The 57,671-nt window shown below is 65.2% G+C and carries 37 protein-coding genes and 1 riboswitch (1 of these 38 cut by a window edge); of the genes, 20 read left to right on the forward strand and 17 right to left on the reverse strand.

Features of this window, described 5'->3' with window-relative positions:
• The first annotated feature begins 44 nt into the window (after positions 1 to 44).
• Positions 45 to 287, forward strand: coding sequence for a DUF2530 domain-containing protein (locus tag AC56PL_RS24105; protein WP_497155386.1), 243 nt, complete (start codon positions 45 to 47; stop codon positions 285 to 287).
• Here AC56PL_RS24105 and AC56PL_RS24110 read toward each other — a convergent pair.
• Genes AC56PL_RS24110 through AC56PL_RS24120 form a run of 3 tightly spaced genes read right to left on the reverse strand, consistent with a single transcriptional unit; the run spans position 175 to position 4,396 of the window.
• Complete coding sequence (locus AC56PL_RS24110; protein ID WP_495517561.1) at positions 175 to 882, reverse strand: phosphatase PAP2 family protein; 708 nt, start codon at positions 880 to 882, stop codon at positions 175 to 177. The two genes, AC56PL_RS24105 and AC56PL_RS24110, sit on opposite strands and share 113 nt — an antisense overlap.
• Positions 848 to 3,568, reverse strand: coding sequence for a sacsin N-terminal ATP-binding-like domain-containing protein (locus tag AC56PL_RS24115; RefSeq protein ID WP_497155387.1), 2,721 nt, complete (start codon positions 3,566 to 3,568; stop codon positions 848 to 850). The genes AC56PL_RS24110 and AC56PL_RS24115 overlap by 35 nt, the downstream gene beginning before the upstream one ends.
• Positions 3,569 to 3,604: 36 nt before the next feature.
• A complete protein-coding gene (locus AC56PL_RS24120; RefSeq protein WP_495517559.1) occupies positions 3,605 to 4,396 on the reverse strand; it encodes a DUF3027 domain-containing protein in 792 nt (263 codons plus the stop codon).
• 288 nt (positions 4,397 to 4,684) lie between these two features.
• Between AC56PL_RS24120 and AC56PL_RS24125 the strand changes: the two genes are divergently transcribed.
• Both AC56PL_RS24125 and AC56PL_RS24130 read left to right on the forward strand, forming a co-directional pair.
• Entirely contained in the window at positions 4,685 to 6,397 is a 1,713-nt protein-coding gene (locus AC56PL_RS24125; protein WP_497155388.1) for an MFS transporter, read from the forward strand.
• Positions 6,394 to 6,927 carry a DUF2771 family protein gene (locus AC56PL_RS24130; protein WP_495517557.1) on the forward strand — a complete coding sequence of 178 codons (534 nt, stop codon included), beginning with the start codon at positions 6,394 to 6,396 and terminating at the stop codon, positions 6,925 to 6,927. Before AC56PL_RS24125 ends, AC56PL_RS24130 begins: the two co-directional genes overlap by 4 nt.
• 22 nt (positions 6,928 to 6,949) lie before the next feature.
• Here the strand turns inward: AC56PL_RS24130 and AC56PL_RS24135 are convergent, their stop codons facing one another.
• On the reverse strand, positions 6,950 to 7,363 hold the full coding sequence (locus AC56PL_RS24135; protein ID WP_495517556.1) for a cold shock domain-containing protein: 414 nt from the start codon (positions 7,361 to 7,363) through the stop codon (positions 6,950 to 6,952).
• 227 nt (positions 7,364 to 7,590) lie between these two features.
• Between AC56PL_RS24135 and AC56PL_RS24140 the strand changes: the two genes are divergently transcribed.
• The 8 genes from AC56PL_RS24140 to AC56PL_RS24175 all read left to right on the forward strand — a co-directional run bounded on the left by AC56PL_RS24140 (position 7,591) and on the right by AC56PL_RS24175 (position 15,117).
• On the forward strand, positions 7,591 to 7,842 hold the full coding sequence (locus tag AC56PL_RS24140) for a hypothetical protein (protein ID WP_497155389.1): 252 nt from the start codon (positions 7,591 to 7,593) through the stop codon (positions 7,840 to 7,842).
• 8 nt (positions 7,843 to 7,850) lie between these two features.
• The gene (locus tag AC56PL_RS24145) at positions 7,851 to 8,363 is read left to right on the forward strand and encodes a flavin reductase (RefSeq protein ID WP_495517554.1); all 513 of its coding nucleotides are present in this window, start codon (positions 7,851 to 7,853) and stop codon (positions 8,361 to 8,363) included.
• Positions 8,364 to 8,459: 96 nt separating this feature from the next.
• Positions 8,460 to 9,524, forward strand: coding sequence for a GTP 3',8-cyclase MoaA (gene moaA, locus AC56PL_RS24150; RefSeq protein WP_495517687.1), 1,065 nt, complete (start codon positions 8,460 to 8,462; stop codon positions 9,522 to 9,524).
• A 1-nt stretch (position 9,525) separates the two neighbouring features.
• Positions 9,526 to 9,774: a MoaD/ThiS family protein gene (locus tag AC56PL_RS24155; protein WP_495517553.1), complete on the forward strand. Its 249-nt coding sequence runs from the start codon at positions 9,526 to 9,528 to the stop codon at positions 9,772 to 9,774.
• 305 nt (positions 9,775 to 10,079) lie between these two features.
• Positions 10,080 to 10,278, forward strand: a riboswitch (cyclic di-AMP (ydaO/yuaA leader).
• A gap of 7 nt (positions 10,279 to 10,285) precedes the next feature.
• A complete protein-coding gene (locus AC56PL_RS24160; protein WP_495517552.1) occupies positions 10,286 to 10,882 on the forward strand; it encodes a transglycosylase family protein in 597 nt (198 codons plus the stop codon).
• A 274-nt stretch (positions 10,883 to 11,156) separates the two neighbouring features.
• Positions 11,157 to 12,743 carry a hypothetical protein gene (locus tag AC56PL_RS24165; RefSeq protein ID WP_495517551.1) on the forward strand — a complete coding sequence of 529 codons (1,587 nt, stop codon included), beginning with the start codon at positions 11,157 to 11,159 and terminating at the stop codon, positions 12,741 to 12,743.
• 104 nt (positions 12,744 to 12,847) lie between these two features.
• Positions 12,848 to 13,555 carry a YoaK family protein gene (locus AC56PL_RS24170; protein WP_497155390.1) on the forward strand — a complete coding sequence of 236 codons (708 nt, stop codon included), beginning with the start codon at positions 12,848 to 12,850 and terminating at the stop codon, positions 13,553 to 13,555.
• 164 nt (positions 13,556 to 13,719) lie between these two features.
• Entirely contained in the window at positions 13,720 to 15,117 is a 1,398-nt protein-coding gene (locus AC56PL_RS24175) for an MFS transporter (protein ID WP_495517549.1), read from the forward strand.
• On the opposite strand, the gene AC56PL_RS24180 is transcribed toward AC56PL_RS24175, so the two are convergent.
• Positions 15,108 to 16,781 carry a helix-turn-helix domain-containing protein gene (locus tag AC56PL_RS24180; protein WP_495517548.1) on the reverse strand — a complete coding sequence of 558 codons (1,674 nt, stop codon included), beginning with the start codon at positions 16,779 to 16,781 and terminating at the stop codon, positions 15,108 to 15,110. The two genes, AC56PL_RS24175 and AC56PL_RS24180, sit on opposite strands and share 10 nt — an antisense overlap.
• A gap of 256 nt (positions 16,782 to 17,037) precedes the next feature.
• On the opposite strand from AC56PL_RS24180, the gene AC56PL_RS24185 reads away from it, so the two are divergent.
• The 8 genes from AC56PL_RS24185 (at position 17,038) to AC56PL_RS24220 (ending at position 23,947) form a co-directional block, all read left to right on the forward strand.
• Positions 17,038 to 17,487, forward strand: coding sequence for a heme-binding protein (locus tag AC56PL_RS24185; protein WP_495517547.1), 450 nt, complete (start codon positions 17,038 to 17,040; stop codon positions 17,485 to 17,487).
• Between the two features lie 190 nt (positions 17,488 to 17,677).
• Positions 17,678 to 18,397, forward strand: a complete 720-nt coding sequence (locus AC56PL_RS24190; protein WP_495517546.1) for an iron-containing redox enzyme family protein — start codon at positions 17,678 to 17,680, stop codon at positions 18,395 to 18,397.
• Positions 18,398 to 18,491: 94 nt separating this feature from the next.
• Positions 18,492 to 18,878 carry a Rieske (2Fe-2S) protein gene (locus AC56PL_RS24195; RefSeq protein ID WP_497155391.1) on the forward strand — a complete coding sequence of 129 codons (387 nt, stop codon included), beginning with the start codon at positions 18,492 to 18,494 and terminating at the stop codon, positions 18,876 to 18,878.
• Positions 18,872 to 20,092: an NAD(P)/FAD-dependent oxidoreductase gene (locus AC56PL_RS24200; RefSeq protein ID WP_497155639.1), complete on the forward strand. Its 1,221-nt coding sequence runs from the start codon at positions 18,872 to 18,874 to the stop codon at positions 20,090 to 20,092. Before AC56PL_RS24195 ends, AC56PL_RS24200 begins: the two co-directional genes overlap by 7 nt.
• Before the next feature lies 1 nt (position 20,093).
• A complete protein-coding gene (locus AC56PL_RS24205) occupies positions 20,094 to 21,548 on the forward strand; it encodes an aldehyde dehydrogenase family protein (protein WP_497155392.1) in 1,455 nt (484 codons plus the stop codon).
• A gap of 32 nt (positions 21,549 to 21,580) precedes the next feature.
• Complete coding sequence (locus AC56PL_RS24210; protein WP_495517543.1) at positions 21,581 to 21,937, forward strand: Rieske 2Fe-2S domain-containing protein; 357 nt, start codon at positions 21,581 to 21,583, stop codon at positions 21,935 to 21,937.
• Positions 21,934 to 23,526 carry a gamma-glutamyltransferase family protein gene (locus AC56PL_RS24215; protein WP_497155393.1) on the forward strand — a complete coding sequence of 531 codons (1,593 nt, stop codon included), beginning with the start codon at positions 21,934 to 21,936 and terminating at the stop codon, positions 23,524 to 23,526. The genes AC56PL_RS24210 and AC56PL_RS24215 overlap by 4 nt, the downstream gene beginning before the upstream one ends.
• Complete coding sequence (locus tag AC56PL_RS24220; RefSeq protein ID WP_497155394.1) at positions 23,516 to 23,947, forward strand: RidA family protein; 432 nt, start codon at positions 23,516 to 23,518, stop codon at positions 23,945 to 23,947. The genes AC56PL_RS24215 and AC56PL_RS24220 overlap by 11 nt, the downstream gene beginning before the upstream one ends.
• A gap of 34 nt (positions 23,948 to 23,981) precedes the next feature.
• Here the strand turns inward: AC56PL_RS24220 and AC56PL_RS24225 are convergent, their stop codons facing one another.
• The 12 genes from AC56PL_RS24225 to AC56PL_RS24280 all read right to left on the reverse strand — a co-directional run bounded on the left by AC56PL_RS24225 (position 23,982) and on the right by AC56PL_RS24280 (position 57,139).
• The gene (locus tag AC56PL_RS24225) at positions 23,982 to 24,815 is read right to left on the reverse strand and encodes an ATP-binding cassette domain-containing protein (protein WP_495517540.1); all 834 of its coding nucleotides are present in this window, start codon (positions 24,813 to 24,815) and stop codon (positions 23,982 to 23,984) included.
• 20 nt (positions 24,816 to 24,835) lie between these two features.
• Positions 24,836 to 25,933: a FecCD family ABC transporter permease gene (locus AC56PL_RS24230; protein WP_497155395.1), complete on the reverse strand. Its 1,098-nt coding sequence runs from the start codon at positions 25,931 to 25,933 to the stop codon at positions 24,836 to 24,838.
• Positions 25,930 to 26,910 carry a FecCD family ABC transporter permease gene (locus AC56PL_RS24235; RefSeq protein ID WP_497155640.1) on the reverse strand — a complete coding sequence of 327 codons (981 nt, stop codon included), beginning with the start codon at positions 26,908 to 26,910 and terminating at the stop codon, positions 25,930 to 25,932. The genes AC56PL_RS24230 and AC56PL_RS24235 overlap by 4 nt, the downstream gene beginning before the upstream one ends.
• 279 nt (positions 26,911 to 27,189) lie before the next feature.
• On the reverse strand, positions 27,190 to 28,464 hold the full coding sequence (locus AC56PL_RS24240; RefSeq protein ID WP_497155396.1) for a lysine N(6)-hydroxylase/L-ornithine N(5)-oxygenase family protein: 1,275 nt from the start codon (positions 28,462 to 28,464) through the stop codon (positions 27,190 to 27,192).
• An 85-nt stretch (positions 28,465 to 28,549) separates the two neighbouring features.
• Positions 28,550 to 28,816 (reverse strand): phosphopantetheine-binding protein, encoded by a 267-nt coding sequence (locus AC56PL_RS24245; RefSeq protein WP_495517537.1) that lies wholly within the window; start codon positions 28,814 to 28,816, stop codon positions 28,550 to 28,552.
• Positions 28,817 to 28,867: 51 nt separating this feature from the next.
• Positions 28,868 to 30,517, reverse strand: a complete 1,650-nt coding sequence (locus AC56PL_RS24250; RefSeq protein ID WP_497155397.1) for a (2,3-dihydroxybenzoyl)adenylate synthase — start codon at positions 30,515 to 30,517, stop codon at positions 28,868 to 28,870.
• Positions 30,501 to 31,148, reverse strand: a complete 648-nt coding sequence (locus AC56PL_RS24255) for an isochorismatase family protein (RefSeq protein ID WP_497155398.1) — start codon at positions 31,146 to 31,148, stop codon at positions 30,501 to 30,503. Before AC56PL_RS24255 ends, AC56PL_RS24250 begins: the two co-directional genes overlap by 17 nt.
• A 97-nt stretch (positions 31,149 to 31,245) precedes the next feature.
• Complete coding sequence (locus AC56PL_RS24260; protein ID WP_497155399.1) at positions 31,246 to 32,007, reverse strand: SDR family oxidoreductase; 762 nt, start codon at positions 32,005 to 32,007, stop codon at positions 31,246 to 31,248.
• Positions 32,008 to 32,175: 168 nt separating this feature from the next.
• Positions 32,176 to 45,282 carry an amino acid adenylation domain-containing protein gene (locus tag AC56PL_RS24265; protein ID WP_497155400.1) on the reverse strand — a complete coding sequence of 4,369 codons (13,107 nt, stop codon included), beginning with the start codon at positions 45,280 to 45,282 and terminating at the stop codon, positions 32,176 to 32,178.
• Positions 45,279 to 52,922, reverse strand: coding sequence for an amino acid adenylation domain-containing protein (locus AC56PL_RS24270; RefSeq protein ID WP_497155401.1), 7,644 nt, complete (start codon positions 52,920 to 52,922; stop codon positions 45,279 to 45,281). Before AC56PL_RS24270 ends, AC56PL_RS24265 begins: the two co-directional genes overlap by 4 nt.
• A gap of 41 nt (positions 52,923 to 52,963) precedes the next feature.
• Positions 52,964 to 56,179, reverse strand: a complete 3,216-nt coding sequence (locus AC56PL_RS24275) for an amino acid adenylation domain-containing protein (RefSeq protein WP_497155402.1) — start codon at positions 56,177 to 56,179, stop codon at positions 52,964 to 52,966.
• 90 nt (positions 56,180 to 56,269) lie between these two features.
• Positions 56,270 to 57,139: a siderophore-interacting protein gene (locus AC56PL_RS24280; protein ID WP_497155403.1), complete on the reverse strand. Its 870-nt coding sequence runs from the start codon at positions 57,137 to 57,139 to the stop codon at positions 56,270 to 56,272.
• Between the two features lie 146 nt (positions 57,140 to 57,285).
• Between AC56PL_RS24280 and entS the strand changes: the two genes are divergently transcribed.
• On the forward strand, positions 57,286 to 57,671 hold the start of the coding sequence (gene entS, locus AC56PL_RS24285; protein WP_497155404.1) for an enterobactin transporter EntS. 892 nt of this gene lie beyond the right edge of the window; the window shows 386 of its 1,278 coding nt (coding positions 1-386); it begins with the start codon at positions 57,286 to 57,288; the stop codon falls past the right edge of the window.

The following is a 57,671-nucleotide window of genomic DNA, read 5'->3' on the forward strand; positions in this document are numbered from 1 at the left end:
CACCGCGAATTCATGCGCGGGCGAAATCGGATTAACCTGACCCCATGCACGCAGAGATTCCCCAACTGCCCTCCCGATGGACCGCCCCCGGGCCGGTGATCGCCGTGGGAATGGCCGCGTGGCTGATCGCCACCCTCGTGGTGGCGATCTGGGACCTCGGCACCGACACCACACTCACGATCTGTCTGGTGGGCCTTGGGGTGGGTCTGTTCGGCTGCTTTGTGGTGTATCTGCAGAAGCTGGCGGTGCGCCGAGGGAGCCCGGCGGCTCAGCAGGGCCTGTCCTGAAGGTCATCCATGTCGCAGCTGCGACAAAGAGCGCCCCCAGTATCCATCCTGCGACGACATCGGTCATCCAGTGCGCTCCCAGGTACACACGGGTGACGCCGATGCTCAGCGCCAGCAACGGCGCGAACAACAGGACCCACAGGTGCGCCCGAACCCAGGGGCTGAACCGATAGATGGCAACCGCAGTCAATCCGTAGACCACGGTCGAGCTCATCGCATGACCTGACGGGAACGAATGGGTCGACAGCTCCACCAGCCGTTCGGGCATCGGGGGCCGATCACGGGAGAACAGTTCCTTCAGGGCGACCATCATCAGTGAACCCACGGCCGAGCCGAGGCCGACGAAGAGTGCGAGTCGCCACTGGCTGCGGAGAGCGAAAAAAGCGGTGACAGCGATCGCGACCAGAAACAGCGTCAGGGTGTTGCCCAACGTGGTGATCGCCTTCATCACCGTGGTCCAGGTATCTGTGCGGTGATCGACCATCCAGTCGAGGACGTACTGATCCGGACCGAACGACGTCGCCCCGTCGGTCCCGGCCACGAGGCTGCTGCTGGGCAGGTCAGCCGGGTACGACGCGGGACTTTGTATCAACATGGATCAGTCCATCCTCGTCACGCCACCACGGCACCCGGTACTCGGCACTGCTGCCCCCTCGACGCAACACGACGGTCAGGTCCGAGTGCACCCGGATGGGGCCCACCGGCAACTCACGGTTTTGCGACAGGGCCGTCTGCAAGGCCCAGGGCTGCGCATCCCAGGTCGACTCCAGCCCCGCCTCGGCAGGCCCTCCGACGAACTCCTCGGTTGCGGTCGGTATATCAAGCAGATCAGCGAGATTGGCGGCCAGGGCGTATTCGCCAGGCATCACCGATACGGTCGTGGCCGGGTCCAGCGCGGCGACCATCCACGGCGCGTCGAGTACGACCGCCTCCGGAGTCACCGAACCGGCCAGGGTGCGATATCCCGCCGGTGGTTCGAGGTCGTCGAGACGGATACGACCATCGCGCAGTGCACGCGCCAATTCGGTGTGCACCGCTGCTGCCACCGATGGCGTGATGCTCCGATCCGGATCGGACAAGTGCCACAACATCATCCGCGCCTGCTCGGTGTCCTCTACGTCGACGCTGCCGAGCGCGCCGGCCAGACCATCGGCCTGTGGGTGCTCCAGCGGATCGAGCAGACCCCGGGCGGCCTGGTCGCTCGGCGCCCGCCAACCGCCCAAGCGATTCCCGTCGATCACGGCGAAATGTCGTAGCCACCAGGCCGTATAACCGCGGCGGTCGGCGAGTAACGGGGCGACATCCGGCGATTCGGCCAGCAGCGTGAGCGCCTCCGACCACTTGTCGGGGTCGACCAGGTCGAGATCACGGACCGCGATCAATGTTTGAGGTGCGTCGGTCAGGGTGTCCCACCACTGCGATTCGTCGGGCAGATCGTGGTCCGGGCCGGTCGGATATTCCTCCCGCGCCAAGGTGAAGTCCCAACCGACCCCGAGCGCCCGCAGCGCCGCTGCCCCGTACTCCTGCACCCATTCGGGACTGACCACGCCGAACGGTGAATCATCAACCAGCACAGCGGCCAACGGACTGTCCGGCAGCAGGAGTTCGTCCGCCGGACGGGGTTCGTCGTCGATGGTCGGCAGCTCCAGCGATCCCAGCCATCCCGGAACCGCCGAATCCGGGGCACTGCGAAGAAGACCCAGCACACTACGGACGAGCTGTTCACTGCCCGAGTCGGATTCGATCTCGGCCTGCAGCGCCGGGTCTGCGAGCATCTCCCCCACCGAGATCCGCCGGGCTCCGAGACGTTCGAGCAGGTCGTGGACCGCATCGGGATGAATGGTCGGCAGCCACGACGGGGCTGCGGTCTGCGTGTCGTCGGCGTCGGCGGATGCGTGTGGCGGCAATACCGTGCCGCGAGCACCCGGCATCGTCCGGCCATCGACCAATGGCACCGGCAGCGCACCGAGTTCGTCCACCTGCCCCTGCGCGAGCACCGACAACTCGGCGTAAAGCTCTCCCCACCACCGTGGTTCGCGCTGAACACCGGTCAGCCGAGCCGCGACCTCGGCCAGTCCGATCTCGGTGACCCCCACCGAACGCAACCGACTCAGCGCAGATCGTTCGGACAGATCCGGATGCACCAACGTGGCCACGATCTCCCCGATCAGCGCCGCGAGACCCGGGGTCAGATCGACCAACACCTCGGAGCGAGAGGGAATCAGGTCGTTCCCGTCGGCGCCAGGCAACCACCGATGCTCGCGCAGGTCGTTGATCAGCGCGGTCCGCAACCGCTCGTCCTCGTGACCGGCGGCAAAAACCGGCGGAGGAACCAACACCAGCCGATCCACCGCCGGTAGCGCAACAGCGAAGTCGGTGTAACCCACTGCGAGCGTGGAGATATCGGCATCCGGATGTAATCCGCGACGATCAGCCGTCAGACGGACATCGCCGACACAGATCGCCGGTACCGTGAGTTCGACATCGGTCCGGGTCGGCGCGCGGAGCACTCCGGACGTCACCTGAACAACGTGGCCGCCTCGCAACGGGAGCAGCCATCGGGCATGTGGCGCCACGTATTCGCGCCATCGCTCGGCTCCGATGGTGACAACATCACCGTCGCGGGTCCGCGTGAAGTTCTTGTCGCCAACCGAAATCGTTTCGACGGCAGGCAGTTCCAGTAACAGTTCCACACTCTCGGCACGAAAATCGGCGAGCATGGCCACCGCGTCGACCGCGCCATCGAGTTCGAGCACCACCTCGGTATCGAAGCCGGCAGCAGGTAGTGCGTCGATCGGCCACGCCAGCCGCAGAGTTGGCACCGGATGCCCGGCCAGGTCGGTTCCGGTCAGTTGCGCCCTGGTGCGCGTCGCCGAGAACTCGATGGATCCGGTGCGAGAACGGATCTGGACGTGGTCGGTGACGGCGGCCACCGCACTGAATCCGACCCCGAAACGCCCGACCAGACCGTCACCGGTCTTGCTCGAGGACCGCAACGCGGTCAGAGCCTGCACGCCCGACCGATCGAGTGGGGCCCCGGTGTTCGCGACGTGAAGGTCTCCACCGTCGATCCACACCGCCACCCGGCCTGCGACACCGGCTTCGGTGGCAGCATCGGCGGCGTTGGCAACGAGCTCGGTCAGCAGGCGATCGCGGTACCCGACCCCGACCAGATCGGATTCGGCGGCGGTGTCCTCACGCAGACGAGTGGGCGACGCCAACCAGGACTGCAGGATCGAATCCCGCAACCGATCAACACCAAACGGATCCGGCCCGGCCATCACCGGTACCCGCCGGCGTGCGCCATCACGCGCAGCTCAGGAATTCGCGTGGATCTCGACCGCGCCATCGTCATACGCGTCGTAAGCCGGACTGCCTGCACCCTCGGGTGCCTTCACATCCGAGTGCGCCCCACAGCCGTAGTCGGCGTGGACCACATGCCCGTCGGCAGAGTACTCATTGGCGCAGACGCCGAACGCCGCGCGCAAGGAACCCACCACGGGAAGATAGAACGCGCACGAGACGCAATTGTGCTTCGCGCTGCGGGCCATCTCGGCGGCCGGACCGTGGTCGCCGTCGACCCAACGCTGCGCGGCCTCGATACGGCCCTCGTAGCTCAACAAGCGCTTGCGGCCGAGCCCGATCGCCTCGCCTACCGCCGCTTCTTCGTCGACGAGATCAAAATCACCGTTGTCGACGTAGCCGGGCACGAGCCGCGGATCATCGGCGGGCGTGGCGAGCAGATCACCTGGATGCAGATCGCCGGGCCGGAGCCGCTGATCCCACGGCACCCAGACCGGTGCGGTCAGTGCCGAAGACCCGGGCAGCAAAGCCACCTCGTTGATGGTGACGTCGTCACTATCGGGGCAACCGGCCAACACCACACACCACTGCCACCCGCGATACCCGGGCACGTTGGCCGCGAAGTAGTGGGTCGCCGTGTAGTCGGCCTCGATCACCGCGTCGAGGTGATCCCCGATTTCCCGTTCGTCGGCGTCGATGGCGGCCCGCGCCTGATCGACGGCCGAGGTCAGGAGCGAGGCAACCCGCTGTTTGTCGGGCTGCGCACCATCGGTCGCTGTTTCTGGCTGTTCAGTAACCGCGTTCACCCCTCTAGTGTGCCGTATCGCAACCCGCCCGGAGTGCACGAGGGTTGGTCGGCGGTCACGGGATAGGGAAGAATCAGGAAAGTGAACCGAGGAAATCCACCACCTGATCCTCGTGCGACCCCCTCGGACCGGGGCGGAGACGCGCGGGGCCATGCTGGTGCATCCGGTCACGGCCCCCGGGAGCGTCCACGCCAACAACCCACTGCACATCCGGGTTCGGCCAATTACCCGGCGGACGGCGGATCCCCGCGCGCACCGCAGGCGGGTCCCCCACCACCGGGCCCCGGCATGCGGAACCAGCCACCCCGGAACCAGCCGCCGCGGAACAACCCCCCACGACAAGATCCGTCCGGGGCATACCCGCCGCCCGGTGCACCCGGTCGCCACGACACCCGGCCGCAGACGTCGCAGAACCGGCACCTGCCCCCGCTCGACGAGACCGATTACCACAGCGACGACAACGCCCGTGCCATGCCGCGCAAACTCACCGTCACCCGGGTGGCGGCCATGCGCGGTCGCGAACTGACGTCCAAGGGCCTCGGGAAAATCCATCAGGCCGCCACGGCGGACGGTGCCGATCGATCCGGTCTGACCGCGCTCACGTACCCGACGGTCGTCAACTTCGCCGTCGATGCCGCGATGACGATCGCGCTCGCCAACACCCTGTTCTTCGCCGCGGCCAGTGCCGAATCCAAGGGCAAGGTCGGGCTCTATCTCGCGCTGACCATCGCCCCGTTCGCCATCATCGCGCCACTGATCGGACCACTGCTCGACAAACTGCAGCGCGGTCGCCGGATCGCCATGGCGGGAACATTTCTCGGCCGGACCATCCTGGCGCTGCTCGTGATGGCCAACTCCGGATGGGATGCGGCCTCGAGCCAACTCACATACGACCCGTGGGTGCTCTACCCCTGTGCCCTGGGAATGTTGGTGTTGTCCAAATCCTTTGGCGTTCTCAAATCTGCGGTGACGCCACGTGTCCTCCCACCGACCATCGACCTGCCAAGGGTGAATTCACGGTTGACCACCTTCGGCCTGGTCGGTGGCACAATCGTCGGCGGCGGTGTGGCCGCCTTCTTCGAGATGGCGCTCGGCAAGGTTCTGCCGCTGCACATTCCGGGCGCGATGGTGTGGCTGGCGATCATCACCGTCGTCGGCGCGGTTCTGTGTATGCGAATCCCGTCGTGGGTCGAGGTCACCGAGGGTGAGGTGCCGACGACGCTGACGTACCACGGTGAGCCGGCCCGAACCCAGATGCCATCACCCGACGAAACCAAGAAGTCGACTGTCAAGGCGCTCACGGCAACGATCCGACAACCATTGGGCCGCAATGTTCTGGTGGGACTGTGGGGCAACGGGACCATTCGCATCCTCACCGGTTTCCTGACGCTGTTCATCGCCTTCTACGCAAAGTCTCAGCAGGGTGGCGGCAGCGGCTGGGCGCAGGTCGCGATGCTCGGCGCGGTGGGTGCGGCAGCCGGTATCGGCAACTTCATCGGCAATGCCACCGGAACCCGGCTCGAGCTCCCGAATCCTCAGCGCATCGTTGTGATCGTCACCGGTTCGTGTGCCCTCGTCGCGCTGCTCGCCGCGGTCTTCGGCAACCTCATCTTTGTCATCATCGCCGCATTGGTCGCATCCGGAACCAGCGCGATCGGCAAGGTCTGCCTCGACTCGTCCATTCAGGACGATCTGCCAGACGCGTCCAGAGCATCGGCGTTCGGCCGCTCCGAGACCGTGCTGCAGATGGGCTGGGTGTTCGGGGCCTCCCTCGGCGTGTTGCTGCCGACGAATCTGTCCATCGGATTCGGTGTGGTCACCGTGCTGCTGGCCTTGGGCTTCGCCCAGACCTTTGTCACCAACCGGGGATCGACCCTGGTACCCGGTTTCGGCGGCAAGCGACCTGACATGACAATGCCGACCGGCGCAATCCACGTCGATCCCTCCGTGCGGGAGTCGTGGAACAAGAACACACGGAAAAAGGGTGCTCGCGAAGAATGAGTTTGACCGCAGGCGAAAAGAAGTTCGCCATCATCGCGGCGATTGTTGCCGTCCTGTTCGTGGCCATCGTCGGCGGCTCTGTTGCCGCTCTGACCGCAGGCCACAAGAGCGACGACGTCCCGTACGTCCAGGTTGCCTCCGGCACCGAATTGGTCCGCGTCGAACCGCTGGCGTACTGCACCATCGACCTGTCCAAATGTGAGGGCTCGGCGACGAATCCGCCAACGCGGGTTCCCGTTGCCGTCGGGGACACGCTCATGGTGTCGCTCTCCCATGAACTGGCTGTCGGACCGTGGATCCTGGTGGTGCAGTACCTGACTGCCGAAGGTTTCGACAACGGAACCGAGACCATCTACCTCAGCGATTCCAAACGCACCATCACGTTGCCCTCGACCGAGGACAAGATTCTGGCCGTCGTCCAGATCACCCAGCCGTCGCAGATCGAGACCGAACCGGGAGTCTTCATCCAACGAGGTATCTGGGGAATCGACACACTCCCCGACGGCGTCGACGTGCCCGCTTCCGGGTAGGTCGGCCCCGCCGGGGGCGGAATCAGGATTCGAGTTCGCGGGCCACGGCCCGGACAACCTCTGAAATACGTTGTGAAGTCTTGCGATCGGGATAACGACCCTTGCGCAGATCGGGCTGCACCTTGCCTTCGAGCAAGGTGATCAGATCGGCGACCATGCCGTGTAGCTCGTCGGTGGTATGCCGCTTGGGCTGATCCTTGCGGGCTTCCCTGGTGTTCTTGGCGACGCTCGGCGCGGGGTCGAGAATCTTGACCGTGAGGGCCTGCGGACCGCGACGACCCGCAGCCATGCCGAACTCGACCTTCTGGCCGGGCTTGAGCGCCTCGGTTCCAGCGGGGAGCGCTGACGAACGTACATAGACGTCTTCGCCATCATCTTGCGAGAGAAAGCCGAAGCCCTTCTCCGCGTCGTACCATTTCACCTTGCCGGTAGGCACTGTGCACACCCTCATCTGTTCGCGTGACCCAAAACGAAAGCGCCCGCTGTGACAAGTGCGGTCCAGCCAGACGCGTTTGATCAGTCTAGCCCCTCGACCATGCTCCCAACACCATGGTTTTCTCCCATCGGGCAGCCGTGACAGCGAGCTCGGCCTCCGGCTTCGTCTGGCCGGTGAGCGACCTCCGCCTTCGTCTGCACATGCGGCACTGCACTACCGTTGACCACATGCGCAAAGCCGAAGGCGCCGGACTGCTACGGGTTGCGGTGGGGTTGTTCGCGATCGGGCTCATAGCCCTCATCGCGCTGTTTCTCGCCGAGCCGATCACCGGAGAAACCGCTCCCCTGTTCGTCTACCTGCTCATCATGTGCGCTCCCCTGGGATTTTTGTTCGGGCTGATTTTTGCCCTCCGATCAGGGCGCCGGGCAAAGCAGCAGTCCGACCAATCCGGCGACGACAACAGCGCCCCATTAGAGTGACGTTCGAGATGAGCCTTCACATTGACGGAGCCCTGACGCCCACCAGCGATGGTTCGGCCCTGCGGCGTGCCTACAGTTGTTTTCCGACCGGTGTGGTCGCCGTATGCCATCAGGGCGACGGTGATCCGATCGGTATCGCGGCGAGTTCCTTCGCCACGGTGTCCCTCGATCCGCCACTGGTATCGCTGTGTGTGCAGAACGAGTCGACGACGTGGCCGAAGCTGCACTCCGCGGCCGTCCTCGGCGTGTCGGTGTTCGCGCACGACCAGGACGCCGAGTGCAAGCAGTTGGCGGGCCCGGCGGCAAAGAGGTTCGACGGACTCGACCTCGAAACAACTGCCGACGGGGCGCTGTTCATCGGCGGCGCGGTCGCGCAACTCGCCTGCGAGATCTACAACGAGATCCCGGCAGGCGATCACAGCCTCGTCCTCCTCAAGGTGCTGGCATTGCGCGCCGACACCGATCACGAGCCGCTGGTCTTCCACGCCAGTACCTTCCGCGCATTGCAGGCACGTCCCTGACGGTTCACGGTCCGACTTTGCGTGGTGAACGTCTGCGTTCACCACGCAGGAGCAGCAAACCGTAGGCTGGACACTGTGACAGTCACCGCACTCGGTATGCCGACCGGTCCCAACGCCAGACCGGTGACCGACACCGTCATGCCCACTTCCGGACCGATGATCGACACCTTCGGGCGGGCAGTGCGCGACCTGCGGGTGTCGGTGACCGACCGCTGCAACCTCCGGTGCACGTACTGCATGCCGGCCGAGGGCCTCGATTGGCTCGACAGAGCCGACGTCCTGACCGCCGACGAGATCATCCGGCTCGTCGGTGTCGCAGTCCGCGACCTGGGCATCCGCGCGGTTCGATTCACCGGTGGTGAACCGTTGCTACGCAAGGATCTGACCGAGATCATCAGCGCGGTAGCAGCTCTCGATCCACGCCCCGAGATCGCACTGACCACCAACGGCCTGAGTCTGGCCCGCAGCGCGGAAACCCTCGCCGCGGCCGGACTCGATCGGGTCAACGTCTCCCTCGACACCGTCGACGCGGCACGTTTCGCCTCGATCACCCGCCGAGACCGCCTTCCCGACGTCCTCGCGGGCCTGGCCGCAGCGGGCGCTGCCGGTCTACGGCCGGTCAAGGTGAACGCCGTCCTCGATCCCGACACCGGCCTCGCCGATGCCGCCGACCTCCTGCGGTTCTGCCTGGCCGAGGGATACGAGTTGCGCATCATCGAGCAGATGCCGCTGGACGCCGAGCATCACTGGTCGCGCACAAAGATGGTCACCGCCGATCAGATACTCGACACCTTGCAGGCCGAGTTCGATCTGCAGCCGGACACCGCCCCCAGAGGGGCCGCACCGGCGCAGCGGTGGCTTGTCGGAGGCCACCACACCCCGGACGGCAAACCGGCCCGGGTCGGCATCATCGCCTCGGTGACACGTCCGTTCTGCGGTGACTGCGACCGGACTCGCCTGACCGCCGACGGACAGCTCCGCAACTGTCTGTTCGCCACTTCGGAGACCGACATCCGAGGTTTACTGAGATCAACTGAGAATTCAGATCAGGACATTGCCTTGCGGTGGCGAGAAGCCACCTGGGGCAAGTTGCCAGGCCACGGAGTCAACGACCCGGGCTTCCTGCAGCCCTCTCGACCCATGTCGGCGATCGGTGGCTGACATGGAGATCTGCGTCAGGTTTTTCGCAGCCGCACAGGCCGCCGCCGGCGTCGAGCAGCTCGTGATACATCTCACTGACAAAGCGACACTTGCCGATCTGGAAAACGAATTGGGCCAATCGAATCCGCAATTGGCCGAAGTGTTGCAACGATGCTCATATCTGCATGAGTCGATAGCGGTCCGCGACCGTTCGCGCACCCTCTCCGGAGGCGACACAGTTGACGTTCTCCCGCCGTTCGCGGGCGGTTGAGCAACCGGACACCCGCTCATCGATCGGGTCATTTGACCCACTTGAGTGCTTCCTCCCCTTGAATGATGCTGTGACGTTACTCACATAACGGTTCGATCACGGATCGGACACGGGACGACACTCATAGCGGTGAGCAGCAAATATGCCAAATCGGGACCAAAAGTCCCCTCGGGACGCATCGCCCAGGCGCCTCAGATAGGCGTGTGCAAGCGCGAATTAACACGTAGCGTCTCACTCGGTCGAACTGATCGGCCAAACAATGCAACTGAATATTCTCGGATCGCCGCGCCCAACCTCGTCCCGCGTTCCGAGAAACTCCAAACGTAATTCAGGGACGAGGGCGGGGGACCCAACCATCTCCTGGAGATCACCGGATTCCGACGGCCGACGGCAGCAACGCCCGACACCGACGAAATCCTTGGGGTGCAGTTCCGCATAGCGGAACCGAGCAACCTCTCGCTCGAACCCGACAGCTGACTTCGTAGGCGCGTGGAGAGAGGAAGTAAACCTTATGTCCGGACGTCATCGTCAGCCGACCAACACCGGTCGCACCGTTGCCAAGATCGCCCTCACCTCTGCCGTCATCGGCGGCGGCGCCAGCCTCGCCTTCGCAGGCGGCGGCAACGCCGGAGCGGCCACCGACTCAGAGTGGGACCGCGTCGCACAGTGTGAGTCAGGCGGCAACTGGGCCATCAACACCGGAAACGGTTACCAGGGCGGCCTGCAGTTCTCCCCGAGTACCTGGACCGGCCACGGCGGCGGCGAGTTCGCCCCGTCCGCAGACCAGGCCACCAAGGAGCAGCAGATCGCTGTCGCCGAGCGTGTCCTCGCTTCGCAGGGCAAGGGCGCATGGCCCACCTGCGGCACCGGCCTGAGCGGCGCCACCGAGCGCGAAGCTCCCACCGCAGCCCCGAGCCTGGAGATCCCGGCCGTGCCCGAGCTCCCGAACCTGTCGCAGGCAACTGACGACATCGTCGCGCAGCTCAAGGCCACGATCGATGACCCCGCGCTGCACGACCTGCTCGATCAGGCCAACGCCCAGGGCGACCTCACCCCTGATCAGGTCGCACTGTTCAACGAGTACAAGGGTTACCTCCCCGCTTCCTGATCCACCTTCAGGAAGCCCCCAGACGAAGGACCCCACACGCGACGCAACGTCCGTGTGGGGTCCTTTTCCAAATTCAGGAGCAGGCCGGGGAGATGACCCGGCGTTACCCGGCAGACATGGAAGTAACACGCCCGTAACAATGCGTGAAGATTGCACATCTATGACGTGAACCACTGTGCAACGTTCGCGTTGCCGGGCACCGGTGCAAGCGGAAAACTCAAGTCGCACAGCCCCGCACCATATCGGCCCGGGTGCGTTTTCCGGAGGAGCCACATTGAACGCTCATCTCACTGCCGCCCACTGGGTGTATCTCGTCGGGATCATCGTCATCCTCGTCACGATGGCAATGCGCAAGAACATCGTCGTACCTGCTGTAATCGCCACATTCCTGACCGCATTCGTCTTCTCCGGCAGCATCATCACCGGTCTGGCGTCGATCTTCAATGCCAGTCTTGTTGCCGCCAAAGAGCTTTTCAACATCTTCCTCATCATCGCCATGGTCACGGCAATGTTGGGCGCACTTCGTCACATGGGAGCCGACCGCCTGATGGTCGCTCCATTCAGGCGCGTGATGCGTACCGGCACAAGCAGTTTCATCGTTCTGGCGGTCGTCACCTACGTGATCTCGCTGTTCTTCTGGCCGACGCCTGCGGTTCCACTTGTGGGCGCAGTGCTCATCCCGGTGGCCATCCGCGCGGGTCTGTCGCCTCTGTCGGTGGGTATGGTGATCGCCATCTGCGGTCAGGGTATGGCGCTGTCGTCGGACTACATCATCAAAGTCGCGCCCGGAATCTCCGCAACAAGCGCGGGTGTGGACGCCGACTCGGTCGCCGACAAGGCGATGATCCTCTCGCTCATCGTCGGCCTGACCGCCCTCATCATCACGTTCGTCATGCAGCGTAAACACTGGCGCTCCCCGTCACCGGACCTGCTCGTCGAATGGGAGGCCGAGGCGGACCGTGGTGCCGACGAACTTCGTGATGAGCTGGGCGAGGACGGTGGTGTCGGCGGAGCGGCCTCCGAGCCCGCAGGCGGACCCGCTGGACCACGGCCGGACGGCGCAGAACCGGTGGCGACCGCGGCCATCGCCACACCCTCCACGGCGACGGCCGTCATCGAGCGCAAAACAGTCGTTGACGACCAACCGCCGGCGAAGTCCGCGATGGCTCGCACCTTCGCGATGCTGGTACCACTGGTATATCTGGCCCTCGTGATCTACCTCATCTTGGGGAAGGTGGGTGTCGTCCCGGCCCTGAAGGGCGGCGATGCAGCCGCCATCGTCGGAGGTATTGCCACACTCGTGCTCTTCGCGGCCGCCGCGGTCTCCGACAAGGGCAACTTTCTCGAGACCACGTCCGAGCACCTCATCGACGGCCTGGTCTTCGCCTTCAAGGCGATGGGCATCGTGCTCCCCATCGCCGGCTTCTTCTTCATCGGAAACGCCGACTTCTCCGGCGCGATTCTCGGCTACTCCGACGACCAGGCAGGTCCGGCAATCCTGTTCGATCTGGTGAACTCCGCCCAGTCGCACCTCCCCCAGAACTCGTTCGTCACGGCGTTCGGCATCCTGTTCATCGGCATGGTCGCGGGTCTCGAGGGCTCCGGTTTCAGTGGCCTGCCACTGACCGGTTCGCTCGCCGGGGCTCTGGGTCCAGCCGTCGACATGGATCCATCGACGCTCGCGGCGATCGGTCAGATGGGCAACATCTGGTCGGGCGGTGGCACGCTCGTTGCCTGGTCGTCGCTCGTCGCCGTAGCCGGATTCGCCCGCGTTCCGGTGCTCGACCTGGCCCGCAAGTGCTTCCTGCCCGTCGTCAGCGGCCTGGTCCTCTGCACACTGTTTGCCATCTTGTTCCTCTGACATCGATCCGTCTCGAGTGCCCGCCGCGGAGTATCCGCGGCGGGCATTCGGTGTCGACCGGTCCGCTCGTCCCCCATCCACGCTCACCGAGGAGCCCACACACCATGCCGCCGCGCTTCCGTCTCGAACCAGCCTTCATACCCGTCATCGTCCTGACATTCGTCACCGGAATCGTCGACGCGGTCGGCTACCTCGCCCTGGATCGGGTGTTCACCGGCAACATGACCGGCAACATCGTCATCCTCGGTATGGGGTTGGCCGGAGCCGACGGACTACCGATTCTCGGCCCCTTGCTCGCGGTGTTGGCGTTCATGGCGGGTGCGTATGTGGCAGGCCGGTTGCTGCACGGTCACGAGAAGACCTGGCACCTCCGTCGCACCACCGGCCTGCTGCTCGCGGGCAGTGGCGCACTCGCCGGCTGTGCCCTGGCCCTGGTCCTTGCCGACTCGCACGCCGAACCAGTCCAGATCGCGGTCGCCGCAACCACAGCTGCGGTGATGGGCACCCAGGCGGCCGTCGCCCGGAAACTGGCAGTGACCGACATGACGACGGTGGTCGTCACCTCCACCCTCACCCAGCTCGCCGGTGAGTCGTTCGTGCTCGGCAGCAGGCACAGCCTTGCGAACCGACGGCTCGCCGCCATTCTCACGATCTTCCTCGGCGCCGTGGTCGGGGCACTGCTGCTGCGCGTGCACGTGGCGGTCCCGATGGCACTGGCCGCCGTCCTGATGATCACCGCCGCGATCATCGGTCATCTCGCGGTACGGGAACAGCGTCGCGAAGCAGCGGTTCCCAGCGTCTCCGCGGCCTGAATCCGACACGTGGCATCACACGAACCGGTCGGTGCAGTATGCACAGGAATGTACGAAAATGATGTGCACGATGCAGTATTCGCGGTAGTGCTCACCACCCCCCGCGGTGAGAAGGTAGGGTGCGGCGCCGGCCACCCGGCCCGGGAGACGGGGACGAGGAACCGATGACCACCACTGCCGACCCGGCCGAGACGGCAAACGCAGACGACGCCGGTACCCCGTTGGCCCTCTCGGCACTGCTTGCCGGGACGCTGGTCGGTACGGTCAGCAACAACATCGTCAATGTTCCACTCGCCGAGATACTTTCCGACTTCAACGCCCCTCTCGAAGACGGGGTCCTCGTCGCCGTCGGCTTCTTGCTCACCTTTGCCGCGACCATGCCGCTCGCCGGGTATGTCGGGGACCGTTTCGGCAGGCGCCGTGTGTACTGCGGTGCACTGCTGGCCACTGCCGTCTGTTCCGCCGGTGCTGCCACCGCGCCGAGCCTGGCCGCTCTGATCGCGTGGCGGTCACTCGGTGGTGTCGCAGCCGCCGCGTTCGCGCCCGCCGTGATGGGCTTGATCGCCTGGTTGTTCGGCCCACAGCGCCGGGCCAGGGCAGTCGGCGCCTGGGCGAGCGTGAACGGCATCGGGCAGGCCGTCGGCCCGTCGATGGGCGGACTGATCGCCGGGACATGGGGCTGGCGTTGGGTTTTCGTCCCGCTGATCCCGGTGGCGCTCATCGGGTTTGCCGGCACGATGCGTTGGATACCCGCCTATCCGGGACGTGTCATGCGCCTGGATGTGACCGGTGCCATCGCGTTGACGCTGGGGGCCGGAGTCCTGGTTCTGGGTCTGACCCTGGTGCCCCAGCCACGTGTACACGTGGCCGTCGTACTCGGCTTGATCGGTGTGGCGGGTGCCCTTCTCGGTTGGTTCATCTGGCACGCGCGCCGGGCCGCGGCGCCCTTCGTCGATGTCCGGTTGGCCGCCGAATCCCGCTTCGTCCGTAGCGCCGTCGCAGCGTGCGCCCAAATGTTCTGTCTGGGTTCAGCTCTGCTGGCCGTGCCGCTGTATCTCAACGAACACGGTGAGTCCACGGCCACCGCAGGCCTGATCCTGTTCGCCCTGCCGACGGCGATGGCCCTGCTCGGACCAGTGGTCGGGCGCACGTCTGACGCACTCGGCGCCCGACCGATGATGAGGGCCGGATTGTGCGTGTTGATTCTCGCCCAGATCGCGATGGTGTTGGTGGTCTGGGGATCTGACGGTAACCGCTGGACCATGGTCGGGGCGCTGATCACCACCGGTATCGGGATCGCGATGGTCCAGACGCCTGCGGCCGCCGGCTCCACGCGATCCCCCGCAGGCGCGCAGGGCACCGGACTGGGCCTGTTCAACCTCATCCGGTTCGGCGGATCGGCACTCGGCGCCGCGTGGGTCGCCATCGCGATCGACAGCTGGTCGTATCCGGCACTGTTCGGGGTGTGTGCGATCGTGGCAGCGATCGGTCTCGGCGCCACCTTCCTCGGGCGCGACCCGGAAGACGTCGGAGTCGAGCCGTCGAAAGAAGCTCAGCGGTAATTGATCTCGCCGTCGACCGCATGGTGGATTTGTTCGAGCAACTCCAGCCGGATGGCCAGCCAGACCGTGAACTGGTTCTCCGGCACCCGGACATCGATACGCAGGGCCCGGGTGATCCTGTCCAGTTTGGACAGCATCGTGTTCCGGTGGACATTGAGGTCACGCGCGGCAGCGTTCACGTTGCCGCCGACGCGGAGATAAGCGACCAGGGTGTCGTAGAGGTCCGAGCCCGGGCGCAACGGCCCCAACACATCTCGGACGAGTTGTCGGCCACGATCGGTGCCGGAGACGAGTTCGAGGGCCCCGAAGCCACGCAGGTCGCGATACGCGATCGACCCGGTCATCTGCAATCGCTGACCGATACCCAGCGCGACCCGTGCCTGCCGATAGCTCTCCCGGATCTGATCGACACCCAGAGCCGAAGCGCCGTGTGCCACCCGGGTGGTGCGTCCGCCGCGACGTTGGGCATCGAAAGCCATCGCTTCCGCGTATTCGGCCATCTCGACTTCGATCTCCCGGTCGTCGCGGGACTTCAGTGTCCGAACCACCACCAGCACATCGCCGATCACCGTGACGTACGAGCGGACTGCCGGATCCGGGAGCACTCCCGCGACGTGACGCGCGATCTTCACCAGACTCCCACTCCGGTCTGAATCGGACGAGTTCACCTTGGGCGCGGGCACCGGCACCACGAAGACACCGAATGTCGATGTGAGGTCGACGTCGTGGTAGTCCGCACGTGTCTGTAGGTCGTGTTCGCTCGTGAAACTGCCGTGTACAAGCGCCTGTACGAAGTCTCCCCGTGCACGTTCCTCGGCTTCGTCGACGCTGCGTTGTCGCAACATCTCTGATCCGACGATCGCTGTCGCCTGTTCTGTGACCACCGCATGCTGAGCGAGATCGTGCAGGCCAGGAGACGACGGTCCACCGGCCAGTACGACAACCCAGCCCTCGAACCATTTGCCGAGCATGATGGAGCTCGCGGTACAGGTATATCGGGGCTCCTCATCGTCGAGTTCGACCACGCAAGTGGTGGTGCCGTGTGTGGAACGGCCAGAAGTACGACTCTGCCTGTCCACCAGATTGTTTCGCAGTCGTTCGTACACTGACGCGGTTTCTTCCCCGACCATGCCGTGTTGGGCGACGACGGTGCCGCGAGCATCGAGCGCGAGCGCCGGACACTGGGCGAGCGTCGAGACCTCTCGGATCAGGATCGCCATCCCGGCACCTCGATGCAGTAGCCCGGCGAGCGTGTTGTGCACGTGCGACGAGTACCGCATGACATGCACTTCTTGATTCAGTGACCGTTCTGCCAGAAGACGATTCAGATCGGCGAAGCCGATCGGGAAGGACAGTTCGACCACAGCCATGTTCTCGGGCAGGTCCATGGCGGCGATCGCCGGGGGAAGCGAGCCGTCGATGATCAATGCCGCAGCACCGCGCGCGGCGAGCGCGGTCAATGCCTGCGGATTGCCTGCGATCGCTTCCGGGCGCGCGTACACCGCAACCGCGTCAAGGTTGTCATAGCGTCCCATGACTTCACTGAACGGAAGTGCCCATGTCAGCGGGCGATCCAAGCTGCCCGACCCGGAGACCACCGTTGCGCCTGCCATGAGTGTTTCATCCAGGAGGCCACGGCCGGTGAGTCGAGGGCTGGGTTCCATGACGGTCTGCCTTCTTCCACAGGAGATGTGATGCCGGCGGTTGCCGGACACACTGCATCCACCCATTATCGGGGTCACTCGCACTCAAACGATGTGCACAATGCCCATATATTTTGTTGATCCTAGGCCACTTTCACCACGCCGTCCGACCTCGGGCGCTGCTAAAAATGAGGTGTCCCGCTGGCGACCGCCACGATCGGACACCCGCACCTACCCACCGCGACGGTCGGTGGAACCCCTCGAAGAGAGCGACCCAATGCATCAAATTCACCGGATCACACTCGACGACGCGCTGCCACTTCTCATGGCCGGCCGCGCAAAGGCCGACGAGATCGGCGTCAAACAGACGCTGTGCGTCTGCGATGAGAGCGCAAATGTCATTGCCCTGCACCGACTTCCCGGAGCTCGGCTGACCGGGGTCGACATTGCGATCGCCAAGGCATTCACCGCGGCAGGACACGAACGGGCGACGCATCTGTTCAACGAACCGCCGAACGGCCCCGCGCTCCCCGGTAACGAGGCCTTCGGTATCAGCCACATGCTGCCCGGGAAGTTCGCCATTTTCGTCGGCGGCTTTCCACTGATCTACGACGGCCAGATCGTCGGCGCAGTCGGGATCAGCGGCGGCAACGGCGAACAGGACAAGGCCGTCGGCGCCGCGATGCTGGCCGAGTTCGCGTCCCTCACATCTGTCGCGACCAGCTGATTGTGCACATAGACCGTCATCGCCCAGTAGATCCGGCCACTGTGAACGTGGCCTGGCCGACCGGACGCCGATAGCGTCGATAGCACCGAATCCAGGTGTAAATCACCGGTTTTCGCTCATCAAAGGCCGCAACGGAGCTGCCCGCGATTGCGCCCTGCGCACGAATCGAACATCCTCGAGAGGAAATACCATGACCGAATTGCTCGGACGCGATGAGTTCCGCACCGCACTGGAAGATGCGATCAAGGGCCGTGAGGCCAAGAACGCTTCCTTCAGCAAGGCCTGGGCGGAGGGCAAACTCGAAAAGCACCACTTCGCCCGGTGGGCCGAGAACCACTACCACTACGTCGGGCCGTTCTCCGACTACCTGGCGAACATCTACGCCAACACCCCCGACCACTACACCGATGCCAAAGATTTCACCCTGCAGAACATGTATGAGGAAGAACTCGCCGACATTCGGCACACGGACCTCCTCATCAAGTTCGGTGAAGCCTGCGGCACCACCAAGGAACGCATCGAGGATCCCAGCAACATGAGTGCCATCACCCGTGGCCTGCAGTCGTGGTGCTACGCGGTGTCGTCTCGCGAGAATTTTGTGGTGGCGACCGCCGCGCTGGTGGTCGGACTGGAGTCGCAGGTGCCCAGCATCTACAAGAAGCAGATCGTCCCGCTGCGTGAGGTCTACGGCTTCACCGAGGACGAGATCGAGTTCTTCGATCTGCACATCACCTCAGACGTGGTTCACGGCGAACGCGGATACCAGATCGTTCTCGACTGCGCGGACACCCCGCAGTTGCAGCAGCGCTGCCTGCAGCTGGTGCGGTGGGGCGCGGAGATGCGCTTCTCCTACACCAAGGGCCTGTACGACACCTACGTCGCACCAGACCTGGCGCTCACGTCGGCCTGATTCTCGGCCGAATTGTGGTCCGGCCCGCGGATCGTCGCTCGGGCCGGACCACCACCACGGACACGACCACTTCGGGAGAAACGGAAAACCCCCCATGCTCGACGACGCATCCCAGTCCACTGCGCCGCCCCAGCACTGGGTGGCGGTGGCTACCACCAAGGACGTCACGCGACGCCGAAAGCTACGCATCGAGGTCGACGGTGTCGGAATCGCCCTCTTCAGTACGGGCGAGAAGATCTACGCCTTTGCCGACCTCTGCGTCCACCAGGACCGCTCGCTGATCAAGGGCACGCTGCTCCACGGGAGGGTGATCTGTCCCGGACATCAATGGCGTTTCGACCTGGAAACCGGCTACGAGGAAGACCAGGAACTCTGCCAGCCCACCTACGATGTCGCGATCTACGACGACACCCTCTATCTCGATCCGACGCCGCGCATCCGCCGCGGCCCCAACGACTCCCGTGAGGATGATCCATCATGACGACCACCGTTGCGACCGTGGGCGCAGGTCAAGTCGCCGCCGTCGTCGCCCGGACCTTGCGTCGTCGCGGGTTCGACGGGCGCATCGTCCTGCTCGGCGCCGAAGCACATGCGCCCTATCAGCGTCCACCGCTGTCCAAGGAATTCCTCTCGGGCCGTGAGTCAGCGGAATCACTTGCACTGCTGACTCCGAAATGGCTCTCGGAGAACATGATCGAGCTGCGGACCGGGACAACCGTACGGCGGGTGAGTCCTTCGGATCGCAGCATCGAACTCGATACCGGAGAACTCCTCGATGTCGATGCCGTGGTGTTCGCAACCGGCGGACGTCCCCGCACCATCGAGACCACCGGCAGCCGGCCGGATCTCGTCCACTATCTACGAACGCTCGACGACTCGATGTCGCTGGCGCAGCGTCTCGTTCCGGGCGCTCGGCTCGCGATCATCGGCGGCGGTTTCATCGGACTCGAGATCGCCTCGACCGCAGTCGGTCTTGGTGTCTCGGTCACGGTTCTCGAGCGTGGACCACTTCCGCTGGGCGCTGTCCTGGGAACTGAGATGGCCGAGTTCTGCACCGGTCTGCACCGCGAACGCGGCGTCGAGATCCGAACCGACGCGCTGGTGCGCGAGGTGACGACCTCGGATGCCGGAGTCCGGATCACCCTGTCCGATGGGCACATCATCGAAGCGGACGCTGTCGTGGTCGGGGTCGGAATCGAACCCAATGTCGAGGTGGCGGCCGCCAGCGGGCTATCGACCGCAGGCGGAATCGTCGTGGACGAATCCGGCCGCACCGGTATCCCCAACATCTACGCCGCGGGGGACGTCGCGTGCCGCATGTCCGACGCCGGCCCGAGCCGGGTCGAGCATTTCGACAACGCCAACCGCCAGGCCGGTGTCGTCGCCAACGCGATCCTGGGCCGCGAGACCGCCTCCGACGATCCGCACTGGTTCTGGTCCGATCAGTACGGGATGAACATCCAATTGACCGGCAGCACCCGGGGCGCCACCGACCTGGTCATCCGGGGAGACCAGAATTCCGGCGAGTTCGCCGCTTTCTACCTGCGCGAGGGTGTCCTGTGTGCAGCGTTCGCGATCGATCGCGGCGAGGACATCATGGCCGCACGGGAACTGATAGGACAACCCGTCGATCGTCGGATCCTCGCCGACGAGGACGCGGATCTGTGGGAAATCGACGAACAGATGGTGAACTGACATGAGTATCGAAGGAATGAACTTCGTAGCAGGACAATGGATTCCGTCTGCATCCGGCAAACGGTTCTCCAGATGCAATCCGGCGGATCCGGCCGATGTGATCGGTTCGTTCCCCGACTCCGACTCCGACGACGTACACGCGGCCGTCGACGGCCTGGTCGCCGGCTTCGCCGAGTGGTCGCAGAGTCCTCCCGAACGGCGGGCAACGATCCTCGAGGCCGCCGCCACGCTCTTGGAGCAGCGCGCCGACTCATTGGTCTCGGAACTGATCCGGGAAGAGGGCAAAACTGCCGCCGAGGCCCGGATGGAGGTGAGCCGGACCCCGATGAACCTGCGTTTCTACGCGGGCGAGGCAACACGCGCGACCGGCGCCACTTATCCGTCACCGGGTGAAGGCCTCGTCTACACGGTTCGGGAACCGTTCGGGGTCATCGGCGCCATCACCCCGTGGAACTTTCCGCTCAACATCCCGTCCCGCAAGATCGGGCCCGCCCTTGCCGCCGGAAACGCGGTCTTGTTCAAGCCATCTGAATTGACACCGCTGATGGGGCAACGTCTGGTCGAGGCTTTGCTCGACGCGGGCCTGCCACCGCAGGCGATCGCCCTCATCCAGGGCGACGGAAAGGCCGGCGCCGCAGTCGTCGCCGACGAACGGGTCGATGCGGTGACCTTCACCGGATCCACGGACGTGGGGCGGGCGATCCACCGCGAGGTCGGGCCGGCCCGGCGGGTGCAACTCGAGATGGGCGGCAAGAACCCGGTTGTGGTCCTGGCCGATGCGGACTTGGACAAGGCCGCCGCCCTCATCGTCAAAGGCGCCTTCGGCCTGTCGGGCCAGGCCTGCACCGGCACCAGTCGGGTGATCGCCGACACCACGATCCACGACGCTCTCCTGGAGCGGGTGGTCGAATTGGCCGAGGACCTCGTCGTCGGCGTCGGCACCGCACCCGGAGTCGCCATGGGACCCCTCGCCAGCGAGGCCCAGCTAGACAAGTTCCTGCACTACGTCCAAATCGGAACGGACGAGGGAGCGCACCTCGTATCCGGCGGAACCCGTTGCGCCGACGAACAACTGCGCGACGGCTTCTTTGTCCGCCCGGCAGTTTTCACGGACGCCGCCCCGGACATGCGCATCGTGACCGAAGAGGTGTTCGGTCCCCTGTTGGCATTCCAGCGGGTGACGTCGTTCGAGGAGGCGCTCACGCTTGCCAACGCAACGGAGTTCGGTCTTACCGCATCGATCGTCACGCAGAACCTGGCACACGCCAACAGTTTTGCCAACCGTTCGCGCACCGGCTTGGTCAAGATCAACCAGCCGACAACCGGTATGGCGATGAACGCACCCTTCGGCGGGTACAAGGACTCGAGCACCCAGACGTTCAAAGAACAGGCCGGACCGACGCTGATGCAGTTCTACCAGTCGGAAAAGACCATCTATCTCATGCCCACACTCTGACCCGTTGCGGTCGGAACGTACTGGAGGAAACCTTGGAGTTCAAGAGAGTTGCCCGCTCGGGACAGGTACCAGAAGGCATCGTGCGTCGGTTCTACGCCGACGAGTACGAGGTAGCCGTGTCACGACTGGACGGGAAGGCCTACGCCACGTCCAACTACTGTTCGCATCTCGACTGCCTGTTGTCGTCGGGAAAGCTCGTCCAGGACGGCATCGGTTGCTCCTGCCACGGAAGCGCATTCGACCTCGAGACCGGCGAACCCCTCTGTCCACCGGCCACCGAGCCGATCAAGACCTATCCCGTCCAGGAACGTGACGGGGAGATCTTCGTCGGCATCGATCCCACCGAGCCCCCGGAGGGGCCCCGCAGGCGCAAGCTCCGCAAGTCATGACCACCAGGTCGCTCCGGCCGCCGACTCTGGCCGCCGGTGCCATGGTGTCGTCGAGCCATCCCTTGGCCAGCCAGGCCGGTGCCTCGGTCCTCTCCGACGGTGGCAATGCCATCGATGCCGCGCTCGCGATGGCCGCGGTGACGTGGTTGACGCTCCCCGGCCAATGTGGCATCGGCGGTGACGCATTCGCCGTGGTCGCCGAACCCGACGGCCGGGTGTGGACGGTCGGCGGAAGCGGTTTCGGGCCGGACGGGGGTACCCCGGAGTTCTATCGCGAACGGGGGCTGAGCGCCATCCCCCTCGACGGAGCGCTCGCCGTCTCCGTGCCGGGCGCACCCGCGGCGCTGGCCGCCCTGCACCGACACGGCGCCACCCGCAGTCTCGCCGAACTGTGGGAACCTGCGGCAGTCCTGGCCACCGGCGGACTCCCCTGTTCGGCCAAGACCCGCAACGACGTCCACACCGCACTGGGCGCGATCCAGCGCGACCGGGACCTGAGCAGCCGGTTCACCGACGCCGGGCAGGTACCACTCGTGGGCACACGGTTACCGCAACCCGATCTCGCCAAGACCATCCGGGAGCTCGCCGCCGATCCGCGCGCGTTCTATCGGGGCGATCTGGCACAGCGCTGCGTCCGCACCCTGCAGGACGGTGGCGCACCGTTTTCCGGCGACGAGTGGGCGCAGGGATGGGACGTGCACCCGGAGGCCGCCATCTCCGGCGACTATGCCGGGGCGACGATCCACCAGACACCACTTCCCACACCCGGGTGGATGGTCCTGCAACAGGCAGCATTGCTTTCCGATGTCACTTCCTCACCCCTGCTGAGTGCGGCCGCGATCGATCAGTTCGCGAATGCGGCGCGGATAGCGTTCGAGGACCGGTTCCGCTGGAGCGCGTCCGACAATGATGCCGTGACGCGAATCCTGCATCCGGACAACATCTCCGCCGGTCGGGCCCGCATGTTGACGACCCCCTCGCAGCAGTTCACGGTCGGCGACGGTGACACCACGTCATTCGTGACGGTGGACTCCGATGGACGAGCGGTGAGCTTCATCCACTCGCTCGCCTTCACCTTCGGTGCGAAGATGACCGTTCCCGGTACCGGCATCGTGCTCAACAATCGATTGGGCCGCGGCGCCTACCTGATCGACGGGCACCCGAACGAGGTGGCACCTCGGCGTAAACCACTGCACACCCTCAACGCCTGGGTGGTCATCGGCGCATCCGGTGAACTCATGCATGTCGGCAACACCCCCGGCGGCGACGGGCAGGTGCAGTGGAACATGCAGCTGCTGTCCCATCTTCTCGACCACGGACTCGATCCGCAAGAATCTGTCGAGGCGCCACGGTTCACCGTCTATCCCGGTTCCGACGCCGATGTCATCGGCGCACCGCCGGAGCTTCGTGTCGAAGGGTCCATCGATGTCGTTGTCCGAGAACAACTCTCCCGTGCCGGACATCGGGTGAAGGTGTTGCCGCCGATGGGTGCCGACGGAAGTGCCCAGATCATCTCGCTCGATCCGCGCGGGATCCTCAGTGGCGGCAGCGATCCGCGACAAGAGGGGGTGGCGCTCGGTGTCGGCTGAAGCTCCCCGCCCCCAGGGGCTGTACGTGGCGGCGACCCGCTCCGGCAACACGATCCGGACCGCAGGCATGACCCCGCGCCGCGACGGCATCTTGCTGATCACCGGGCGGGTGGGCGCGGAGGTCGGGTTGACCGCGGCCCGCGACGCCGCCGCGGTCGCAGTGGCCAACGCCCTGACCGCGGTGTCGTCGATGGTCGACGAGACCGAGTGTTTCCGATGCGTCGAGATGGTCGTCTACATTGCTTGCGCACCGGATTTCACCGACCTGTCCCGGGTCGCCGACGGCGCCACGGAAGTCTTGGTCGAGCGGTTCGGCCCGGCCGGACTACCCGCCCGCAGTGCCATCGGCGTCTACGCCTTGCCCGGCGGCGCGCCCGTCGAGATCGCACTCACCGCCGACATCACCCCCGCCTCCCCGTAGCGTCGGCTCGTGGCCGGGTCGGATACAACGGCAGTCAGCGCCTGACGAGCGGAATGATCAGCGGCGTATGTGACTCGGGGTCATCGATGATCCGGCAGGGCAGCCCGAACACGTCATGGACGAGTTCAGCGGTGACGATCTCGGTGGGCCGCCCTTCGGCGACGATCCGGCCGTCCTTCATCACGATGATGTGGTCGGCGTACCGGCAGGCATGGTTCAGGTCGTGCAAGACTGCGACCAAGGTGTGTCCCTGGTTGCGGTTGAGATCGCTGCACAACTCGAGAAGGTCGATCTGGTAGGCGATGTCGAGGAACGTCGTCGGTTCGTCCAACAACATCAGCGGTGTCTGCTGGGCGAGCACCATCGCCACCCAGACCCGCTGTCGCTGACCGCCGGAGAGTTCGTCGACCAGGCGCCCGGACAGTTCGGTGACGCCGGTCGCCTCCATCGCATCGACAACGGCGGTTTCGTCGGCGTTCGACCACTGCCGGATCAATTTCTGGTGTGGATACCGGCCGCGGGCCACCAGGTCGGCGACCCGGATGCCGTCAGGGGCGATGGATGCTTGCGGCAGCAGTCCGAGCTTGCGGGCCACTTCCTTGGCCGGATACGAATTGATCGCCTTGCCGTCCAACAACACCGAGCCGCTTGTCGGCGTCAGCAGTCGGGACAGGGCCCGCAGCAACGTCGATTTGCCACAGGCATTCGGCCCGACGATCACGGTGAACGCGCCGTCCGGAATCTGGACGCTCAGCGATTCGCTGATGACCCGTTTGTCGTAGCCGATGGTGATGTCGCGGGCCTGTAGCCTGCTCGACGTCGCGACCGCCGCCTCGCCACCGGTCGGCACCATGTCAACCTTGTCCATCTCACTCCTCGTCGAGCGGGTCATTGTCGTCGGGCTTCCCTGGCGAGCAACCACACCAGGTACAGCCCGCCCACCGACACGGTGACAACTCCCACCGGAAGTTGGTTCGGTGCGAAGGCTCGCTGGGCGATCAGGTCGCTCACGATGAGCAGCAGCGCGCCCATCGCGGCTGCCGGCACCAGCGCCACCCCGGCACTGCGGGTGAGTCGCCGGGCCAGTTGCGGTGCGGCCAGGGACACAAATGCGATCGGGCCCGCGGCGGCGGTGGCCACCGCGGTCAGCGAGACCCCCAGCACGATCAGACCGAGTCTTGTCCGCTCGGTGCGGATCCCCAGCGCTTTGGCGGCGTCGTCGCCCATGCCGAGGACCGGCATCCGATACGCGGCCCAGATGGTCGGCACGATCAGGACCCCGAGGATGACGAACACCGGTACGGCCTGATTCCAGCCGAGTCCGTTGAGCGACCCGGCACCCCACGTCGCGGCCGACATCGCCGCCTCCAGATCCGCCTTGAGGATCAGCCAGGTGTTCACCGATTGCAGGATCGCGCTGATCGCGATTCCGACGATGATCAGCCGAAATCCCTGGACCCCGCGTTTGAAGGCAAGGACGTACACGAGCAGCGCGGTGACCACGCCGCCCACCAGTGCGCCGGCCGCGGTGCCGTAGTAACCCGTGCCACCGACCACGAGCAGGACCACCAGCGCACCGCTGTACGCGCCGGTGTTGAACCCGATGATGTCCGGGCTACCCAGCGGGTTGTGGGTGATCGACTGGAAGATCGCGCCGCTGATGCCAAGCGCCGCACCGAGAACCAGGGCCAGCAAGACCCGGGGCATCCGCCACTTCATCACCACCAGCTCTTCGAGCCGGGTGCCGTCGGAGAAGATCGCGTTGACGACACGGCCAGGCGCGACCGGATAGTCGCCGGTACCGAGCGCGATCACAGCCGCCACGAGTGCCAGCACGGTCAGGACGGCAACCACCGAGATGGCGCGTACGTCGAACCTTCCGGACAGGCCGGTGCCGGGTAGCCGCACAACCACGAGGCGGCGGCCGAAGTCGATCTTCGAGGCCGTCACCGTCGCAGTCGATGTTTTGCGGACATCGATGCTCACAGCCCACTCACCTTCGTGCGACGCACCAGGAAGATCAGCACGGGGGCACCGACGAATGCGGTGACGATACCCACCGGCATCTCCCCCGGACGGATCACCAGACGCCCGACGACGTCGGACAGCAAGATCAGAATCGGGCCGCCGATCAGGGTGTACGCGAGTATCCAGCGTTGATCGGGTCCCACGATCCAGCGTGCGACGTGAGGCACCATCAGCCCGACGAATCCGATCGGTCCGGCCGCTGCGGTCGCAGCACCACACAGCAGGGTCACCGCCGCAAAACCGATGATCCTCGTCCGCACGATGTTGGCGCCCAGGGAACGGGCGAGATCGTCGCCGAGTGCCACCGCATTGAGCGATCGGGCCACGCTCACCGCCATGATCAGCCCGATCACGACAAACGGGAGAATCGAATAGGTGACATCGAGGCCGCGCCCGGAGATCGATCCGGCGATCCAGTTGCGCATCTGGTCGAAGGCAGCAGGATCGAGCAGGATCATTCCGGTGGTGACGCCCTGGAATACCGCTCCGACCGCGACGCCGGCAAGCGTCAACCGAATCGGTGTGGCGCCCCCGCGCCCAGAGGATCCCACGATGTAGACGACCACCATCACGACGATCACGCCGATGAAGGCAAACCACACGTTCGACATGAGGCCGCTCAGACCGAAAACGCTGACCGCCAGCGCGACCGAAAACGCCGCACCCGCGTTGATACCCAGGATGCCGGTGTCGGCCAGCGGGTTTCGGGTGGTTGCCTGGATGAGTGCGCCCGAAACCCCCAGCGCCATCCCGACAACGAGGCCGAGGACCGTTCGCGGGATGCGAAGTTCACGGATCACGATGTGATCGCTGGAGTTCTCAGGCGAGAACAGCGCTTGCCAGACGGTTCCCAGCGGGATGTCCCTGGATCCGATCGCAACGCTGAGCAGACACACCACCGCCAGCACGGCAAGGGCGACAAGGGCGCCCAGCATTCGACGTGTGTTGGTCGCGGCCAGTCCGTCCGGCCGCTTCTTCGCCACGTCCGTCCCACTGGCGGCTTCACTGCTTTTGCGCAGGTCAGACCGAGGTATGGCGCCCGAACGGAGACTCACCGGGATAACCGGCCGATGTTGTGTTCTGCCTTCATTTCGCCGCCGACCTCACGACCCTCTCCGCACATGGATTACCTACGTCACAATTGGTTACGCTCACCTTAGTCGTGGCCATCCGATGTGCATTCCTCGACCGGTCCGAGTGGACCGGCCGACGAACTAGATCATGCTCGGGACGCCGGCCCCGGCGAGCGACGTGACGAGTTCACCGGACCGCACCGCGAGGTTCGACAACAACGACGACGTCAGTCCATGCGTGTGCTCGGTATTGCCCTGCAGATAGATGGCACCGCCGACCCGATCGCTGGTCACCACCCGGTAGTCCCGCGCCACAACCGGACGTCCGTGTTCGTCGGACTCACATTCCTCGCCCAGCGGGCCAAGCAGGTCGACGAGTCCTGTCGGACGGAAGCCGGTCGAGAAGATGATTGCGTCGCAATCGATCTCCTCGATCGCCTGACTCGGACGATGACAGATCCGCACCGACACCCCGGACTCGGAGTCGAGGATCTTGCTGACCTCGGAGGCACCTCGGACGAACAGACGACGTCTGCCGCTGACCCGTTCCTGGTACTCCCGCCGGTACAGTTCCTCGATCAACGGGAGATCGACCGCCGAATAGTTGGTGCCGCGGTGGTAGTCGAGCAACTGCTGGCGGAGGTCGGCCGAGGCCTGATGGAAGTCCACCACCGCTTCGGGATCGAAGATCCGGTTGGCGTAGGGACTGTCGTCGGCCGGGGTGTACCCGTACTTCCCGAAGACCGCATGGACCTCGGACCCCGGATATGTGTCATGGAGGTAGGCGGTGACCTCCGCGGCGCTCTGCCCCGCTCCGACCACGACAAATCGGTGGTGTTTCTGTTCGGGCAACACCGCCAGGTGATCGAGAAGCCGATGATTGTGGAACACCCTTGGGCTCGGCTGGATGCCGTCGGGCAGACTCGCCGTCAGACCCGCTGCGACAACGAGATTGCGTCCCCGAATCGAAGGTCGATCGGCGACCTTGACCTCGAAGAACTCACCGTCCCATTCCACGCCACTGGCCTGCGCGCCGTAGGCCACATCGGCGTCGACCTTCGCGGCCGCCCAGGTCAGATAGTCACTGAACTCGACCCGGGTCGGGAAGAAACTCTGATGATTGATGAAGTGGGACAACCGCCCCTGCTGCGTCAGGTAGTTGAGAAACGAGTACTCACTGCAGGCATTACGCTGCGTGACGAGGTCTTTGAGGAATGAGATCTGCATCGTCGTTCCGGGCAACAACATTCCCCGATGCCAGCCGAAACGTGGTTGTTTCTCCACAAACTGCGCAACGACCCGGCGATCTGCCCCAACCGATTGGTTGTGCTCCTCGATCGCGATCGCCAACGCGAGGTTCGACGGACCGAAGCCCACACCCACCACGTCCGCGGGAGAACCATCGCCGATGGCCATTGTCATTCCTTCCTCGGGTTCACCGCCTGTGATCGACTGATCTGCAACCACGCCGGCTCACCCACATTGATTTGGTCGAACGAGCTCAACAGGTCTGGGTTGACCCGGGTTCTTCTTCGACGGCCACCGCGTCGAGCCACACACCGACCACCGGCTCGGAGGCCAGATTCACGAAATCGGCGCCGGGAGATCCTGCCGTGCGCCACTTCTCGACCAGCGACATCAAGCGGATCGAATCCAGCCCGGCATCAAGTAGATTCGTGTCTTCGGTCAGCTCTTCCGGTGCCACATCGAGTAGTTCGGCGATATCCGAGACGATCCGCTGCCTCGACAGCACGGTGGAACCGCTCACTTCACTCACCCTTGTCCATTTCTGTCAGTGCACTTCTCGGTGCCCGGCGTTTCATCGCGCGGGCTCCGGCCGTGGTGTTCGTTGATCGTTCTTCGAGATCTTGCCCACCGAGGTGCGCGGGAACTCCGTCACGAACTCGACTACGTCGGGGATCTTGTAGGCCGCCAGGTCACGCTCTCGCAGAAACTTCCTGATCGCGAGCGAACTCGGTGGTGTGGAGGCATATTCGGCGCGCAACACCACATACGCTTTGCTGCGCTCGCCGAGATGGTCGTCGGGGATGCCGACGACCGAGACGTCGTGGACCCACTCGTGTGCCAGGAGATGGTTCTCGACCTCCTCGGGTGCGATCTTCTCGCCCCCGCGATTGATCTGATCCTTCGCCCGGCCCACGACCGTGAGATAGCCACGCTCGTCTTGCGTGACGATGTCTCCGGTGCGGTAGAAACCGTCGGCGGTAAAGGATTTCGCGTTGTGTTCGGGTGCCCGAAAATAGCCGCGGATCGTGTACGGCCCACGGGTCAGCAGGTGCCCGGCCTGCCCCCGCGGCAGGTCACGGTCATTATCGTCGACAACCCGGACCTCGTCGGCCTGCGAGATCGGACGGCCCTGAGTCGTGGTCACCGTGGTGACGTCGTCGTCGAGGCGCGTGTAGTTGACCAAACCCTCGGCCATTCCGAACACCTGTTGCAGAGTTGCACCCAGGTCGGTCTCGACACGCTCGGCCGCGCTCTGGCTGAACTTGGCCCCACCGACCTGGATCGTCTGCAGACTCGACAGGTCACGGGTTTCCCTCAGCGACGAGTTCATCCAGGCGAGTGCCACCGGCGGAACGACGGAGACCATGGTGACGCGGTGCCGCTCGATCAGTTCGAATGCGGTGTCCGGACTGGGGTTCGGGGCCAGGATCACCGTGGCCCCGGCGTGGAACGCACCGAGTATCCCCGGCGAACTCATCGTGAAGTTATGCGACACCGGCAGCACCACCAGGAGCACCGTGTCCGAGGTGACGCCACAGATGCGGTTGCTCTCGCGCACCGAATAGAGGTAATCGTCGTGTGTGCGTGGGATCAGCTTCGGACGCCCGGTGGTCCCGCCGGACAATTGCAGAAAGGCCAGATCCGAGGGCAGCGCAGCGCATCGGTATGGATTGCGACGATCGACTGCGGGATTCTCCGCGCCGAGGGACAGCACCACCGTCTGCAGGTCGTCGAACTCGCTGTCCAATTCACCGGCAAGACGCCCGTAGTCGAATCCGGCCGCCTTGTCGACAGTCACATACGCTGCGGCCTCGCCGAATTCGATGAAATACCGGATCTCACTTCTGCGGTGTGCGGGCAGTGCAAAGATCGGCACCGCGCCGAGTGCGAACAACGCGAAGGTGATCTCGACGAACTCGACGACGTTGGGGAAATGGACAACCACCCGGTCCCCGCGCCCGATCCCCATCGCGGACAGGGTGTCGGCGTGCGAGAGTGCGTTGTCACGCAGTTCGCCGTAGGTCACGGTTCGGCGCTCGTCGCGCACGGCGACGACGCCGGAGTTGCGGGCCGCCGAGTTCTCCAGCATCTCCCAGTGGGTTTCGCCCGTCCAGAACCCGCGGTCGCGGTAATCCTGTGCCACCTGCGGCGGATACGGAACCACTCCGTCCAACTCCAGTGGCAGGGAGGCACTCCCGCCGGACTCAGGCAGCGGCGGCATGGCGCAGGACGCTGATCACGTCGTCTGTGGTGGTGACCACGGCGCAGCGTTTGGCCGCATAGGACAACGCCATCTCGTGCTCATCGCGACTGAAGTCGGCGGTGGCGTCGGCGATGAAAAACGGCTGGATGTCGGTCATGAAGGCCTCGGCGGCCGACAGCATGCAGCCCATGTGCGCGTAGACGCCGGTGACCAGCAGCTGGTCTCGACCGTGATGCGAGAGCAGCTCACGCAGGTCCGTGCGCTGGAACGCGGAGTAGCGCCACTTCGTCACCTGGATATCGGTGCTCAGCGGCGTCAGCTCGGACACCACCTCGGTGTCGCGGCCGACGGTCAGTCCAGGACCCCACAGATCGGCAAGCAGGCCCCGACGGGATGGGTGCTGGTCCCCCGGCTGCATGGTGAAGATCACCGGGATCTGCAGTCGTGCACACCATTGCCTGATCGCCGCGATGTTGGGCATGACCGTGGTCATCGGTTCGGCATCGACCTGATAGGCGTCGATGAAGTAGTTCTGCATGTCGTGAATGAGCAGAGCCGCGCGCTCCGGCGCCAGCACCCAGGGTGCCTTGTTCTCCGGAATCACCGATGCACTCGGCAGTTCATACGGATCAATCGCCGGAATTGCCACAGACGGTCCTCCACTTTCTACACGTGGTCACGAAACACTGGCCAAAAGTTAGTGTAGGCACACTTAACTTGAATGCACCAGTCAGACACCTCGTGGATCACTGATCCAGGGTGGCCCCTCCGTCGACCCGCAGGTCATGCAGGGTGATGTGCCGGGCAGCGGCGGAGGCGAGAAATACTGCGCACCCGGCGATCTCGCTCGGATCCGCGAGGCGGCCGAGCGGAATCCCCAGCCGGAAAGTCTCCGGCGAGCCCGCGATCGTGGCCGCCGACCCATCGGGCGTATCCCACATCCCCCGGAGCATCGCGGTGTCGGTCGAGCCCGGCGAGATGACATTGCAGCGGATGCCGAGCGGCGCCAACTCCAGCCCGAGAGATCGGACGAATGCGGTTGCCGCGGCCTTCGATGCCGCATAGGCCGCCATACCCGCACGCGGCGCGGCCCCGGCATTGGAGGAGACCACCGTGATCGAGGCCGGACCACGCAGAACGCGGGAAGCAGCCCGCGTCACGACCATTGTGCCGGTCGCGTTGACGGCCAGGACCCGATCCCATTCGGAATCAGTCAATTCCGACACCGGCCCGGTGGTGAGCACGCCTGCCGCATGCACCACCGCGTCCACCTGACCATGGAGCTGTTGGGCGCGGTCGAACACGCCCGCAACGGCATCCGGGTCCGTGACGTCGGCCCGGAGGTAGACAGTTGCCGCATCCCACGGCGGTTCGACCGGCGCCGGGCCGATATCCGTGAGCACCACATTGGCACCGGCCTGCGCAAACGCTTGCGCGGTTGCTGTCCCGATACCACCGGCCGCACCGGTGATCAGGACGGTCTTGCCACTGACGCCTGGCACAGACATGCGGGTTCAACCTCTCTTCATGGGCATCGAGTACACCCATCACTGACAACCACTCGATGTTAGCCTCACCTAACCCTGGCGCAGAAGTGCGGCCCCGTAAAAGGCGATGCCACCCATTGGCGACCGGCCGACGGCCCGCAGATTGTCATCCGCGGGCCGAAAGACGCTCTAATCCATGCTGTTTGGGGAGCGAACCAGCGCGCGGTACCACTGCCCCACCATGTCCGGATTCAGCATGTCGTCGTGCATCGCCGGTATCCGCGAGGACCGCACAACGCTGCGGCAATGCCTCTGCCAGAGGTCGCGGGTCGCGTTTTCTGTCTCGAAGTGCAGATAACCCAGCACCAGATCGATCGGCACCGAGACCTCACCATGTGTCGGCGCCTGCTTCATCAGCCGCAGGCAGCGTGCGTACGAAGCCATGAACGCACGGGCGTCGTCGAGGCTGTAGTCCGCCATCGGTCCACCGGATCCTGCACTGCGGCGGGCGATCTGGTCCCGGGCCTCATCCCGGGGCAGCCCGGCCACCGCATCGACGTCCGCAGCAGGCAGTGCGGCATAGTGCGCAAAGATCCGAATCACCTCGCGCTCGAGCTCATCGGCATCCGGGGTGATGGTCACCGCGTCAGCGGTGATCGGCGGAGTGTCGAGGATGGTCAGGCCGCTGACGGTGGCACCGGCAGCCTCCAACTCGCGGGCGATCCCGAAGGCGATATGTCCACCGTACGAAAAGCCCAGCAGCTCATAGGGACCCTCGGGCTGGTGCTCGCGGATCACCTCGGTGTAGGTCGTCACCAGCTCGTCGAGGGTCTCGAAGTCCTGGGACGATCCGCCATGGGCCGGATCCTGCAGCGCGATCAGGCCATGGCCGTCGGGTAGATGCGGCACCACACTCGAATACACGGTTCCCGCCCCGGATATGGCGTGCACACAAAAGACATGGCGACCCTGTGCCGACGGTGCGAGTTCCACCGCGATCGGATGGCCTTGCCCACTCTGGTCTCCCGCGTCGATCGCTGCGGCGATCCCGGTGACGGTCCGCCGGTCGAAGATGGTCCGCAGGGCCAGCGGTAGTCCGGTCCTGCTGCGCAGGGCATTGGCAAACCTTGTCGCCGACAATGATTGACCACCGAGACCGAAGAAGTCGTCGTTCGATGAAATCGCCACATCCGGACCGATCTCCAAGACCTCTCGCAGCACCTCGGCGACAAAGATCTCGGTGGCCGTCTGCGGGTCCCGATGATCGATCGCCGCGAACGGCACCGGTTCCGGCAGTCCACTGGCGTCGAACTTGCCGTTGACGGTGACCGGCAGTTCGTCGAGTTCGGCAAACGCGACGGGCACCATGTAGTCGGGAAGGCGCTCCGCCAGGAAGTCTCGCAACCGGGCGATGAGCCCGTCATCGGTTGCCGGATCGGATCCGGCAACGGCTCGCGTGACATAGGCCGCCAGGTACGGCTCGGCGAGGGAACCACGGTGGCGCACAACAACTGCCGCGGTTCGCACGTCCTGATGCGATTCCAGCACAAACCTGATCTCTTCGGTCTCGACACGGAAGCCGCGAATCTTGACCTGATCATCGATCCGGCCCAGATACTGGATCGAACCGTGCTCGGTCCAGCGGACGAGATCGCCGGTGCGGTACAGCCGTTCGCCGATGCCGCCGAAGGGGTCGGCAACAAAGCGGGTTGCGGTCAGGTCCGGCCGGCCGTGGTAGCCAAGCGCTACCTGAGGACCACCGAGATACAGCTCTGCGACCACACCCACGGCCACCGGCCGTAGCGAGTTGTCGAGCACTCGCGCCGTCGAGTTGAAGGCCGGGCTCCCGATCGACAGGCCGGCCCCCGAACCCTGGCCGCCTGCGACGACCTGCGCGGTCACCAGTTCGCCGGTGATACCGACCGTGGTCTCGGTGGGTCCGTACAGGTTGTACAGATCTGCATCGAACCGGGCCAGCGCCGCGGCCGCGGTTGCCGCAGACAGTGCCTCACCACCACAGAACACCCGCCGCACCGATGCCGTGGCCTCTTTCGGGAAGTCGTACTGCAGAAGAGCATTGAGCATCGACGGAACGAACTCGACCGTTGTCAGCTGTGCCCTCTCGATCTCGTCGAGAAGGTACTGCGGATCCCGATGTCCACCCGGCTCGGCCATCACCACCGTGCCGCCGATCATCAACGGAACGAAGAACTCCCACACCGAGGCGTCGAACGAGAACGGGGTCTTCTGCAGAATCCGGTCGCTCGCATCGATTCCGGTGGCCCGTTGTTTCCAGACCAGGAAGTTGACCAGGCCCCGATGGTCGATGACCACACCCTTCGGGCGTCCGGTCGAACCCGAGGTGTAGATCGTGTAGGCGGCGTCGCCGAGCAGGATTGCCCGGCCCCGCTCGCCATCGGTGATCGGCTCCGTCGACAGTGTCGCCAGTTCGGCGCGCAGTGCGGCGTCGTCGAGTGACACCACATCGGCCGCGTCGTCGAGTGACACCACATCGGCCGCGTCGCCGAGCGCCGAGCGCCTCGTCGAATCGACGATTGTCAGTGCCACCGCACTGTTTTCGCGGATGTATTCGATGCGATCGAGTGGATAATCCGAATCGATCGGCACATAGGCAGCACCGGTGCGCATGATCGCGGTCAGGACGGCAGGCAATTCCAGACTGCGTGGCAACGCCACCGCAACCCGATCCCCCGGGCGCACACCGCGGCGCAGGAGCAGGCGGGCCAACCCGTTCGCGTGCATGTCGAACTGCGCGTAGTTCAACGTCCGGTCACCGAACACCACTGCCTCGGCAGCCGGATGCCGGTGGGCCGCGTCGATCAGCAAGTCGTTGATCGTGCCCGGTGGCAGCTCCACCTGATCGCCGGTCGACCATGCCGCCACGTTGGCCGATTCCGCGGCCGACAGGACGTCGATCTCGCGCAGCGGAACATCCGTGCGCTCGGCAACCGTGCGCAGCACGGCGATCAGTCGCTCGGCCAACGCCTCGACCGTGGACCGCTCGAACAGGTCGCTGCTGTACTGCAACGCGCAGCCGACAACGCCGGTTGCCTGGTCTTCGGTGAAATCGAAAGACAGCTCGAACTTTGCCGTGCCGTTGCCGGAGAGCTGTTCCGGTGCACCGATGCCCGCCGACGACGTATCCGGCAGCGACCCGGTCAGGTAGACGATCATCACCTGGAACAGCGGGTGGATCGCCGGGGAACGGTTCGGCGCCACTGTCTCGACAACCTGCTCGAACGGCACGTCGCGGTGGTCGAAGGCGGCAAGATCGGTCTCCCGCACCCTTCCGAGCAACTCGATGAATGTCGGATGGCCGGACAGATCCGTGCGCAGGACAACCGTGTTCAGGAAGTATCCGACCATGTCGTCGAGCCGCGCGTCGCTGCGCCCGGAGATCGGTGATCCGATCGCGATGTCGGTGCCGGCACCCATCCGGTGCAGCATCGCTGCGACCGCAGCCTGCATGACCATGAACATGCTGGCACCGGTCTGCGCTGCGAGCTCCCGCAGCGGCCGGGTGATCGGAGTATCGATCCGGCGGAAGACGGTGCCACCGCGATTGCTCATCCGATCCGGTCGGGGATGGTCGTAGGGCAACGCCAGCTCTTCTGGAAGCCCGGCCAACCGGGTCCGCCAATAGTCCAGAGCGAGTGCACCCCTCGAACTTTCGTCGTTCGGGTCGCCGAGCAGATCACGTTGCCACAGCACGTAGTCGGCGTACTGCAACGGGAGCGGGGACCAGTCCGGCGCAGCACCGGCCGATCGCGCCCGATAGGCCTCGGTCAGGTCACGCTGCAATGGCGCCGCCGACCACTCGTCCGTCGCGATGTGGTGCAGCAACAGCAGCACCAGGTCTGCTCCGGCACCGGTCTTGAGAACGGTTGCCCGCAACGGCACCTCACGATCGAGCTCAAAGCCGTATGACACCGCCGACATGACCGTCGCGACCACATCGGCCTCGCCGACCGCAATCGATTCGACAGGCACCGTGGCCGTCCCGGCCGGTTTGATGACCTGGACCGGCTCTCCATCGACCTCGGGGTAGAACGTGCGCAGAACCTCGTGCCGGGCAACAACATCGGAGAGCGCCTGCGCCAGAACCTGTTCATCGATCGGATCGGGGTGAGACCAGAACACCGGCACGTTGTACGTGGGGTCGGCACCACTGACGGCATACAACGTCCACATCTGGGCCTGCCCGGACGACAGCGGCAGCAGATCGGGGCGCGTGCGCGCGACCAATTGCGGACGCGTCTGCGTGGTCCGGCTGTTCTTCAGATGATCGGCCAACTGGGCAATCGTGGGATTCTCGAAGAGGTCCCGCATCCCCACCGAGACGCCAAGCCTCTCGCCGAGCGCGTTGGAGACCCGGATCGCGAGCAGCGAGTGTCCGCCGAGTGCGAAGAAGTCATCTTCTGCGCCGACCGGCCCCTGCGCCGGGTCCCGGCCCAGCACGTCGCCGAAGACCTCACCGAGCACCGTCTCGAGCTCACCTTCGGGAGCTCGTGAGGTGCGCGCGGCACTCGCCGGGGCCGGCAGTGAGCGCCTGTCGAGTTTGCCGCTCGGCCCCAGTGGAAGAACGTCGAGTTCGATCAGTTGCGTGGGCACCATGTAGCTCGGCAGCCGGGATGCGATGGCACTGCGTATCGTTTCGACGCCGCGATGTTCCGTAGACGACGGGTCGAGTACGTAGTAGCCCACGAGGTCATCCGCGTGCACGGCGACCGCGGCGGCCGACAATCCTCCGGTTTCGAGTATCGCCGTCTCGATCTCACCGAGTTCGATACGCAGGCCACGGAGTTTGACCTGCTGGTCGGAGCGGCCACGATAGTCGAGCCCGATCCGGCCCTCACCGTCCCGGCGCACGCATACGAGGTCACCTGTCCGGTACAGACGCTCACCGACCACAAACGGGTGTCCGACAAACCGTTCCGCCGTGCGTCGCGGGTCCGCGTGATAGCCGCGGGCCAGTTGTACGCCACCGATGTACAGCTCCCCGATCACGCCTTCGGGAACCTGTTGGAGGAATGCGTCGAGGACGAACAGGTCGGTGCCCCAGACCGGTCCACCCAGCGACAGTGAGGCACTGACCGCATCTGGATCCTCGAAGGTTCCGTCGCCCACACCGATTGCTGCGCTCACGTCCACCGCTGCCTCGGTGGGTCCGTAGAGGTTGTCCAGGCGTACCCCCGGCAGTCGTTGACGAATCGTCTGCGCGACGTCTGCCCGCAACGCTTCCCCACTGGCGATGATCGCCTCGAGTCCACGGTGGGCCAGATGCGGAACCTCCGTCAACGCCGGGGATGACAGGAATACCTCCAGCATCGACGGGACGAAGTGCGCATACCGGATCCGTTGCTGGTCGATCAACCCGGCCAGATACGCCGGATCGCGATGTCCTTCCGGTTCGGCGATCACCAGGGTGGCGCCATATGCCAACGGCCAGAACAACTCCCACACCGAGACATCGAAGCTGATCGGCGTCTTGTGTAGAACTCGGTCACCGGCCCCGACCCCGTAGACACTCTGCATCCACACCAGCCGGTTGACGATCGCCCGGTGCGAGACCACCACACCCTTCGGTCGCCCGGTCGATCCCGACGTGAACAACACGTAGGCGGGGTGTTCCGGCAACAACGCCCCGGTGCGCTCGGCGTCGGTCAGCTGATCACCCGACAGTTCGGAGAGCGCCTCGGCCACAAGCGAATCGTCCAGCACGATGGCCGGGATACCGGCAGGCAGATTAACTGCCCAATCGGCGACGGTGAGCGCCACCACCGGATTCGCGACATCGACCATGTATTGCAGCCGGTCCGCCGGATAATCCACATCGAGCGGCAAGTAGGCGGCGCCGGCCATGACGACGGCGTGGATTGCGCGCAGCAGCTCTTCCGAGCGTGGAACCGCCACGGCAACAACCGACTCCGGCCCCACTCCCGCGGCGATGAGATAGCGCGCCAACCGCGCGACGGCACCGCGGAACTCGCCGTGCGACACCGAACCGCCCCCCGGGGTCAGCAGGGCGGGCTGCGGCTGCGCCGGACGGGCGACCAGCAGGTCCGCCAACGTCGGCGATGCCGGAACCCGAGGGCCCCGGAGTGCGGCCAGGGCCTCGTTGTCCGCGGCATCTATCACCGTGAGGTCGCCGATCCGCACGCCTGGACACGCTGCCACCTGGCGCAGGATGCCCACCAGACGACGTGCGAATCCTTCGACGGTGGAGCGGTCGAACTGCTCGGTGGAGTACTCCACACCAATGGTCATCGAGGTGTCTGTGTCGACAAAGGTGAACGCGAGGTCGAACTTCGCATGCTGTGCCTGCAGGTTCTCGAATTCGGTTGGCATACCCAGGAAATCAGGGTTGGCACCACCGATCTGCAGGTAGCTGACCATCACCTGGAAGAGCGGGTTGCGACCGGCCACCCGCGACGGGCTCAGAGCTTCGACGATCTGCTGGAAGGGCAGGTCCTGATTCTCGAAGGCGGCCAGATCGACCTCACGCGTGCGCTCCAGCAGGTCGGTGAACGCCGGGTTGCCCGAGACGTCCATCCGCAGCACCTGCGTCGAGACGAAGAACCCCACCAGATCGGCCAGGGCCGGATCGCCTCGACCGGAGATCGGCGAACCGAAAGCCAGGTCGGTCCCGGCGCCGAGGCGACTGAGCAGCGCGGCCACCGCAGCCTGGGTGACCATGAACATGCTGGCGTTGACCTCACGTCCCACGGCCAGCAGTGCGTCCCGGACCTCGGGTCCGACCTCTGCGGTGACCATGTCACCCGCCCCGGTCGGGACCGTCGGCCGACGCCGATCGCGCGGCAGTTCGATCTCGTCGGGCAGACCGGCCAGGGTCTGCTTCCAATAATCGAGCTGGCGCGCCGCGCGAGACCCGGGATCCGACACCGATCCCAGCCGCTCGAGCTGCCAGCGGGTGTAGTCGGCGTATTGCACGGGCAGGTCGGCGAATCCGGGTGCCGTACCGGACAATCGGGCCAGGTAGGCAATGGTCAGATCGGTCAGCAGCGGGCGGTCCGACCACTCGTCGGTGACCATGTGATGCAGGGCCAACGCGATGACCGAGTGTTCACCGGCTTCGCCCACCCGGATCAGGCAGGTCCGCAGAACCGGTCCGCGTTCCAGGTCGAAGCGTCGGGTCAGATGTTCTGCGACAGTGGCGCGGATCGCGGTGTCGTCGGCGCCGCGGCGCTCGAGTACATCGAATGCCAATGCATCGTCCGCCATACCGACGTGCTGGGTCGGCTGTCCGTCCACGACACGAACCACCGTGCGCAGCGCCTCGTGCCGGTCCAGCACGTCGAGAAGTGCTGCACGCAGCGCATTCTCGTCGACAACTCCACCGACACGCGCCACATGCGCGTAGTGGTACGACAGATCGTCGCCATCGAGTGAGTGCAGGAGCCACAGACGTTCCTGGGCCGCAGACAACGGAACCAGTTCGGGCCGTGGCGTGTTCGCGACGGCGATCAACGATGACGTCTCCGGATCGGCCCGGAGATCTCCACCCTGCAAACGCGCAGCCAGGGCAACCGGTGTCCGCGCCTCGAACAGATCACGGATCGCAAGCTTGCGGCCGTCGACCTCAACTCTGCCGACCAACTGCATCGCCGACATCGAGTGCCCACCGAGTGAGAAGAAGTCGTCGTCGATACCGACCTCGTCGACCTCGAGGATCGAGGCAAATGCCTCACACAAAGCACGTTCGGTGTCGGTTCGCGGCGCACGTCGCACGCCACCGACCGCCAGTTCCGGCTTGGGCAGCGCGGCGATGTCCAGCTTGCCGTTGACGGTCATCGGCAGGCTCTCCACCGCCGAGAACAACGCCGGGACCATGTAGTCGGGCAACAATCCACCCAGGTACGCACGCAGCGCAGCCAGATCACCATCGAAGCCCGTCGCGGGCACCACGTACGCGACGAGGCGTTTGGTACCGGGAAGTGATGGATCCGGAGCGGCTATCACGGCGGCCCGCACGATGTCGTGATGCGCGTCGAGGACGGCCTCGATCTCGCCGACCTCAACCCGGTAGCCACGGATCTTGACCTGATCATCGGTGCGTCCCAGGAACTCCAGGTTCCCGTCGGCGCGCCATCGCATCAGGTCACCCGTGCGGTACATCCGCTGCCCGGCGGCGGCGAACGGGTCGGCCACAAATCGCTCGGCGGTCAGTGCGGCCCGGTTCAGGTAACCCCGCGCCAAACCGGCGCCGGTCACATACAGTTCGCCGACCACGCCCTCGGGTACGGGCCGCAGCCACGAATCGAGGAGGTGGGCCTGCGTGCGACTGATCGGATGTCCGACGGTGGGTTTGTCACACTCGTCGGTGCCTGCGCCAAGCGTGTTGATCGTGTACTCGGTGGGTCCGTACAGGTTGTAGCCCAGCACATCCGGCGTTTCGCGTAGCTGTTGCCAGATGTTCTCCGGAACCGCTTCGCCGCCGAGCAGGACCAGCGGTGGGCGATGCCCGGGATACGGGGTTCTGACGTCCTCCGGTCCGGCGAGAAGTCCGGCTTCGAACAGATGATGAGCGTACGTCGGGGTGACATTGACGACGTCGATGAGGTGGCGACGGCAGTAGTCCACCAGCCCGGCGGCATCGCGGCGGAGTTCTTCGTCGCAGACATGGACTTCGTGGCCTTCGACAAGCCACAACAGCTCTTCCCACGACATGTCGAACGCAAACGACACGGTGTGGGCGATGCGAAGTCGGCCGCTCCTGCCGGACTCGGCGACGGCCCGAACCGTCGGATCGAAGATCGCACTGCGATGGTTGAGCTGCATGTTCGTCAGCCCGAGATACGGCGTCGACACGCCCTTGGGCAGGCCCGTCGAACCCGAGGTGAAGATGACATAGGCCGGATGCCGAAGGCGGCCCGGTGTTCCGGGCGCAAACATCCCGAGTTCGGTGTCGGTCAAGGGTGATTCAGACACCTCGGCCAGGTGTCCGCGGGTCTCGGCGTCGTCGAGGATCAGCAGATTCCGCCCGCCGAGTCGCTGCGCTGTGCCCGCGACGGTGAGGACCACCATCGGATCACCCTGGTCGAGGATCGCCGCGAGACGGTCGTCGGGATGATCGAGTTCCAGTGGCAGATACGCTGCACCGCAACGGAGTACTGCGAACAGCGCAACCACCGTGTCGATGCTGCGCGGTAGCGCGATCGCCACGATCGACTCGGGACCGGCACCCTGGCCCACCAGGAGTCGGGCCAACCGATTGATCCGGGCATCGAGTTCTGCGTAGGTGAGGCGCTTGTCCCCGAACACGAGCGCGCTCTCCGCCGGTATGAGTGCCGCTCGGTCGGCGAGCATCTCGGAGATCGTGATGTCGGGCAGGTCCTGGAGGTCGGCGAGGTCATGGAGCGGTTCGGTTCGATCCGCAGGGAGCGCAACGGGCAGCGCGGCCGCGGCGACGGTGCCGGGAGCATCGACGAATGTCGCGAGCACCGAACGGAACTCGTCGGCGATCGTGGCGGCCAGGTGGTCGCTGATCAGGTCTGCCCGGTACTCGATCCGGAATCGGATGTCCTCGCTCGGCGTCACCACGATGGTGACCGGGTAGTGCGTGTGATCGAGACTGCCCTCACCGAGCAGGCCGTGCCGCTGCGATTGTTCGGCCTCTTCGTCCTCGGTGCGAAAGTTCTGCAGCACGTACAGGACGTCGAACAGCGTCGAGACTCCGGCGGCGCGCTGGATTCCGGCGAGTCCCAGATGGTCGTATGCCATCGAATCGACCCGGTCGGTCTGCACCCTGCGCGCAAGTTCGGTGAGTGTCTCTCCGGGCCGCAGCCCCACCCTGACCGGAATCGTGTTCAAGAACAGCCCGATGACTCCTTCGAGACCGGGGACCTCGGTCGGGCGACCCGACACGGTGGAACCAAAAATCACATCGGCCCGACCGAGGTGACGTGAGAGCACCAGCGCCAGAGCGGAATTGAGTGTTGCATTGAGCGTGACACCCGCCAGACGAGATGCCCCACGGAGGTCGACTGAGAGATCCGCTCCGAGAGTGCGTTCGATGCGCTCCGGTGCCGCGGTCACCGTACCCGCCGCACGCGGCGCGAGCAGCGATGGTTCTTCGACACCGGAGAGGATCTGCGCCCACGCGTCGTGCGCGGCCTGCTGGTCCTGTCCACCGAGCCAGGCAAGGTAATCGCCGAACGTCGCATGCGGAGCTTCGACGGTGCCGAAATCTGCTGCGGAATAAAGTGCCAGCAGCTGGGAGACAAAGGGGCCACCCGACCAGCCGTCCCACAGCATGAACTGACGATTGATCACGAGTCGGTCATGACCTGAGTCGAGATGGATGAGCGTCATCCGCCACAGCGGCGGTGCATCGAGTGTGAACGGGGTTCGCCGGTCCCGGAGCAGCTCGGCTTCGAGCATCGCGTCGCGATCGGCAGCCGGGTATCCCGACAGATCGACCTCGACCAATGCGGGTTCGAGGTCATCGACCACGAATTGGACCGGCGCATCAAAACCGTCGACGGTGAAACCCGCACGAATTGCGGGATTGCGTTTCATCAGCTCGGTGGCGGCGACCCGTAACCGGTCCGCGTCGAGCCGGTGATCGACGTCCAACCAGAACTGTGCCGTGTAGATGTCATTTCCGCTGTCCACCTGGGCCTGATAGAACAGGCCCTCCTGTAGCGGCGACAGTGGCCACACATCGCAGATGTGTTCTCCGGCCAGTGAAATCAGGGCCTCGTCCTGCTCGGGGGTCACCCGTACCAGGTAGCGCGACGTCCGCGCCGCCGCTACAGGCAACAGAGCTGTCAGGGTCTGCGACCAGATCGTCGAAAGCTGTTCGAACTCGAGTTCACCTGCCGCCGAGAACCTTCCCTGCACATGCGCCGACCAGCCGTCAGCACCGCGACGCAAGGCCAGTCTGATCGCCGTCTGCGCAGGCAACGGTTCGTCGGTGTCCATTCGTTCGACCCGCAGGTCCACCGGCGGTAAGGCCGCCAGGGCGGCGCCTGCCTGCGGCTGCAGGTGCCGAAGAACCTCGTAGCGCACATCCGCTGCGTCGGACCAGAACTCGCGGGCGGTCTCGATGAGCTGCGCCGACTCGGCCCCCGAGCCTGTCGACAACCGGATGGGCGCCACCGAACGGAGCGGGCCGACGGTCCCGGACAGGTCCAGGCCGAACGGGGTCTTGTGGTGGATGTCCTGGCCGACCTCGAAGACGACCTCGGTCCGGTCGATACCGCGGGCAGCATCCCAACGCGCGACCGTCACAGCCGCCGCGGCGGACAACACCGCTGTGAGTTCTTCAGCTGCCAACTCATCGGGTGCGGCAACAGGTGATACCGACTCGTACCCGGTCTGGGCCGACTGATCCAAATCCCCCTGGTGGATCACACCGGCCGCCACCCGACCGCCCGGGGCATGGACCGCAAGCCAGCGGGGCAATTCGGCGAGCAGTTGGGGTGAGCGCGATCGGGCCGAGAGTTCGCGGGCCAGCGCTGCGATGTGTGTTGCGGGTGGATCGATTCGAATCGCCCGTCCGGCCAGCGCGTCCAGAACGGCCAGTTCCAGCTCGGCCGCCAGTACGTCCAGCGACACCTCATCGACGAACAATGCGGCAACCGTCAGATGTGCTGTGAGCTCTTCGGATCGCCAGTGCGCGCACAGGATCCGACCGGCGCGGACGTCGATCTCGTCTCCAGAAGCGGCGCGTTCGGGATCGACCGGTTCCAGGGACCACAGTCCCGCAGCGGGTTCGGCCAACCGGCTGTGCAGGATCGGATGGGCGCTCACCAGTGAATACGCCGCGTCGCGGACGACCTCGGCGGTGGATCCGGCGGGCAAGGTCACCGTCCGGGTCCGCAATGCTGCGACGGTCTCCGACTGCTGCCGCGCCCGGTGCAGGGACGGAAGCAGTGGCAGCGCTTGCGGTTCGCCGCCGGACACCGCCACAGCGCTCGACCCCAGTGCCTGCAGCCTGGCGGTCGGGTCGACAAACAGTTCCTCGAAGAACGCCTCCAGTTCGCGGCTGATCTCGAGCACATCATCTTTGGCGTCGGCTACACCCCGCAACGCGATGCGGATCGGTTCGAGACCCCGCTGAATCACGGCGAGGAACTCAACGTCTCCGACCGGACCTGATGCGAGCGGGACGAACTGCGCAGGCAAACCTCCGACGGTGGCGTTCGATGAGGCGGACAGGACATTGATACCGGCGCCGAACATGCGGTACCCGGGGTCGAGGCCGCGTAGTTCCCGGCCGAGGTCTTCACCCCGAAACCGACTGTGCTTCAACATCTCGGCGAGACGGTCGGCAACTCTGCGGGCGATGTCGGTGAGTGTGTCGCGACCGTCGACGGGAACTCGCAGTGGCAAGACACTGGTCACCATTGCCGGAACGGTTCGCAGTTCACTGACCCCACGCGCGGTGGTCGGCAGCGCGAAAACGATGTCGGACAGACCGGTCCTTCGATGGGTGAACGCGGCGAGCACACCGATCAGCACCTGCGCCAACGACAGACCGTGATCCTTGCCCAGGTCCTGCAGGACCTTCGTGCGGTCGGTGTTCAGGATCACCGCAGCATGCTCGGTCCCCTGCGCGGGTGGCAGAAAGCGATTCAACAGACGCGGGGCAGGCGGCAGGTCGGCCATCTGCCCGACCCAATACGCCCGGTCTGCGTCGAACTGTTCCGAGTCCCGATAGTCCTGATCTGCCTTGACGTAGCCCTCTATCGACCATCGCGGTCCCGGATCGAACTCGGCAGGTGCGGGGTAGGCACGACGCACAGAGAGACCGAGCTGCATCAGTCCGACACCGTCGCAAACGATGTGATGTGCGTGCAGGAACCAGATGGTCACAGAGTCCGACAACAGCAGGACGGCGGTCCCGAACAGATCGTCGGTGGCGACGTCGTGGGGCCGGTCAAGCTCAGCTCGCATCCACGCCATCGCGGCAGCACGCGGATCTGCGTCCGCGCGCAGATCGACAACGTCGGGAATGGTGTTCCCCGGCGGCGTGACGACTTGCCGGAGTTCTCCGTCAGACGCCATGGTGAATCGAACGTGCAGGGTGGGAGCTTTGGCGACCACGCTGCCGATCGCGGTGGTGAGCCGATCGATGTCGAGCGGACCCGACGTCACCTCTCCATAGAGGCCGGTGTTGTAGAGCGTGGCGTCCAGCGCGGTCTGCGCGCCGAGGAACACATCTCGTTGAGCAGCCGTGGCAGGCAGCGTCACCGGACCCTGCGCTGCGGTCTCGTCCACGTTGCCGTAGGACTCCTTGACGTCGGTCACCGTGCTACCTCCACCGAATTCGTGGCGGGATCCGCCAATTGCCCACTGACCGACATCCATCGCCGCGCCACACTCACCACTTCGTCCTCGGCCAGGACACTCGGCAGGTATGTGAACCTGCCACGCAGTACCGGGCCATCGGGCCCATCGATGCACACGATCTCGATCTCCAACGCATACGGGACACCAAGATCCGTATCCGGTGGGGTATCCAGAGCCTGCGACTCCTCAGACGGCAGCCAATCACCACCCTTGCCGACCGGGATACGCCCCAAGTAGTTGAACAGCACTTGGGCACTGCCTGTTTCAGACAGAATCGCACTGGTCTGGGGATCGAGATAGCGAAGCATTCCATATCCGAGTCCGGATCCCGGTACCGCGGCCAGCGCTGCCGCGGTCTGCGCCACCGCGTCGCCAACAGATGTGAAGGCGGGCAACCGAACCGGTGCCATCGCGGTGAACCAGCCGAGTGTTCGCGTCAGTTCCACCGACGGACCCGAATCGGGATCTTCACGGCCATGACGCTCGACGTCGACGACGATTTCACGCTCGCTCTCGCCGAGAACCGCTCGAACCGATCCGAGCAGGACCGCGGTCACCTCGACTCCGGACAGTGCCGGCACCGACGTGAGCAGCGCAGCGCTGGTCTCGGTATCGAGCGCGACCTCGACCATGCGCTGCTCGCCCACCGTCCCGGCCACCGGACCCGAAACCAGTTCGCCGCCCGGCGCCAGCACATCTTGCCAATGCGAGAGCTCACGCTGCCGACCGGAGTCGAGCGCCGCAGCCGAAACCCGGTCCGCAAACTCCGTCAAAGTGGTTCGCGCGGACAACAGGTCGATCGGACTGCCGGCCTGTATGTCCGCCCACGCCTGTTCCAGGTCTTCGAGAATGATTCGACGGGACACACCATCGATGGCCAGGTGGTGGATGACAAGAACCAGCCGGCCCGGGGCGCTGGGCCGGTCGAGGTAGACCGCGGCCAGCATCCGGCCGGCTTCAGGATTGAGGCGATCGCGGGCGGCCGAGGAAGCGCGGGCCACCGCATCGCTCAGGTCGGCGTCATCGGACACTCGCACCACTTCCACGCAGTCTGCGCCCGACACCGCGCCCCGTGGCCTGATCTCGAGAGACCACAGGATGCCTGCAATATCGGTGAGTTGCAGGCGCAAGGCGTCGTGATGATCGACCATGGCCGACACGATCGAGCGAATGACCTCACCGTCGGCCGATACCGGAACCTGCACCACCATCGACTGATTGATGTGGGTACTCGATCCGCCCAGCTCACGTAGACGAGACATGATCGGCAACAATGCAACCGGGCCGACCGCGGCATCGATATCGGCTTGGTCCTGCGACTCGTTTGTCGCCACCGCCGCGAGTGCGGCGACGGTTCGATGGGTGAAGATGTCCCGTGTCGCCAAGGTCAGACCTCGGCGCTGCGCCCGATTCACGAGCTGGATCGACACGATACTGTCACCGCCGAACGCAAAGAAGTCGTCGTCGACCGAAACCTGTTCAAGTCCAAGCGTTTCGGCAAACACCTCACACAGGATCCGCTCGTTGTCGGTCTCCGGTTCCCGCGAGGTGACGCTCGTGGTGAAGTCCGGATCGGGAAGTGCGCCGCGATCGAGCTTGCCGTGCGGTGTCATCGGGAAGTCGGGCAAGAACACCAACGCCGACGGCACCATATAATCGGGAAGCCTGAAGTTCAAATCACTGAATATGCGGTCACGAGAAGTGAGGTCCGCTGATTCCGGATCAGCCGAATCGGGATTGCTCGCAGCAACCACGTAACCCACCAAAATGGTTGCACCCGAGGGGCCCTCACGGTCGACCACGACGGCGTCGCGGACGCCCTCGACGTCGCGGATCGCCGCTCCGATCTCACCGAGTTCGATACGGAATCCGCGGATCTTGACCTGCTGGTCGGCGCGTCCCACGTAGTCAAGGGCGCCCCGATCGGTCCACCGGACCACATCTCCGGAGCGGTACATCCGCTCCCCTTCCGCGCCCCAGGGGTCGGCGACGAAACGCACGCTGCTGAGACCGGCGCGCCGCAGATATCCGGCGGTGACCTGTGGCCCCGAGAGGTACAGCTCACCGCTCACGCCCACACCGACGGGGCGCAGCAGGTGGTCGAGTACGCGCGCCCGGAATCCGGCAAGCGGGGCGCCGATCAAACTCGACGGCACCCGGGTGTCGTTCTCTGTGATCTGGAGCCAACTCGCGTGGACGGTGGTCTCGGTGATGCCGTACATGTTGATCAGAGCCGGACCTGCCTGCGCGGCACCGGATGCGCGGCGGTGCCGCGCAAACCACCCGGAAAGAGCCGGGAGTTCCAGGGCTTCGCCGCCGAAAATGATGTACCGCAACGACTCTGCCATGCCCGGCGTTTCGGTGTCGGCCGCATCGAACTGCCGGAAGGCGGTAGGGGTTTGGTTCAGGACGGTCACACCGGCACGGTTGATCGTCTCGAGCAACGCCCGGGGTGATCGGGCCTCGTCGCGACCGAGAACCTGGATCCGGCCCCCGTAGGCAAGAGCCCCCCACAATTCCCACACAGAGAAGTCGAACGCGTAGGAGTGAAAGAGCGACCACACGTCGCTCGGGCCGAACTCGAACCGATCTGCGGTGGCACCGAGCAAGGCGCACACATTGCCGTGCGAGACGACCACACCCTTGGGCCGACCGGTACTGCCCGACGTGTAGATCACGTAAGCCGGATCCTGTTCGGTCAGCACCACCGGCGGCATGGGCGCAGCCGAATCGACGGTCTGCCAGGCTGTCTCGAGGTCCACCACGGTTGCCTGCGGCGGCAATCCGGTAGGTGGACGGGTGCCACCGGCAACCACGACCACGCTCGGAGCACAGTCCTGCACAATCATTCGGATTCGATCGGCCGGGTAGTCCGGATCGATAGGGACATATGCCGCACCTGCGCGCAGGGTGGCGAGTACCGCCACCACCAGATCCGTTGTCCGCGGGATCATCAGCGCCACAAAGCAGCCGCGGCCGGCTCCGGCCGCCACCAGTGTCGCCGCCAGTGTTCGAGACCGTTGGTCGAGCTCGGAGTAGGTCAGGGCCGCGTTCGCGTCCTGCACTGCAACCGATTCCGGATGGTCGCGCACGGTCTGCGCGAACACATCTGTCAGCGACGACGCCACCGGAGTGCAGGGCTGCGCGCCGGCCAGCACCAACTGCGCTTCGGTGGCGGTGATCAATCGCAAAGAGGACACGTGGGTGGTCAGGTCTTCGGCCATGGCCGTGAGCACGGCCCGCACCCGTCCTGCCATCGTCGCCACGGTCGATCGATCGTAGAGATCGGTTGCGTACTCGAATGTTCCGGTCAGTCCGCGGCCCTGCGCCGATTCGCGGAACTCACACGTCAGATCGAACTTCGCAGTCCGGGAATCGGCAAAGACCGGTTCGGCCACCGTGCCCCGGAACTTCGGGGCGACAATCGCGTTCCGGTACTGCACCAGCGTCTGGAACAGCGGTTGACGCGCCAGCGAGCGCTCCGGATCCAGATCGTCGACGATTCGCTCGAACGGAACATCTTGGTGCACATACGCTTCGAGGTCAGCGGTGCGAACGGCCGTGATCACCTCGGCCAGGGTCGGGTCACCACCGAGGTCCGTGCGCAGTACCAGCGTGTTGACAAAGAACCCGACCAATTCATCGAGAGCGTTGTCGGTGCGACCCGCAACCGGTGTTCCGACCACGATGTCGGTGCCTGCGCCCGACGCCGACAGCGCAATGGCCGTCGCCGCGTGGACAATCATGAACATCGACGATCCGGTGGCCCGCGCAACCTGCCGCAGGGCAGCGAGTTCTTCCGCGCCCATGCTGAACTCGACTGTGCCGCCGCGATACGTCGCATGTACCGGACGCGCCCGGTCGTAGGGCAACGGCAGCTCAACGGGTATTCCCGCAAGCCGGTCCCGCCAATAGTCGAGTTGCCCACGGGTGAGTTCGGTCGGCTGATCCGGTTCCCCGAGGACGCGACGTTGCCACAGCGCGTAGTCCGCGTATTGCACCGGCAGCATCGGCAGTGACTCACCCTGATAGGCCCGGGCCAGGTCACTCATCAACGCCGTCGCCGACCATTCGTCGGCGACGATGTGATGGACCAGCAGCACCAGCACGCAGCGTTGCGGACCGATGTCGATCAGCTCGCCGCGGATCGGGAGTTCCGAGGTCAGATCAAAGGTCTGTTCACCGAGAGACTGCAACTTGTCGGCCACATCGCCGTCGCCACAGGAACTCTCGTTCCACGCCACCTCGGTTCCGACCGGAAGGATGACCTGCATGGCGTGACCGGTCTCGGCGTCTTCCGGGAAGATCGTTCGCAGTGCCTCATGCCGGTCCACCACCGCTGCCAGGGCCCGCCGCAGCGCATCCCGGTCGAGGTGACCACGCAGCCGCAATGCGAAGCGCAGCGTGTAGGCCGACCGGGTTTCTTCGATCCGGTGCAGGAATCGAAGACGTTGCTGCGCGAACGACAAAGGCAGCGGTGCGGGCCGGGTCTGCGCCACAAGAGGTTCGGTGGCCGTGCCGGCATCGGACTCGACGAGTTCCGCCAGTTGTGCGGGTGTGGGTCTTTCGAAGATGTCGGCGACGGTGAGTGCTGAGCCGAGTGCCGCGCGCAACCGGGTGATCAGACGGGTGGCCGACAGCGAATGCCCACCGAGATCGAAGAAGTTGTCCTCGGGTCCGATCATCGAAACGCCCAGGACCTCGGCGAACAGGGTGCACAACTGCGCCTCTGCCCAGGTGCGCGGTTCACTGCGCCCACCACCCTCACCGGTGACAACGGGTTCCGGCAACCTCTCACGATCGAGCTTGCCGTTCGGGAGGACCGGAAGGTCCACGACCAGGGTCCACGCGGTGGGGATCAGGTGTCCCGGCAGCCGCTGGGACATCGCCTGGCGCAGCGTCTGCCCTGTCACGCCACCATGTTCGGGCACAACGTATCCGGCCAGCAGGTTGTCGCCGTGCGCATCGGCACGGACTGCAACAGCGCCCGCCCGGACCTCGGGCAACGCCGCCAGGACCGCCTCGACCTCGGCCAGTTCGACACGGTGACCCCGGATGGTCACCTGACTGTCACTGCGGCCCAACAGTTCCAATCGGCCGTTCTCGTCGAAGCGGCCCAGATCACCGGTGCGATAGAGCCTGGTGCCGTGCCCGGCGGGATCCGCCACGAAGGCCTGCGCGGTGGCCCCCGGCCGACCGCGGTAGCCGCGCGCCAACTGGGCACCACGTACGTACACCTCGCCGACCGCGCCCGGCGCGGCCGGCTGCAGGAATATGTCGAGCAGAGCGATCCCGGTGCCGGGCACCGCGGAGCCGACCAGTACCCGGTCGCCCGGAGTCACCACCGCAGTGGTCACGTCACCGGCGACCTCCGACGAACCGTACGAGTTGACCAGCTGTGCACCGGGCGTCGCGTGGCTGATCCGATTCACCGCATCGGTGGTGAGCGGTTCACCGCTCAGGATCCATCGGCGCAGCGATGGCACCGGCGTGGTGTCCACCAGCGTCGTGGCCAGTCCACCGATCGCCGTCAGCTGGCTGACCACATGGTCACCGATGAGCCGTCCCAGGGCTTGCGGGTCTTTGGCCTTCCCGGAATCGGCCATGACCACCTGTGCCCCGGATGCCAGCGCACCGAGTAGTTCTGTGGATCCGTCGATGAAACTGAACGAGCTCTTCGCGAGCCGGACATCGGCAGTGGGCAACGACCAGTCCCGTGCCGCCCACGCGATTCGGTTGGCAAGCGCACCTGCTGTTCCCAGCACAGCCTTGGGCGTGCCGGTCGACCCGGACGTGTAGATGACGTAGGCCATCGTGGCCGGGATGTACGTATCGGCCGCTCTCGTGGTGCGCCTGTTTCGGGATTCGATCGTCGCCGGATCGACAACCGGGCAGCCCGCGAAGGCACCGACCCGCAGATCGTCGGTGACCACCAGCGCGGGTACGGCATCGGAGATCATGTAGGAAATTCGCTCGGCCGGGTACTCCAGGTCGATGGGCAGATACGCCGCACCCACCTCTAATGCGGCCAGCATCGACACCACCGCGTCGATGCCACGCGGCACCGCAATCGCAACGACACTCTCGCAGCCGATTCCACGCGAGACGAACTCGTGCGCGAAGTCGTCGACGCGGGCAAGCAGTTCTTCATAGGTGAGCGTTGCGGATTCGGTCACCAGCGCGATCGCGTCAGGGCCCGCTGCCGCGCGGGTTCGGATCTGCTCCGGCACCGACGGCGCCGGCCCGGCGGCGGTGATCGCCGACCACGTCTCGAGTTGCTCGCGCTCTGTCGGTGACGTGAAGTCGATGCTGCCAAGAGAGCGCTCCGGCGCCTCGGCAAAGAGACTCAGCCCCATGCACATCCGGTCAACCAACGACCGGACCACAGGTTCGGCGATCCGACTCGGCGAGAACTTCACGAGAATCCGGATCCCGGACGACGGTGAAGGAACCACGGTGAGGGACAACGGGAACTCGGTGGCGTCCGCGATGACCGGTTCACCCATGTCGAGGCCGGCACTGCGTTGCGCCTCGTCGATGACCGCGGAGTCGATCAAGAAGTTCTCGACCACCAACATGGTGTCGAAGAGGTCGCCGACCCCGGCCGCGCGCTGCAGCGCACCCAGACCCACGTGCATCGCGGGCATCAGCGCAATCTGCTTTCGCTGCAAGAAGATTGCGTTGTCGATCAGGCTGTCTGACGGCGACAACCGCACCCGGACGGGCACGGTGTCGACAAATGTCCCGATCGCCGACTCGATGCCTTCGATCTCCGGCGGGCGCCCCGAGACGGTTGCACCGAACACCACATCGGTTCGCCCGAGATGCTTCCCGAGAACGGTCGCCCACACCAGTGACAGTGCGGTGTTGAGCGTCAGACCTGCCGCACCGAGCGTTTCACGAAGCCGGGCGACCACCTCCGATGCCACCGACACCTCGAACTCGGCGGGCAGTTCCGACCGTGCCCCCGGTGATCGCGCCTCGGCGAGCAAAGTGCCACCGGAGAGGTCGGCCAACTCCGTTTTCCAGAACTGTTCCAGGCGTTGCCCACCCGACTGCTGGTCCGCGGCGAGCCAGGTCAGAAAACTCCAGTAGGCGCTCGTACCGTCGGCCGGATCGGTGGGATCGTCGCCGTAAGAACGCAATACATCGGTCAGCAGCAGATACAGCGACCACCCGTCCACGATCAGGTGGTGCACGGTCAGCACCAGGGTGCACTGCTGCGGGGCGGTGCGGACCAGGGCTGCGCGCAACAGTGGCGGTGAGGTGAGGTCGAACCGGTGTGTGCGCTCGGCGGCGACCAGCCGGTCCAGATGCGCGATCTGCTCGGCCCCGGGCCGGTCGGAGTCGTCGAACTCCTGCCACCCGAACTCGGTCGACGACCGGACCAGGCCCACGGGCTCACCGGTCTTGCGGCGGGCAAAACCGGTGCGCAGACCGGGATGCCGATCGATCACCGCTGCAATCGCCGACCGCAGCCGCTGCGCGTCGACCACGCCCTGCAAAGGCACCGACAGGACTATCGAATACGGGTCGGTCCCAACCGCATTCGTGGATTGATAGACCAACGATTCCTGCAATGGCGTCAGCGGTACCACGTTCTCGAGCGTGGACGATGTAGCGGGTCGCGAGCCTGTCGTCACAGTAGGTTGCCTTCGCCTTCGAACTCGTCGAGCTCTTCTTGCGAGAGCCCGGTGAACACTGCGGTGTCAGGAGCCACCCGCTGTCGCGGGTGGGCCTGCGCAGGAGCTGATATGGGCGCGAAGGCCGTCACCGGTGTGGCCAGCGGCGCCAGTACCGCAACGGTTCTCGATTCGAACACGTGGGCCGCCGTCAGCTTCAATCCCACCCGGGCGGCCGCACCGACCACCCGAACCGCGGTGATGCTGTCGCCACCGAGGCCGAAGAAATCGTCCTCGACGCCCACCTGCGCCACACCGAGCACCTGCGCGAAGACAGCACACAGCGCCGACTCGACCTCGTTCTCGGGTTCTCTGGAGTCGGTGACCATCGACGAGAAGTCCGGCGCAGGCAGCGCTTTACGATCGAGTTTCCCGTTCGGCGTCTGCGGGAACCCGGCCACTTCGAGTACCGCTGCCGGGATCATGTATTCAGGCAGTATCAGTCGCAGGTCATCGCGTATCTTCGCCGGGTCGACCACCGCGTCGGCAACCGGGCGGACGTATGCCACCAACTGCCCACCGGTGGCGCTCGGAATCACCCTTGCGACACATCGATCCACGCCTGCCATCGCGGCAACCGCGGTTTCCACATCACCCAACTCGACCCGGAAACCGCGGACCTTGACCTGATCATCGGTGCGTCCGAGACAGGCGAGTCGACCATCGGTCCCCCACCGCGCCAGATCGCCGGTGCGGTACATCCGGCACCCCGACTGATCCGGATCGGCAACAAATCGGGCCGCTGTGAGATCGGCCTGCCCGAAGTATCCCGTTGCGACACCGTCACCGGCGAGGTAGAGCTCCCCGACCGCCCCCACCGGGACCGGTTGCAATGCTCTGTCGAGGACGTATGCGCGGGTATTGGCGATAGGCCTACCGACGGTGATGTCGGCACCGGAGCTCACCGCGGCCACCGTCGACCACACTGTTGTCTCTGTGGGGCCGTACATGTTCCAGACGGTTCGGGCGGCAGCTCCGAGCGCTTCGGCAACGGGTTCGGGCAACGGTTCGCCGCCAACCAGGACGTCGACGCCGCGCAGATCCAGAGCCGGACCGAGCGTGAGCAACCCCGCCCACAGCGCCGGTGTCGCCTGCATGACATTCACACCGTCCGAACAGATCCGATCGGCGAGTGCCTGCGGATCCTGGATCTCGGTGTTGCCTGCCAACACAACCGAACCACCCGAGATCAAAGGTGAGAACAATTCGAGCACCGCGATGTCGAAGGAGATCGTGGTGACCGCCAACATCACGGTCTGCGAGCCGAATCCGAATCGCGCACTCATGTCGCACACCAGGTTTGCCATCGCCCGGTCGCTGATCGCAACCCCTTTGGGCAATCCGGTCGAACCCGACGTGTAGATCACGTAGGCCACCGAATCCGGTGTCCGGTGAGCAGTACCCGACCACCCCTGCGACCGGGCCGGATCCGGGTGAACGTCTCCGCCCGGCGCATCGAGAACAAGCGTGCGCTCGAGTTGCCTGCCGGACAAGACCCCGGCGCAGTCCGTCGTTGTGAGGATGGTCCGCGGATCGCTGTGCCCGAGCATGTATTCCACCCGGTCGGCCGGGAAGCGCGGATCGAGTGGAACGTAGGCCGCACCCGCGGCCAATGTTGCCAACAGCGCGACGACGAGCTCCGGTGTCCGGGGCAACAGGATCGCAACCCTGTCGCCGACACCGACGCCTTGCTGCCGCAGACGGTCGGCCAAACGGTCGGTGGCCTCGACCAGATCGCCGTAACGCATCGCATCGTCGCCCGAGGTGATCGCGACTGCATTCGGCGTGCGCTCGGCCGTACTACGAATCAGTTGCAGCACATCTGCATTCGAGTCGAACTCGACACTGCTCCCCGCGATCGGCAGTGCGTCCACCTCACGCGGCGTCGCGACCGGGACCTGACCGAGGCGGGTCGGTGGTCCGGGTGCAAAGAAACGGTCGATGAACGCGACCAGACGCACGCCGAGCGCAGCGAGTTCGGATTCGGTGTATCGCTCGGAGTCTGCGTCGATGCACAACTCCACTGCCCCGGTACGTTCGACGCGCTGTGCGGTGATGCTCAGATCGGTCACCGGCCCACGAGCCAGGGATTCGACCGAAGCGTCCAGTCCGGCGAAGCGAATCCGGTCGCCGAACGGTTTGATGTTGATCGACGGTCCGACGATCGGCGATGATCCGCTCGATCTCACCGACCGCGCGATGTCCTCTCCGCGGTATCTCGCGTGTGCACTGATCCGCGACCTGGTCTGCGCAAAGGACTCCATGATCTCGCGGGCGCTGCTCGTCCGAGCGGTATGCATCCGCAGCGGAACAACATTCACCGAGGTCGTCGGCACCCGGGTCGCAGCCGTACCCATACGTGCCATCATCGGGAATCCCAGGATCACGTCGTCGCGATCGGTCACGCGGGCCACAAAGCCGGCAAAACCTGCCGCCAGTGCCTCGATCCAGGTGCCGCCGCCTGACGCCGAACCGGTCATCGCGTCGACGGTCTGCGGCGGCACCATGATCCGTTCGGTCCGCACCGATGTCGCAATGGCTGCCGGACCGGCATCCGGATGTGCAAGCGAGACAGCGGGATCTGACCCGGCCAGTTCCTGCGTCCAGAACTCTCGGTCGATGCCGAACTGTTCGCTCGCGCGGTACCGCAGGTCGTCATCGACCACGTCCCCGACGGAGGGCACCAGGGGTTCGGCACCCTCGTACACCGCCGAGACTTTGCGCATCAGCAGCGCGATACCGAAGGCATCGAGGGCCGCATGGTGGGCGGCCAGGTGAAGGCGGTGGGTCTGCGCGCCCAGGATGAGCACGGTTGCCCGCACGCAGGGCTGCGATGCCGGATCGATGGCGACCGAATGGCGGCGGCGCGCCCATTCGAGCGCGGCCGTTTCCGGCGACCGTTCCGCCATGAGATCCACGACCTCGGTTGGGGGCGCCTCGTGGCCCAGAGACATCGCCGCACCATCGGCATCGACCGTGAACCTGGCCGTCGCCACGTCCAGGACGGCCAGTGTGGAATCCGTTGCACGCACCAGCCGCTCGACCTCGAGCGGGCCGCTCATCCGCAGGAACTGTCCAACCACGAAGGTGGGATTCCCCGGAGCGAGTGCCTGCGCCAGAAGGACGTTCTGCGAGGCGCTGGATGTGCGCAGAACCTGCTGACGGAGCTGCACGATGCGACTTCTCTTTCCCGAAACGACAACCGAGCCTTAGGTTAGCCTGACCAAGGCATAGCCGGTCAATCGGGATCTTGTTCGGCCTGCTTACAGTCTGCCCGCCAGGGTTTCGGTCGCCTGCACACGCAGCGTGCGGACCCGCTCGAGAACACCACCGGTGACGGGCCTGCGCCAATAACCACTCGCGTCGAGCATCGCCTTGCCGACACCCAGAGACTTCGCCACTGCGCGAAGCTCGCGAACGGTCCCGGCCTCGCCGGCGATCCACATCCAGCCGTCGCCGTCGGGAAGTGACAATTCGTTGATCGCCGCGGCCAACTGCTGACCGTCGGTGACGTCGGCGCGGCGCCGCAACCACGTGATCCCATCGACGTCGGCCTGTTCATCGGCAGCATCGGGCACCACGACGAAAGCATGAACCGGCGTCCCGGCCGGCGGTGCATCGAGGTAGTGCGCGATCGCAGGCAATGCTGTTTCGTCCCCCGCCAGGATCCACCACGGCGCACCCACCGGCGGCGCGGTGGTCACCTTCGGTCCCGCGAGATGAATACTGTCGCCCGGCCGCACCGCACGGGCCCACTCACCGGCAACACCGCGACCGTGCAGCACGAAGTCGATGTCCAGCTCGCCTGCGGCCGCGTCGTAACTGCGAACCGTGTACGACCGCGAGGTCGGCGCCGGGCGCTTTGGCCAATCGAGGTGGCCATCGTCCTGCTCGGGCAGGGTGAGCACGTCCGTTTCGGGGTCTGCGAAGAAGAGTTTCACGTAGTCGTCCGGATTGTGCGTCGCGAACGGCGTGAGGTCGTAGCCGCAGGCACTGAACGCGCCGAGCTGTTCACCGCCGAGGGTCACGCGCCGCATATGTGGAGTCACATCGACAACCCGGACAACGTGCAAGTGCCGCAGCACGATCGGCAGCGATGTCCGCTCCGGCGGGACGTGTCGTTCGGTGGTCACGACTGCGCGGCCCCTTCGATTGGGTTGTGGCACACAACACTGCGATACGATCTGTTCGCCTTAGGGTAGCCAAACATGATTCACCGATGACCACTGGACCACCGAACGCGCAACGCCGGTGTGGGCCGCCCGAGAGGTACTGATCTGTGACAGCGGAACGAACCACCAACAAACGCCGGGTCCTCCTCGATCTTCGACCACTGCGTGAGAGCGTGAACTTCCGTCGGATCTTCATCGCGCGGACGATCTCCCTGCTCGGGATCGGGATGCTGACGGTGTCGGTTCCGATCCAGACCTACAACCTCAGCGGTTCGACGTTCCTCGTCGGCCTGGTGTCGGCGCTGGGCGGTGTCGCCACGATCGGCGGCATGCTCGCAGGCGGTGTGCTCGCCGACCGATACGATCGCCGAACCCTGATCCTGTTGTCCCGCACGATCGCGGGCCTGACGTTCATCGGGCTCGGCGTCAACGCGATACTCCCGTCGCCGTCGGTCACCGCAATCGCGGTCCTGACGGTCCTCAACGGGGCATT

Source organism: Williamsia sp. Y721, assembly GCF_059683565.1.

Coding starts and splice junctions, on each gene's coding strand:
- AC56PL_RS24205 (WP_497155392.1), top strand. CDS start 20,094: ATGAGTATCGAAGGAATGAACTTCGTAGCAGGACAATGGATTCCGTCT.
- AC56PL_RS24155 (WP_495517553.1), top strand. CDS start 9,526: ATGGAGATCTGCGTCAGGTTTTTCGCAGCCGCACAGGCCGCCGCCGGC.
- AC56PL_RS24260 (WP_497155399.1), bottom strand. CDS start 32,007: ATGTCTGTGCCAGGCGTCAGTGGCAAGACCGTCCTGATCACCGGTGCG.
- AC56PL_RS24125 (WP_497155388.1), top strand. CDS start 4,685: ATGCGGAACCAGCCACCCCGGAACCAGCCGCCGCGGAACAACCCCCCA.
- AC56PL_RS24140 (WP_497155389.1), top strand. CDS start 7,591: ATGCGCAAAGCCGAAGGCGCCGGACTGCTACGGGTTGCGGTGGGGTTG.
- AC56PL_RS24145 (WP_495517554.1), top strand. CDS start 7,851: ATGAGCCTTCACATTGACGGAGCCCTGACGCCCACCAGCGATGGTTCG.
- AC56PL_RS24225 (WP_495517540.1), bottom strand. CDS start 24,815: ATGGACAAGGTTGACATGGTGCCGACCGGTGGCGAGGCGGCGGTCGCG.
- AC56PL_RS24130 (WP_495517557.1), top strand. CDS start 6,394: ATGAGTTTGACCGCAGGCGAAAAGAAGTTCGCCATCATCGCGGCGATT.
- AC56PL_RS24175 (WP_495517549.1), top strand. CDS start 13,720: ATGACCACCACTGCCGACCCGGCCGAGACGGCAAACGCAGACGACGCC.
- AC56PL_RS24235 (WP_497155640.1), bottom strand. CDS start 26,910: ATGCTGGGCGCCCTTGTCGCCCTTGCCGTGCTGGCGGTGGTGTGTCTG.
- moaA (WP_495517687.1), top strand. CDS start 8,460: ATGCCGACCGGTCCCAACGCCAGACCGGTGACCGACACCGTCATGCCC.
- AC56PL_RS24215 (WP_497155393.1), top strand. CDS start 21,934: ATGACCACCAGGTCGCTCCGGCCGCCGACTCTGGCCGCCGGTGCCATG.
- AC56PL_RS24250 (WP_497155397.1), bottom strand. CDS start 30,517: ATGCCGCCGCTGCCTGAGTCCGGCGGGAGTGCCTCCCTGCCACTGGAG.
- AC56PL_RS24180 (WP_495517548.1), bottom strand. CDS start 16,781: ATGGAACCCAGCCCTCGACTCACCGGCCGTGGCCTCCTGGATGAAACA.
- AC56PL_RS24115 (WP_497155387.1), bottom strand. CDS start 3,568: ATGGCCGGGCCGGATCCGTTTGGTGTTGATCGGTTGCGGGATTCGATC.
- AC56PL_RS24240 (WP_497155396.1), bottom strand. CDS start 28,464: ATGGCCATCGGCGATGGTTCTCCCGCGGACGTGGTGGGTGTGGGCTTC.
- AC56PL_RS24160 (WP_495517552.1), top strand. CDS start 10,286: ATGTCCGGACGTCATCGTCAGCCGACCAACACCGGTCGCACCGTTGCC.
- AC56PL_RS24110 (WP_495517561.1), bottom strand. CDS start 882: ATGTTGATACAAAGTCCCGCGTCGTACCCGGCTGACCTGCCCAGCAGC.
- AC56PL_RS24170 (WP_497155390.1), top strand. CDS start 12,848: ATGCCGCCGCGCTTCCGTCTCGAACCAGCCTTCATACCCGTCATCGTC.
- AC56PL_RS24195 (WP_497155391.1), top strand. CDS start 18,492: ATGCTCGACGACGCATCCCAGTCCACTGCGCCGCCCCAGCACTGGGTG.
- AC56PL_RS24185 (WP_495517547.1), top strand. CDS start 17,038: ATGCATCAAATTCACCGGATCACACTCGACGACGCGCTGCCACTTCTC.
- AC56PL_RS24105 (WP_497155386.1), top strand. CDS start 45: ATGCACGCAGAGATTCCCCAACTGCCCTCCCGATGGACCGCCCCCGGG.
- AC56PL_RS24190 (WP_495517546.1), top strand. CDS start 17,678: ATGACCGAATTGCTCGGACGCGATGAGTTCCGCACCGCACTGGAAGAT.